We start from the raw sequence: 57,671 nt of genomic DNA, 5'->3' as shown, positions 1-57,671 counted from the left end.
GGGGACGGCAGAAAAGTTCAGCATTAAGAAGCCGATAGCTGTAGTAACACTGGTGATAATAATAGGCTTGGTATTAATTCTTAAACTTTCACTTATCGCATTAGCGTTGTTGAGGCCGCGACCAAGAAAGTACTGTACACCCACGATGATGTGGATACAGTCAGCCACTGCCAGTGTCGTTATCATAGTGGGTGCATTTACCGTAGCGGTACTTAGAAACATGCCCAGCCAGCCAGATACCCCAATGGAAGTGGCAATAGAGACAATAACCACTAATAATGTAGCGAGAGCTGCAAACACCGAACGGACAATCACGCCGATCATCACAATGATAAGGAAAAACATAAGTGGAATGAGCGTGCTGGCATCTTGCTGCGCAGCCACCGCGAAAGCATCGTTCATTACAACCATTCCGGTGAGATAGATAGCGTGACCGGGGTATTTTTCCTCTAACTGCTGTTTTAGCGCAGTGGCAGCAGTTGCAATTTCAATCACCTCTTTCGTTTGGTCACCGTCGGGCAATTGAATGGTAGTGTTCACTACCAACACATCTCCAGGGTATGATACTAACCTTCCGGTTAGTTCAGGGGTACTATCTAGTACATCCTTAATATTTGTTATTTCAGAATTCGAGAGCGAACCCGTGGTAATTAAGTCCTCTACAATAAGATCGTCATCTTCGGCGTAGGTGTATTGGAAATTAGATATGGATTCTACGCGGGTAGAAAGAGGGAGTTGCCATGCAGCTTCTGTAAGCTCAACAACTAAAGATAAGGTAGACGGTTTAAATACATTATCGTCATCTGGCACCACCATAAAAGCGACATTTTCGCTCTTATTAAATATGTTCTGCATTTCTTCAAAGGCAAGACGCTGCGGATTATCAGGCTCAAAGAATACTTTGTAGTCGCCTCGAAAGTATAAATTTTTTGCGCCGACTACTGCCACTAACATCGCAACAATAACCACACAGATAGTTAGCTTTGGTGAAGCAAACCACCTTGATGTGTTCGATGATGTATCTTGCATTACTACTTCCTGTAACTCGCTCTGTTATCGAAAGTTTACCTGTAAATGGTTAATAAACATAACTCAGTTACCAGAATATTTTCGGTTGCCGCCTCACATTTTTTACATAAGCTCGCCTCTATCATTTTCAGCGCTATCGTAATCACTTCATTTTATTAAATTTTACATTTTTGAAACTATTTATGAGCGATTTTTTTGATCTTTTCTGAAACTGATGTAGTATTAACACTATACAACTGGTCAGATGAGCGGATGAGTCAAATATGAGTATTAGAACTAGCTTAAAAAAAGTGTTACCACCAATTTCTGTAACAGAGCAGGAAGCGTTAGACGCAGGTGACGTTTGGATTGAATCTTCTATTTATCAGGGTAAACCTGATATGCAGGCACTTCGTGATATTCCTCAAGCAAAATTGAGCGCGGAAGAGCAGGCATTTATGGACGGCCCAGTGTCAGAATTACTGGGTATGATTGATGATTTCGAGTTAAACAACGGCGATCACATTCCTCAAGACGTTTTAGACTTCTTGGGCAAAAACCGTTTCTTCTCAATGATCATCCCTAAGAAATTTGGTGGTCTTGAGTTTAGCCCTTACGCTAACTCAACTATCGTTGCCACTATTGCTGCTAAATCTGGTGCAATCGCTGTAACCGTTATGGTACCTAACTCGTTAGGCCCAGGTGAGTTACTGATGCATTATGGTACTACAGCGCAACAAGATTACTGGTTACCACGCCTTTCAGATGGTCGTGATATTCCTTGTTTTGCCCTAACCAGCCCAGAAGCCGGTTCAGATGCCGGTGCTATTCCTGATGCTGCTATCGTCACTAAAGGCGAGTACAACGGCGAAGAAGTACTTGGTCTTCGTATCAGCTGGGACAAGCGTTACATCACGCTGGCTCCAATTGCTACCGTACTTGGCTTGGCATTTAAAGTATTCGATCCAGAGCAATTACTTGGTGACAAACTAGAGCTAGGCATTACCTGTGCCTTATTACCTAAGTCTCACCCTGGTGTAGAACTTGGTAACCGTCACGACCCTATGGGTGTACGCTTCTATAACGGTACAACTCGCGGTCAAGATGTATTTATTCCTATGGAATTTATCATTGGTGGTCAGAAAAATATCGGCCGCGGTTGGCAGATGCTAGTAGCGTGTCTAGGTGCGGGTCGTGGTATTTCACTTCCGGCGATGGGCGTTGCGACAGCACAATCTGCATTTAAAGGTACGGTTGAATATTCATTCGTTCGTGAACAGTTCGGTGTTCCGATTGGTCGCTTCGAAGGTATTCAAGAGAAGATGGCAGACATTGCTGGTAAGACTTTCTTACTTGAAGCTATGCGTGTTTTAACAACAGAAGGCTTAGGCTTAGGCGTTAAACCATCGGTTGTTACCGCTATTGCTAAATACCACATGACAGAACTTGGCCGTGATGTAATGAACTCGGCTATGGATATTCAAGCAGGTAAAGCAATTCAACGTGGCCCGCAAAATACCCTTGCAGGTGGATATGCAGCACTTCCTATTGCCATTACGGTTGAAGGTGCAAACATCCTTACTCGTAACCTAATGATTTTCGGTCAAGGTGCAATGCGTTGTCACCCTTACTTGAAAGACATGGTTGACCTTATTCACAGCAACGAAAGTTCTGCTGATAAAGAATTCAACAAGGTACTACGTAAAACGGTTGGCTTTAGTTTTAAGAATGCATTCCGTAGTTTTGGTAAAGGTTACTTACCTTTCCTACGCGGTTCAGAGTCTGCATTGCCTGAAGTACGTAAGTACGAAAAGCGTGTGAATAGCATTTCAGCTAAATTAGCACCACTTGCTGACTTATCACTAGCAGTACTTGGCGGCGACCTTAAAAAGGCAGAATTACTTTCAGCCCGTCTGGGTGACGTGATGAGCTACCTTTACGGTGCAATGGCCGCCATTCGTTTTTACGAGCAGCGCATTGAAGACCGTAAACTTGCACTACCGTATTTCGAATACGCTATGCAATGGTCATTACAACAAGCTGATCAGGCAATTGTTAACTTCATTAACAATTTCCCGAACACACCGACTCGCGGCTTAATGCGCTTACTTACCAACACCTATTCTAACAGTGTTGCGGGTATCAGCGATGACCTAGTACGCGAATTGTCTATGGCATCTATGCAAGACAACAGTGTGAAAGCGCAGCTTACTCACTTAGTTCGCGTTACCCCAGGTGATGGTAACGACATTAACGAACAAGCGTTCAAAGCGAAACATGCAGTTGCACACCTATTAGGTAAAGTGCAAAAAGCACTTCGCAAAGAGCCTGTAGTGCCGTTTATTTCGTTTGAGCACGCACTGAACAAGCTTCAAGAGAAAGGCGTTATTAATGCCGAAGAAGCTGCACAGTTGCATGATTACAATGAAAAACGCCAATTGGCGGTTCGTGTTGATGAGTACACGTTCGACATGGAATTATTGCCAGCAACTGAGACCTTGCGCGCAATTGATGGCGGAAAAAACGCGGCTTAATACTACTGATTTAGCCGATATTTATAGAAAGCTCTGGCCTTTGGCCAGAGCTTTTTTGTATTTAAAAGAACCTGAGTCAGCGCATTAAGACGCCTTATGCTCGCTTTTCGTATACATGCCTTCTCACCTTGCATAAAGGGTGAAAATTTCCCCTTTAACATCTACGCTTTATGTATCAGTTTTCTATTATAAAAAATTATGCAAATAATAAAGCTTCTTAGCACTGCTTTAACTTTCTTTATTGCTTAGCTGATGGGCTTGATGATTCGCCCTTACTACCGAATACCCTTGCAACCTACGTGCATAGCAATTTTTCTCATATGAGTGTAAGTTAACCAAAATAAGTGTGTAAATTTAAAACGATAAAAGCTTATTCGCTGTTATTGTTAACAACACCAATAAAAACTTCATACCATATTAAGCGTAAAAGCTTATTGAGTTGGAACCTAGATTTATAGTGAAAAGCTCTGATGAACAAAGAGGGTCAACCTCTCCTATTCCTATAACGCCGCAAATGCAGCGCGACATGGTAGATATGCTTAACAGTAATATGTTTACTGGCTTAGCTATGACCTTCGTTGCCTTCCTAGGCTTAACGTTCGGTTTCGGGTTTAATACCGAAAAAGACCAAAGCTTAAAAGTATTACTTTTTATCGCGATGAGCGTTGTTATTCTTTTTCGATTTGCAGATGGCCTGTATTGGTTAACACGATTGAAAGGCACCGAATATGATGTGCGACCTGTAAAGTGTAGATTCGCGATTGGCGTGTGTTTAGCATCAGGGATATGGGCACTCTATTCAATTCTGCTCTACTCCACAATGAGCTCGGTCGAGTTAGCGACAACCATGGTTGTCCTTGGAGCGATGGCCGGTGGTGCAGCTTCAGTGTTAGCGCCAAGTAAAATTTTCGTTTCTATTTACACCACCTCACTGCTTGTGCCCATATCAATTAGAGCCTTGTTTGATGATGATAGAAATTTTGTTGTTTTGGGTGTATTAGGCATTATTTTTTGTATAGGTTGTCTTGTTAGTTCCTTACGTTACCATCGATTCTTTTTTGACACCGTATCACTTAGGTATAAGAACAACCGCCTTGTAGAGCAGATGCAATCTGATAGGAAAGAGACCGCTAAGATTAACGCCATGCTGCGTAAATCTAATGAACAGTTAGATGATGCTAATGCTAATTTAGAAGATGAAGTTGAAAAACGTACCGCCGATATCTTTCGGTTATCTAATAGAGATCCGCTGACAAATTTACTGAACAGAAACGGACTGTTTAAACAGTTAAATACTCTCATTGAAAGCACCAAAGCGCTTGATAATAACCTGGCCGTTTTGTTTATTGATTTAGATGGTTTTAAGCAGGTAAACGATAGTTTAGGGCATAAGGTCGGCGATATTGTACTTGCAGAAATTGCTAACCGACTTGCCGAATATTGCGAAAAAGATCATCTCGCTAGATGGGGGGGCGATGAATTTGTTGCAGTAACGCCCTACGCCACCGTTCATACCGCAGTGGCCGTTGCTCATGCTATGCGCAGCGGGGTTACAGAGCCCATTATAGCTTTAGAAAACCAAATAACACTGGATGCCACCATTGGTATTGCGATATTTCCGGAACATGGCAACGACACCATGACGCTTATTCAACAAGCTGACTTGACCATGTACGATCAAAAACGCAAACAACGAGGCACTATTGGTGTTTTTAGTGAAGACCTGCATGAAAAGATAAAAAGTGAACAGCGCCTTTGTGAACAATTACGACATGCTATAGAAAAAAACGCGTTTTCTGTACACTATCAGCCCATTATTTGCGCCAACACACAAAAGTTAACATCGGTTGAAGCGCTACTACGTTGGAATTGTGATGGTAAAGTAATCTCCCCAGCGCGCTTTATTCCCCTTGCTGAGCGAACGGGCTTAATGCCAGAAATAGGCTCTTGGGTATTAAATCGCGCGTGTATAGATGCGACAGAATAGCCATTCAAAGACGACATTGCGTTATCTGTGAATGTTTCTATTAGTCAGCTGCTGGATGAAACTTTCATTAATACGCTGGACAAGGTACTAGCGTCTACCAGCATTACCCCAGCTCGCCTTTACTTAGAAATAACAGAAAGCGTGTTCGCTAATAATATTGATGCGGTAGCAAACCAAATACACAATGTTAAACAACGTGGTGTAAAAATATCAATCGATGACTTTGGTACAGGATACTCTTCATTGAGCAGATTGCAGTCAATGCCTTGTGATTTTATAAAAATTGATCGTTCATTTGTACAGAATACCAGTGAAGGTAGTGATACTATTATGCGCGCAACCATGCTTATCGCAAACGAATTTGGTTGCAAGACCATTGCTGAGGGCATTGAAACCTTAGACCAAATGAACCACATCAAAAACCTAGGTGTGGATTATATCCAAGGCTTTATTTACGCTAAACCAATGCCATTGAGCGACCTTAAAACCTGGTATAACGAAAACAAATAATATTCATGGCTCAACTTTATTTTTATTATTCTGCAATGAACGCAGGGAAATCGACCTCTCTTTTACAATCAGCTTATAACTATCGCGAGAGAGGCATGCACTCTCTAATTTATACCGCTGCCTTTGATGACCGCTACGGCGTAGGAAAAGTGACCTCTAGGATTGGCTTACAAGCCGATGCAAAACTTTATGGAAATGATGACGATCTCTATGAAGCTATAAAACAAGACAACAAAGAAAAGCGTTTAGATTGCATTTTCATTGATGAAGCCCAGTTTCTGACGCAAGTGCAAGTTCGTCAGTTAATAGAAGTGGTAGACGAATTAGATATCCCCGTTTTGGCTTACGGTTTACGTACTGACTTTTTGGGAGGCACTTTTGAGGGTAGCCACTACCTTCTCGCATGGGCTGATAAGTTGTTCGAACTTAAAACAGTTTGTCATTGCGGGCGCAAAGCAAATTTCGTGGTTAGGCTGGATGAAAATGGCAATGCAGTTACCGATGGAGACCAAGTACAAATTGGTGGCAACGATCGCTATGAATCTATGTGCAGAAAGCATTTCAAAGAGCTGGTCTGGGATAAAGACAAAATTTAATGTTTCTTAAACTCCACTCTTTGAAAGTAAATATATACTTCAACTATTGTGTTTGAATTACCTCAAAGAGTGTCGCTTTGGATATAGACCGCTACACAACACTCGTCATTTCATTATCAAAGCGCGGATTGGATGAACAAGATAAACTCACTGCGATAGTGTCATGTCTTCGTTTAGGGATCCCTTCCGCGAACCGAATTAGCTTATGGCGATTTGAAGAAAACAAAACTCGAATTCGGTGCCTAACGTTAAATCAAGATGGCCAAAATTTGCCAACCCATGGTTTATCGTTGTCTAAAGAAGATATTCCCGATTACTTTGACGACATTTTAAAACAAAGCGTGTTAGTAGCCTCTGATGCCCGTCATCATCCTGCCACCAAATGTTTTAACGAAAGTTACTTCAAGCCCAACGATATTTACTCATTGCTGGACTTTACCTTTCATCACCAATTCAACCCAATTGGCGTTATTTGTTGCGAAAAGACACACAGTCCAGTCCAATGGACTCAAGAAGATATAGATAACTTAAAGCGTATCGCGCAGATAACGTCAATGTTTTACGACAGTTAGACATTCAATATAATGCTTGCTAATGATAGTACTTACTTCTGAGCGCTAACGGTTTCACCAATTTTTAAATCAAAAGGTAGCACAGTGCTTTCCAGTGATTCACTGAGTAAGGCCTTTGCAGCCATTTCTCCTTTACCTGCACTTGATTGGCAAACGGTTGTTAAATTAGGGCGAGTTCTGTCTGCTTCTTCAATCCCGTCAAAACCTGTAATTTTTAGCTCTTCAGGTACTTTAATGCCCATCGAAAGCGCTGATTGCAGCAGTTCTAGGGCTATAATATCACTCATACATAAGACGGTATTAGGTCGAGGGTTACTGTTTAACACCTCTTTCGCAGCTTGCTTTGCGAAGCTCCTATCACTTTCTGGAATGTGCCAAATCCAATCGTTTGTGATTGTTGCTCCACTTTCATCAATTGCTTTCATATAACCGTCTAATCGGCGATGAGCAATAGACGTTTGTACTTCTATAAGCGGGCTGTCGTAAATACGGCAGGTACTTGGAGACTCAATTAAGCGCAGTCCTAAAATGGCGACATGATCACCAGGGGAAATTGCTTTTTTAGCGATTTGATACGCGGCGTTGTAATTATCAATGTTAACCGACGGCAGCCCTTCAATATCGAAATCTACCGTAATAGCAGGTTTACTTTGTCGGGCTAGCTCTTCTGCTAACTTGTAATTTCGTGGTGCACCGTAACAAATGAAACCATCAACGAAATCCACCACATCGAGGATACTTTCTGAATCGCCCGCATAAAGAAGAAGATGCTTACCTTGCTGCTGCAATATACTTGAAACCCCTTTGATGAAGGTACTGGCCACTGGGTCACTGACGGTATAGGGGATACTATCAGCCAGCACTAGGGCAACAATATTAGAACGCCCTTTTCTTAAAATTTGCGCGGCTTTGTTAGGCCCAGCGTAACCAATGCGATCGCACTCGGCAAGGATATGCTCTCGACGCGCTTTAGACAGTTGATCGGGCCTATTAAACGCATTTGAAATTGTGGCGGTGGACACACCTAACTGCAAAGCTACATCTTTAAGTGTCAATTTTGTTTTGGTCATTTTTATGTGTACTATTCCCTGCGTTTGTTTTTACGATTCCCTGCGTACGCAAAGACAACTAACTGTAAATATGCAAGCGATACAAACGCTTCGAGCATGCCGACTTGTTGGCTACCCGTTAATTACAGTAAAGTGACCTCAATTATATCACCACTTAAACGATTAATTCACACCTCTTATCGAATACCTATGATTGAAAGGTTTTAAGCGAGTTAGACATAAAGGCCAGTTGGGCTAGGTTACCTTAATCGTTTTTGTTTTTATCGTGTTCCGAATATTTTATCGCCTGCATCACCCAAACCAGGCAGTATGTAGCCCTTTTCATCTAGACGATCATCAATAGCAGCAGTGAAAATTTCTACATCAGGGTGGGCATCAACCACGGCTTTAATACCTTCTGGCGCGGCCACTAAAAAAAGCCCCATGATCTTCTTGCAGCCCTTTTGCTTCAGTAAGTCGATAGTGGCAATTAACGTACCACCAGTCGCTAACATTGGGTCAACGATTAATGCGGTGCGCTCATCAATATTTTTTACTACTTTGTCAAAGTAAGCCACGGGCTGTAGTGTATCTTCGTCGCGATACAAACCAACCACACTGATTTTTGCATTAGGGATGAGTTCTAATACGCCCTCAAGCATGCCCAACCCAGCACGAAGGATAGGTACTACCGTTATTTTTTTGCCCTTGATTTGCTTAACTTCAACATCATCGCCCGACCAGCTTTTTATCACTGCACGCTCTGTGGGTAACGTTCGTGTAGCCTCGTATGTCAGCAAGTTGCCTACTTCTGATGCTAACTCTCGAAAGTCTTTACTGCTAATTTTGGAGTAACGCATCAAACCCAATTTGTGTGCAATCAATGGATGAGTTATTTCATGAACGGCCATCTTACTTCCTTAAGTATCTGTTTTACACAGTTTAACCGCTCATTCCATTTAGGCAAAATTAACCTAACGTATTTTCTCCTACATTCACGGTGCTACCGTCCGGTAATGTCATTTCTATTTTGATGCTTCCCCCTACTGCCGCGAGGTAAGCCGAGGCCCTATGAAGGGGAACATCCTGTATGCGTTTTGACTCAAGCTTACTTACCCCCGAAGCAGTCACGCAAAGCGCCATCGCTACAACTTCTTGTTTAACCCTGTGTTGCTTTCTAATTTCACCTAACGTTATTTCTCTCATTGTTTTGTCGCCGATATATTTTGGGCATAAAAAAACCCAGATAGTTTAACCTTTCTGGGCTTTTGCAAAACGTTCTTACTTTTATGCTATGCCCAGAAGCGAATACTTGCCCCTGAACACTCAGCGTCAGGCGCTATTATTGGGTATAATTGTAAAAGTAATTAAAAGTAACGTTTTGCATGATGAATTCTCTTCGTTGGTTGAAATGCGCACTTGCGCTGCTCACTCATCCTTAACCATACCATTATTATTGGCAATAACAACGACTTTCCATTTTGGAATATTTTTGCCTAACTCCTCCACCTTTACTAGAAACTTACACTTTACTTCGCAACTTTCACCTTTAAAATCTCTCTTAAGGTTATCTTTCGCTACCTCAAAAATTATAATTATGAAATTACTTGTTCCCTTTTTAGTTGCTACTGCCGTGTTAGCGGGCTGCGCCGGAAAACCAGATCATCGAGATCAAGGTGAAGTGTTCTTCGAAACCAAAATTAATCCCGATGGCACCAAATTATTTGCTTTTAGCATTGGTATGCCAAGTCGTGGAGATCGGGATGAAGGTCGCGGCCAACGTCCTTCTCGGGGTGGAGATGGTGGCGGTAGAGGCGGCAGAAATAGTGGCCAAAACGGCGGTGGAGAAGCAAGGGGCGGTAACGATCGCGAGGCCGAACGTATGGAAGCTTTTTACGATACTTTGAGTGAAAAGTTATTTGAAACGCAATATTGCCGAAATGGCTATATTGAAATTGATACCCATGAAACTGAAGGCCGTTATCACCTACTCGGCGAATGCCAAGAATCGGCGTCAGAGGAAGATAAACTCAAGTTCGCAAATCCTTATTAATTGGTAAATCATCGCCCATATTGTTTTGTATAGCAGTGTGGGCGATCACTTTTTATGCTTGATAGATAGGAAAAGTGCTAACGTATTTTGGATAGAATTTTACGCTTTTATTATAAGTTGCAAATGTTCGTGCCAAGCACAAAAAAACATTAAAACTGCGTACCTAATTCAGCCTCTTTTAGTTTCTCTAAAAAAGGCGTAACCGCTACATCGCTTTCTTCAGGCGCCCAACTTGCAAAACCTTTATCATCCATGACTTCGTAGGGGCCTTGCTTCACTTCCATAAATACCACAGGTTCAAAACAAACCGTGGCATGCCATACGTTAGGTGGAATCTCTACTCCTACACAATCACCACCGGCGCTTAAGGTTATACGTTTAGTTAGCACAGCATTGTCGTCAAAAAACAACAAATCGATACTCCCTTCCACAGCCATAAAAAACTCCCACTTATGCTGTTGGGTATGGCGATGCGGACGAACATAAGAGTCGGGCTCCATTGCAATAAATAGGCGCTGGACTAAATCTTCATAACTTTTATGGACGTTGTGATTGGCTCTTCGTCTTGGACTTGCTTTGGCACTTTCTTTAAGTGCTTTGCGCTGCGCGTGATTAAAAAGCTGAATATCGGTAAGCATGACACTCTCCTTGTTTTGCTTTATAAATAGGATTGCCTGTATTTGACTACCCTAAAGTGCTGAACATTTAACTTAACGCGCAAGCCTGTGTTGCGAGGGGACTTGTATTTTGGCGTAACCTGTACGTTAGCATTGACGGTGCTGAAAAAGCAAAAAGACGAGCATATTGCTCGCCTTTGGCATTTAAAGAACGGTCTAAGCCCTCGGCTTAGCGTGTTGAGTTAGCCTATTAGTTTAGCCGCTGAACTTGCCTAAACCTTCAACCAACAGTACCTTAATCTCTTGCCCTTGTTCGGTATCAAGGTAAGCTTTTGCACTATTCACAATTTGCATGATCTGTGCTGGCTCTAGGCCTAGCGCTTCAAATTGCTTGTTTAATTCATTAACTGACTTAAAGCTATCGGTATAACTTGCGGCTTTATCAAGAATACTGCTTAAACCGCCTTCAGAAGTTACATTGCTGATATCGGGTACTGAACCTAGTAAAGACTCAAGCCCTGGCAATGCGTTGCTTAGTTCATTGAACTGGCTGGTTGAAATATTGTCTTTTGCGTAGTTGAAGATAGATGCTAAGCCACCTGTCGCTTGAGACTCGGTAATGCCTACCGCATCACTAACTGAGCGCGTCATATCAGAAATATTCGGCACTGCTTCAACTTCTTCGGTCATACCAAACAAGCCTTTCAGAGAATCCAACCATCCTTCAGCATGGCTTTGTGGGGCAACGGCAAGTCCCGATACTAAAACAAGAGCGTAGATTTTTTTCATCATTATTTTTATTGTTAGCAAGATGCACATAGCACTGCCGACAATCCATCCTTAGTGATTTCAAGAACCGTAATTTTATAAGCATTTCCAATTATCACAATTAGGCAAAAGGATAAAACTGCGCCCTAGCACTTATTCGTACAGGGCTCAGTCGTTATTTTACGAAGGTGCATATGTGCTTAGGACTTAGGGTTTACTACGAAGTGAAAGAAGTTGCTCGGGCATAAGTACAAAAGTCCTAACGATCCCCATTCCGTAGCCTGGCCCTTCGTTATCAAGTTCTGAGGCTGGTAAGTAAAAGTGCTGTGTCGCTTCTAAGCGGTATAAAGCTGAATCTACGATGTGCCATTGCCCGTCGTGCCAAACTTCAGTCCATGCATGCCCAAACGCATTTACACTATTGTTTTGCTCCACTATCACCGTACCAATTATAACCTTGGCTGACATGCCTAACGCGCGGGCTAACGCTGCCGTAAGCACCGCATATTCGGTACAATCACCACTGCGCTGGCTGGCAACAACCGACGCAATATTAAAACCGTGAATATAATTTGGATCAACAATATAGCTATCAACAAAGGCGGTAAGATGTTCTAGCTCGAAGGGGGCATCTGCGTAAGCTTGTTGATAGCTAGCAACAAATGCTTTTGTACTGGGCTCACTCAAATCCACAACAAAGCTATCTGCGCTGTGTTTATCTTGAACTGGTTTCATAAAACGAGGCATCGGAGATAAGGTAATCGATAAGCGATTATCACTCACCTGCTCAGCAGTCACACCGTCCCAATTTGCTAAGTTGATAGCCAGCTTATTTGAGTTTGATGATACCAGCTCAAAATTAATCTGTTTTGAAAGTGGTAACACCTGACCTTCAGCAAGCTCGATACCTATTTCAGCCATAGACGGCACAGACTGCGCATTTGCTGTATACGTAAACGCAAAACCAAATAGTAGGCTAAACCCAATAGATAACCGAGTTGAGGACCGCATTACAGTGTGGGGGTTCCGTGGGAATGCATCAATACCATGTCCATCTTAAGCCCGCCTTGTTGCATAACACCCTTGCTAATGACGCCCTTTTTGTCAGACTGCATGGTCATTATCAATGGCCCCATATCTATTTTAAGGTTGCCACTAGGATTGTCAGCCTCTTCGCTTATCACAACCTCAATGGCTGCTGTTGGGTCGGCATCTGCTGTCCACATATAAAAACTGCCTGAATTATTGTCTGAGTTAAGCAGATTGACCGATTCTAAATAGCTGCCGTAGCTGGATAGTAACCAGTCTTTATGAGCCAGTTCTATTTCTAAAGCTTTACCTTGCAACTCCCCTTTAACCTGCCAAGCGTCTTCAACGTAACTAATATCAAAGCTTGATGTCATCGTGCTGTTTTCAATGGTGTATTCGCTTGCGTTAATCAAAGAACCGTCTGGGTTACTCCACGAAAAAGCGACCGAATCTGAACGAGCAATAGAGGTTTCATCTACGGGGATCATAAATGCTGTCCCTACCACAATTTCAATATCACCATCGCTATCTTCTATGTATTTTTCACGGGTGAAACCCATAGGGATATCGTTAATAAGAACCTGATAGGTAGAACGGTAAAACTCTGGGGAAGGTTGAGCGGCAGTAAATGCGCGTACGAACGACTTAAAAACGGCGACAAAGGCGTTTTGATAACCCATTTCATTATGGATGCAGACTTGCAAACTATTATCAGTTTCAGCAGATAAGCCTTTTAAAAGGCCAGACACCTTTTCATCGCCCTCTCCCACCGTATACAACGTATCGAGTGAGAGGTAAGGCGTTGCGTCTACCGCACCCACATCTATGGCATAGTTAAATTGACCAGATAGTTTTTTTTCATTTAAAGCTTCAACACCCGACAAGCTATATTCTGCAATTGAATATAATGAGTTAGCCGGGCCATCGAATTCATTAAATGCGTAGCACTCTACTGGTGAATCAGTACCTATATCGATGGTGTAGTACCAAGTACCGTCAGAAGCGTCTTGTGCAGTCGCTTGTCCCAACACCGAACTATTTACCTGAAAATCAGCTATTTCAATAGGTGAAGTGTTAGTCACCTTGATATCTCTGGCCATTGCCTCTTTGAACCAGTCTGGGAAATCGTTAATGTTAATTAATTCAACAGCACTTACGTTAAACGCTAGTAAACTTGGGAAAGATAAAGAGGCAACAATACTGCCTAACTTCATAAATAGTCGTTCCTTGATATTTGTCACTGATAAAAAAGCGCACTGGCTGCTCATACCATCGACAATACGTTTTTTATGCGAATATTTCTATATTCTTTTGAGCGTTCTACTTCGCGTTTTTCTTCATTCTTTTACTTTGCGCTTCACGTTTTTCATTTCGTTTTTCTTTTCTGGCTTGTTTATCTGGCGTGAGCGAACCATCTTTAAAACGTTGCTTTCGCTTGGCGTTATCAGCGGCTTTCTTTGCTGCCGCTTCAGCTATTTCACGTTTTTCGACCTCGATCATCTCTGGGGTTTCTAGGGTTATTCTGCCTAATTTACCCGATTGTAGTTCGTTCAATAACACTTCACATATTTTATGAAGATTAACACGGCCGCCGGTCATTATAGCGCCCCGCTTTTTCGCCGCGGCTTCTAAAAACTCAATTTCAGTATCGGGAATGTCTTCAAGTTTATAATTCGCTTTTAACACATCTGGGTAAGCTTTAATAAGGTAATCGGCAGCGTAAAACCCTACGTCATCATATTCCATAGCCGTATTCTTCACTGCACCTGAAGAGGCTAAACGATATATGGAATTAGGATTTTCCAGTTTTGGCCATAGCACCCCAGGCGTGTCGAAAAGCACAATACCGTCACCTAAATTAATACGTTGCTGGCTTTTTGTTACCGCTGGCTCGTTACCGGTTTTAGCAATAATACGGTCGGCCAAAATATTGATGAGGGTAGACTTCCCTACGTTTGGAATGCCCGTGATCATGGCTTTAATCACTTTATGCTGCACGTCTTTGTGTGCACAAATAGTTTTAATCAGCCCCATGACTTGTTTACTGCTAGCGGGGTTGTCGCTAGAGGTAGTCAGGGTTTTAACCCCGCGCTCAGACTCTAAATGCGCTTGCCACTGCGCTGTTATTTCAGGGTCAGCCAAGTCGTACTTGTTTAAGATTTTTATACACGGCTTATCACCCCGCAATTTTGCAATCTCTGGGTTTTCGCTTGAAAACGGTATGCGTGCATCAAGCACCTCAATCAGTACATCTACCTGACTAAGCGATTCCTTAATCTCTTTAAGGGCTTTGTGCATGTGCCCAGGAAACCATTGTAAGGCCACTGTTATTATCCTTTTAGGGTATGGTGATACCAAGCTATTAGCACTTCGCTAATGCCCGGGCTGTTATCAAGCTAATGAGAAGCAAGCGCATAACGCTTAACCGCATTAATATTTCAATAATATATAAACTGCAAATAGCAGCGCTAATATGTGCGTCTGAATAGCATTAGCAACAGGCTAACGGGACAACTCATAAACACACATATTTACGGCACTGGCCAGGTTAAGCGAATCTATTTTTCCGCTACCAGCAATGGTGTATGCCTTCGCATTAAATGCAGAAAGCGCTGCTTTAGGAACGCCGCGGGCTTCATTACCAAATAAGTAGCAGTCGAAATCTGAAAACGACGGGGCGGTAACGGCTTCACCTGCCATATCTAAATAGGCGAACCGGCTAAAGCGAGTTTGCAATGCATCTAGGCTCACGTCTAATTCAATAGGTACGTGAAAGATTGCCCCCATACTCGAACGCACCACTTTAGAATTAAAAGGGTCCACACTATTGGGGCTTAGTAACAAGGAGAAATTATCAAACCAGGCTAGTGTTCTTAGTATGGTGCCCAAATTTCCTGGGTCTTGCACTTCGTGCAGATACACATAGCGCTGCTTATCTTTATGTCCAAGCCCTTGATTCGAATGTTTATCCGACACTTGCTCTAGAGTATTGGTCGCGCCAGCGGTAGAACTAGGTAATGGCACACAGGCAATAATACCTTGCGGTGTTTTAGTATCACTTAGCTGTGACATTTGCTTTTGGGTGACGTTTACTAGGGTAAACCCTGAGTCAAGCGCCCTCGCCTTTTGCTCAAAGTCATCGGTAATATAAAGCGTGATAGATTCAGCTGATGGAGCACTACTCGCATTACTGTATGCATTGGCCCTCACAGCTTTTACTAATTCTAAAACTAGGTGTTCGCCTTCCACCAAATAAAAGCCAAATTGCCCACGGTATTTTTTCTGATGTAGCTTTTTAACATCATCAAGTTTCATCATATTATTTTTTCCGTTTTAGGAGGCGAAGCGCACAGGTGCATTATTGTTTATTTATCGTGGACGCTATTCGTGCTCAAGCAAGGCGAGTTTATCTGGCACACCATTCCATACATCGGCGTCTTCAGGCGGCGCTTTTAGTTCAATAATATTAGGCCACTTCGCTGCAAGCTCTTCGTTAATGGCCAAATACGGCTTTTGCGCATCCGTGAGGTGCGTATCTTGTACAATGGCGTCGGCAGGACATTCAGGCACACAAAGCGCACAATCGATACATATAGCAGGATCTATGGCTAAAAAATTAGGTCCTTCAAAGAATGCATCTACTGGGCATACTGCAACACAGTCTGTGTACTTACAGTTTATGCAATTGTCTGTCACTACAAAGGTCATTTGCACCTACATGCTTGGGTTATTATTTCAGGGTGCCAAGTTTAAATTAGCCTGTGTAAAACTCAAATTTCTTTTTACTCTATTATTCTAGGGTAAATAAGCTAATTAACCCACTGCTTACCCGTGATTGCAGCTAGTATTAGTCTTGTTGCTGATTTACCATACGCGCGCCCTGACGGAGAGGCCGTCCGGCAAAGCCAAGAGTACCTATTATTATGTTGCGTTTAACCGATATTAAATTACCGCTAGATCACGATGAAGTTGCGATAGAAAACGCAATTTTGCATAAGCTTCAAATCACAAAATCGATGCTTCTTGAAACCACGGTATTTAAACGCGGTTACGATGCGCGCAATAATAGAGACATCCAGCTTATTTACACCCTTGATGTAACGCTAGAAAACGAAGCTGCGCTGCTTGAAAAATTCGCCAAAGATACCAGTGTGCGGGTAACCCCTGATATGCGCTATAAGTTTGTCGCTACTGCTCCGGAAGAAGTAACCGACCGCCCAGTGGTTGTTGGCCTTGGCCCTTGTGGATTATTCGCTGCGCTTATTTTAGCCCAAATGGGCTTCAAACCTATTGTGCTTGAGCGAGGCAAAGCCGTTCGTGAGCGCACCAAAGACACCTTTGGTTTTTGGCGTAAACAACCATTGAACCCAGAGTCGAATGTACAATTTGGCGAAGGTGGCGCAGGCACCTTTTCTGACGGTAAGCTATATAGTCAGGTGAAAGATCGCAAGCACTATGGCCGCAAGGTATTGAACGAATTTGTTGCTGCTGGCGCACCTGAAGAAATCATGTATGTGAGTAAGCCACATATCGGTACATTCAAACTGGTGAGCATGGTAGAGAAAATGCGTGAGCAAATCATTTCTCTAGGTGGTGAAATTCGTTTCAGCACCCGTGTTGAAAGCTTAGATTTAGACAGCGCGAATTCAAAACCAGCTGATGAAGCAAGCACAGACTCAAAAAGCCATAAAATTAAAGGGCTATTCTTATCTGATGGCAGCTACCTACCCTGCACCAAAGTCATTATGGCTATTGGTCATAGTGCCCGCGATACTTTTCAATCGCTTTATGACCAAGGTGTATACATAGAGGCCAAACCTTTTTCCATTGGTTTTAGAATTGAACACGAGCAAAGCATGATCGACAGCTGTCGATTTGGTGAGAACGCTGGTAACCCTATTTTGGGCGCAGCCGATTACAAGCTCGTTCACCACTGTAGAAATGGACGTACCGTATACAGCTTTTGTATGTGCCCGGGCGGCACCGTGGTGGCAGCGGCGTCTGAACCTGGCCGCGTAGTTACTAATGGTATGAGCCAGTACTCTCGTCATGAACGAAATGCCAACAGTGCTATTGTGGTAGGTATTACGCCCGAAAAAGACTACCCCGCACACCCCTTGGCAGGCATAGATCTTCAGCGCAAATTGGAAGAGCTGGCATTTAAAGTGGGCGGTGAGAATTATCATGCACCTGCGCAGCTTATTGGCGACTTCTTAGATGGCAAGCCGAGTAAAGAATTAGGCGACGTGAAGCCCTCTTATACCCCAGGTATTACCCTGACTGATTTAAGTAAGGTTGTTCCCGACTTTGTTATCGAATCTATCCGCGAAGCCATTCCCGCATTCAATCGTCAAATTAAAGGCTTTGCTAAAGCTGACGGTATGCTTACAGGCGTTGAAACACGTACTTCATCACCTGTATGTATTAAACGTGATAAACAATACGAAAGCGTGAATATTGAAGGCTTGTACCCTGCCGGTGAAGGTGCGGGTTATGCTGGTGGTATTTGGTCTGCAGGTATTGATGGAATTCGCGTTGCAGAAGCGGTAGCACTGGCTTTGGTGCCTTCAGATTCTAATACCTAACTCCCAGTAGCATTTCCTCCATTGCTTATATGGGGGAATACGGTCAGTTTTTATTACTGACCGTTAGGGAGTCATTTAAGCAAACCAAATAAACGCCATTTCTTGCGATGCTGTGCCAGCGGAATTCTTACTACCCGCTCTTCAGTATCGCAAGGCTCGACTTTAGCATCAACCTGAACATTGTTAAGTTCAAGCGCTAACTGCTGTGCATATACTTCATCTACACCACTTACCAAGGTAAAACGCTCTAATGAACTAATGGCTTTAGCCATTTGAATCACTTTCGATAGCGGTAAATCAACCAGTGTACGCAGCACTTTTAGTGCAGATACCGTATCAATATTATTTCCACTTATAATGACTTTATACATAGTTGACTCTATTCGTCTTCGGTTTCAGATTCTGGTTTTTTTGTACTGTTTGAGCTGTTTGAGCCGCCACCGATGCCTCCACCCGCGGCGAAGCCCCCCATACCGGCTAGGCCTATACCCGCTGCACCTATCCCGATTTCGCCCATTGTTGCTGCACCTGCCAAGGCAACAGGAATGGTTGCCAATCCAGCGGTAGATACTAATGCAATTCCAAGCCCTACCATGGCAATGCCAACGCCGATTTGTTCCCACTCATAATTTCCACCGGCTACTTGATTTAACTCTAATTCAGTAAGTTGTTTCATATCCTTGCTTTCCTTTTTAGGTATTCAATTAATTCGCTAGTGTTGCCTAGCAAGGAAAGCTTACTAACAGGAGAGATAGTAAAATACTGATCTTCGGCTTAGTTATTGAGCAGATTTAACCACTATGAATAAAAAAGGGCCATTAGGCCCTTTCATTTATCGGCTTTGATTAAGCAATCAATCATCGCCCAACTGTTCTGCGGTCGCTCTCAAATTATTAGCATTTTCAACGAACTGAGCCGCTACTGTCGTATCATCAAAGAGGTAGTTGAAGTCGATATAATCGCCCTCACCTTCATCAGAGACGAAAACCGAGAACCCAGTAGTACTCAAAGCAAGATACACTCTACCATCAATATCTATGCTCCCATCATCGTTTAATACATAGCCGAAGCTGTCGTTTACTTCTGAGTAAGTGCTATCGGTGTAAATAACCACATTGCTGCCGTCAAACTGTAGATAAGTGGTGTTCCATTCACCGCTTTGCGAAGTATCTACCAATACTAAGCTCTTATCTTTCAACGAATCAAACGACGCAACAGATGTGCCTTCTCTTAACACCGTTTCATAATCATCAGCCGCTTGCTGAGTTCCGAAAAACGGTACTGGCGCGCCTAAATGCGCGCCTATCGTGACGCCATCAGAAGACAACAGAAATGCTTGAAGCCCGTTGGGCGCTGCAACATCACTTGCTTGTAATAGAATACTGTTGTCTGCGGCAACTAGATAGCTCCCACTTTCACTGCCCTGCGGCAATCCTTCGAAGGTACGAACATAAGTATCATCTGCTTCTAGGCTCAACGCTATCGATGCATCGTCTACTGTGTACAACCCGTTTTGCTCGACACCATATAACGTTGTACCTAAGTAGTCTGAGGGCGTCACTAAATTGACAAACGCTTGAGGCGGCAGCGCGGGTAAATGTGGGTGCTCAGGCAGCGTTGCGGTTACAGGACGATTCGCCTGTTTCGACACGCGGCGATTATCCTGAACAAAGTAGTCGACTATGCCATCGAAGCCGCCTCTTCCATCTTGCTGACTGAAGTCGAACTCGTGCAGATTAGTAATATGGTAAGCATCGCCAACTTGAGCAAATATCGACCATGTACGACTGTTGTACAAATAGCAATCGGCTGATTCATTAAAACAACCGGGCCAACTATAATCGGTTGAACGGTAGCGATTTATTTGTAATTCTCCATTCGCTTCCACGGACCAATTCCCATACATTACCAAAATTTCTTCCGTGGTAATGTTACCGTCGCCGTTATTATCAGCAACTTCAATGGTGTACGCCTTTCCGTTTGGCCAAAGCTCCCACCAAAATTCATTGAGACTATCGCCATCAAAGGCGTAGGTGTATATACCTGGCACTGACGCTACGTCGAACTTATCTTCTGCGGTTACCGCACCGCCTGCGTCGACCTTAAATGACTCATTCTGCCCATCTGAGGAGATCCCGCTAACTGCATAAAGGTTATTGTCGCTTGAGTCGGTTAGTTGTACATAAGACAGTGTTGTTCCATCATCAAATGTAATGACGAGTTCGTTAATGTCAGGGTTCAACGCGTAAGGTTGCTTCATCCATGTAAAATCATTATCTACAACACGTGTACTACCCGTTCCGTCTTGGTTGAATTCGAACGTGTCTGAGGCCCAATTGTAGGTAAATAAATTACTGTCATCAGTATCAAATAGCGAAGAGGTGATAGGCAGTGATAGCGCTTTGTTATCGGCACTATCAATGGCAATTTCAATAGCATTATTTAACGCAATCGCAGTAACTTGCGTAGGGTCGTCAAGAATATTGTGAATATCTTCCAATTCACCATTGAGGTAATACTTTGAGTAGAGCAGCTTCATTTCAAATGTCACTACCCCATCTTGCTCATTTAGCGGCAAAAATGTCATTTCATGGTAAGCATATTCAACTTCAACTTGCTGAATAATCCCATCAAAGTTTAGATATTCATTTTGAGTAAAATGATACTCTCCATATTCAAACTCTAATGTTATTTCATTGTCATCACTAAATTTCTCAGCTTCAAACGTGCCTAAATAAGTACTGAAAGTTGCTGTCGTGTCACTGGTTAAGGTGAGCTTTTTACCTGGATCTGAAATGAGTGGGTTATAGTAATCAAGCAGGAAATAGGTAGTAGCCGATGCGTCTAAGTCACTCTCTACTAACTCTGGGTCTGCTATAATTTCTTCGTAGGCTGACTCATACGCTTCGGTATTTTCAACAGTCTCGATATAGGTAGCGGAAGCTTCTGGGTTTTGGACTAGTGCTAACGTGTCAGCTATACCGTCAGGCAACGCTAAACTAGCATCGTCGCCCGCTTTGTCTATCGCCACTTTTATCGCGGTTGCCAACGCGAACTTCTCTTGCTGTGAAACCCGAAGATTCAATGCCGCTAACGTTGCGTCATCAACGATGGGATCGCCCAGGTTTTCTCGCTGCATTAAGCCGGCGTTTGCAGTGGTAACGTTGGTCACATTCACGCCGAAAAAATCATCTTTGATCACCTCGCCGTCACCGTTAGAGGCTTCATTGAGCGCTTCAAACGAACCTAGCACTGACATAAGTTTCGCTTGCGTTTGCGACCCTACGCCACTGGCTACAATAGACACCATTTTATCCGTTGCATCATCATCTACATTTAATGTAACGGAATAACTTCCATCGCTACCAGCCGTCACTTCTTGTTGCTCATCGCCTACATTAATCACAAGGTTTGCATCAATAATAGGCGAATCAGTCACTAGCCCTACTAGGGTTAACGATTCACTTTTCTGAAGTACATTAACGCTAACCGTTTCGGTAGTCGCCTCACCTTCATCATCTTCTACGGTAAGGGCAAACGACAACGTTTCATCGCTGTCTACAGAAGGCGCGGTAAAAGAGAGCGTTGAGGTCATTGTGCCACTTAGCTCAACATCTGCGCCCCCCGTTTGCACCCACAAATAGTTGGTAATTTCACCGTCGTCTTCAGCTACAGCGGCGATAGAGTGCGCCTCTTTTTCTTCCACTTCCTGGGCTGAGATTGTGATTATCGGTGATGCGTTGATGTGAGTAACGGTAACAGACACACTATCTGTGGCAGTTGCCCCAGCATCATCAGTAACGTTAAGTTCGAACGTGAGTATTTCGGAAGGTTTCACATCTGGAGCCGTAAATTCAGCAGAAGCTTGGTCTGCATTTGTTAACGTGACCTCTACGCCTTCGGTTTGTACCCAGCGGTAAGATACAATAGTACCATCATCATCTACACCACTACCGGTAAGTGTTACCTGCGTATTTTCGTCAACGGTGGCATCCTCGCCGGCTTGGGCGACGGGAAGACTATTAACCACCTCTTCATTAACTGCTTCTTCTTCGTTAACAATAACATCTCCTTTGTCATCGTCGTTACAACCCGACAAGGCTAATACCAGTGATGCAGCAATAATGCTTTTCTTATAATTTGCTCTGATAAACATGAAACACTTCCTTATACTTTTTATTGGTTAAACATTAAACTAAAAAAGCATAATCCTGATCGCCCCCACCTTTCCTTCCTTAAATCGCGCAACTTGAACGCTCGCAACTAAAGCCTGATAAATCGAAGCCAGGCAAAACCAAAAACATGACGTGAATAGTAAACACAAAAAAAATTCTAATTTTTTTGGAAAATACCTGCGCATTTTCTTTCTACCCCAACAAGTGGAACAAAAACACAATAGCCCCACAGCGAATTTCGACAAGGTGAAGGGCAATGAAGTCGTGTGAGGTTAATGGGGCAGAACGAAAAATACGGTTCATGGTGAAATTTGAACAGCAGCTTAACTGTGAAATAGATAGAAGAGCGGTAAGCCACGACATATGTGATATACGGGTAAGTGATATGGCCAACGCCCTGAATATGGACGTGTCGACCCTTAGGCGTTTATGCCAGAAACACTACGGTAAATCGCCTAAGGCTTGCATAGATACGTTGCGTATTGCAGAAGCTAGGAAGTTGCTCTTAGTGGGTGAAAGGCCTTCCACCATAGCCGATAAGCTCGGTTTCTATGAACACAAAACCTTCTCTACCTTGTTCAAAAAATATGAAGGTGTGAGCCCCGTAATTTTTACCCAAAACGATAATGCAAAGGCCTTTGCGGCATACCGTTAACCAGTTGTCGCTGCGCCTTCGCTAGGCTTAAAAGCAAGCTTACTCTTAGGTGTTTATCGATGATCTTAATGAGGATTAACCACTGTAAATCGCTCATCGGACACAGCCCAATAACCTGAATCACTTATAATAAGTATTTTATAGGCATTTCCCTGACCATTAAATTGCGCTGGATCTAACCCATACTCTCCCGAGTTGGGTGTCCTACTTGTCACTAAATACCAACGTCGTTTCAACACAGTAGTCATCTGCGCATTGCGTCCGTTGCCAATATTAATAGGGTTGTCGTGAAGTACATATATCCCTACGGCATCACCTTTTAACGCGGCATTGTCCCATTCAATAGTATTACGCTCGCCCACATTATAAACCTCAGAAGCTTCAGGTTTACTTACAGCATCAACGAGTAAACGAGGATTGATGGTATGGGTAATGCCGTTATCTATCGCCGTGCCATTTAGTACACCAAATGCGCCATCACTGAGTGACCAATAGCCTTGATCGGATACCATCATTACCTTAAAGCCCTGCCCGCCATTTGCCATAAGAAAGAAAGGATCTATCTCTACTTCGCCCGTATTAGGAACTTGCTTAGCAAACATCTGCCAGCGCAAGCCTTGTATGTTTTCAAATGAATCAAACGCTTTGGCTTCAAAATTTAGTTTATGATTGATATACAAAGAAATGCTTTCGCCTTTAAGGGCCTCTTTATTCCACTTAAAGGTAAAAGGCGTACCCATTTTAAGGCTATCCCCGTGGGTTGGCGCGGTTACCCCAGCAACTCTTCGATTACTCACTAAGCGATTTTGCCCCTCTAACACCATCATATCGAGAGTCTTGAAATCAGGTGTTATTAACACCTTTGGGGACAATATACTGGCAAGCGTTTCAGCATACTCTTTGCGTATGGGAAGCGAAGTTGACGTTGCTAACATTTCTTCCGCTTTTAGGGCTTCTCCTTTAACCGCATACGCCGAGGCCAGTGCTAAATGTCTTTCAATATCATCGTTCTGAGTATGAGTGAGCCCATATTCAATCGCTAAATCAGTAAAGCCGGCGCGTAGAGCAGTATGAATAATATAAGCGGTATACTCGCCCAAGGTGTCTTTTTCCGCCAATGCATAAATATCGGCTTGCTTCACTGATAATCCCAAACCTATCTCACTATTCACTGCCACTAACGACGAGAAAAATGAAAGAGAGGCTGTTGAATTCTCGTCGGATACGCCGTCATTATTTCTCAATGTTTTTATTTCCGCTGACTTGATAACCGATAGCGCGCTTGTGAAATCATTGACAAGATACAAGGCTATCGCTTGTTTCACCTTTAACCGAGAACACCGGGGGCGTTGCGCGCACAACGCAACCGCAGATTCAATAAAAGACACACTTTGAGCATACATTTTACCGTAGGCATAATAGTTGTGTTGCTGCTCATAAACTTTTATTAATCGCTCCTCAAATAAGGGAGCAAGTGCAAGGTAAATACTTTGCTGCTTACTTAATAAAAACTCTACCAAAAGAGGGTCATCTATTAGCGACGCGGTTTCTAATAGATATCCATATAATTGCGCGAGCTCTGGATTAGTTGCATTATAGGCTTGCTCACCCAACGCCAACGATGATTTCATTCGTGATGCGGCACCATTCCTCTCGCCGGCTTTGGCTAGCACTAATGATTTCATACCTTCAAACCATGCTTTTTGGTGAGCCGGCATATCTGCTGGTAAGGGCTGCTCAACCCTATCAAGTAACTTGGCTGGTGCATGTTTAAGCAAAACTTCCCACTGAAATTTTTGCAATCTAAACTTGTCTTCCGGCAACATTTGTTTGTCGAAATTATTCAGAAGACGCGCCAGAGTATCTAGCACTTGCGGCCTTTGTGTGCCAGCGTAGTCGACCTTAGCGTTAAGGAATTCGCTTTCAAACGTACTTGGTAAATCGTTATTATATTTCGTAAGCCAGTGGGTGGCGCTGCTCAAATCACCACGGTAATAGGCTATTTTTGCCTGCATCAATGCACCGCTGGCACCATCTGTATCCAATCGCTCAATAACGTACTTTGCTTTCTCTATATATCCTAAGTTCAATAGCGTTTGAGATAAGGTGGCAACAATTGATGCACGGGTTTCACTATCACTCAATGAGGTCGAAAATGCGATATCAACACCATGATTAATAAAGTCAGCGGCACTCAATGCGCCGCCGCCTTCTGATTGTGGTGAGTGCGCTAAAAATAACTCGTCGTAAAAGGAAAGCGTCTGCTGTGTTTTCCTCGATTCTTGAATTAGCGACTTATTTTGCATGAATAGCGCAGCAGCCCCTATCGCTAGCACACAAGGGATAATGACGGCAGATATTGCAGTAGTGGGCGAACGTTGAAACCATTTTTTGTAATAATAAGACTTGCTACTTTTGAACCACTTAAGTGGCCTATTAGCGAATAAACATTCAAGTGCATCGTTAAATTGCTCAGCACTTTGAAAGCGATCCCTTGGGTCGGCAGATGTGGCTTTTTCAATTACTGCCTCAAATTCAGTATTGAGCATATGGTGCTGAAACATAAACGCCATTACTTTACCCAGCGCATATATGTCATCGGTAACTTTTGCCTGGTTGCCACTTTGTTGTTGTGGACTAGCATAATCGTTGCTGACGGCGGTTAGTTGTTGGTTATCTGGATGGCTTAACGAGTGTGAAATACCAAAATCGAGTAACTTTGGTTGGTTGTGTTCATCTACAATAATATTCGACGGTTTAATGTCAGCGTGAATAATACCGCACTGATGTGCTTCAAACAGCGCACTACAAAGTTTCATTAATACTGAAAGGTAGGCGTGAGTAGTGTGCGATAAATTCTGTCTATTTGATAACGTTGCTTCAGACAATGGAGCACCATCAATGTATTCCATCACCAAATAAGGTACGTCTTCTTCAGTGACATCGACGGTATAAATTTTAGCGATGTTAGGGTGGTTTAAATTGGCTAAATGCTGCGCTTCTTTTTGTATAAAGTTATCACCCGCTAAATCTGCAATTGATGCGAAAACAAACTTAACGGCGACTTTTTGTTCTATCAACCCATCATTTCGCTGACCTAAATACACCGCGCCCATTCCGCCTTCGCCAAGCTTTTGCTTCAGCAGATAAGGGCCGACTTGTTTACCTTCTAAGGATTTCGCGTGATTATCATCACACAGTAAATCGGCTTGAGCCCCCACTAACTGTGTGAAGCCACTTCGTTGTTGATTCGCATAATGTGCATCGATCAATGCCAAGGTTTCAGCAAATATTGGGGCTTCTTTGGGACATAACTGCGACAAATTTTCGCGCATTTTAGCTTCATCCAACCCAATAAGGTGCTGAAAAAAGAGTAAGGCATTTTCAAACTTCATGAATAGCTCTTATGGTTTAACTGAACAACATTAAGGCGGGGTGAACTATGCGGCTTCGCACTGAACCCTAAGGTAAGCTTTTGCCGCCGACAATTCGTTGTAAACCGTTGACTCGCTTAAATTGAGTTGAGAGGTTATTTCCCCTACATTTTGCCCAAGATAATAGTGAAGAAGCGCAATTTGATAACAACGCTTAGAAACATTTTCGAGTGAGGATAACGCATTGTCGAAACTAAGGTATAAACCCGAGTCGATAGAAGCATCGGTTATCTGCACCACGTCTTCTAAATCATTAGTGCGTTTTTTAGCAGAGCGCTTCTTAATTTCATCTTGCAACATCCAGCGAACAAAAACTGCCAAGGAAGCATAAAACTGCTGTCTGTTCTCAAAGATTTCATCAGGCGCAGTCAGTTTGATAATGACATCATGAAGAAGTGAGGTGGTATTGGGGAGTTTATCGAGCAGGCTTAGCGCATTGTCAGACTCCGCTTTTTTGCTAATCTGCTTTTTAACCATGCCTTTTAAATGATAATAAACGATACTACGGAGCTGATTGGCACTTTTCAAATCGTTATTGATTACCCAAGCGTTTAGCACTTCGGTAAATTCGCCGTTTGTATCCCTCAAATGTACATCTTCCATACTGCTGCCTAGCGCATTGGCTAATCACTTTAATGACCAACATAGAAATAATATGGCGATTAGTCAACGCTTAAATGCACTTTATCTTAATTAATAATTCAAAAAGGCTAAACCCACCTGCTGTATAATCATTTATTATTAGTAACAATCACTTACACTCATCCCTCACGACTCTGAAAAAAGAACTCACCCTAGTAAAGGGCTTAGATAGTAAATTTTCAAGGCTATTTCAGCTACGCAAACAGCGTATATAGCGGGCGGCAGAATACTACTGTTTTTGCGTTTATAAGCAATGACTACTCCCCTGCATTACTTAAAAAAACTTGCTTCTTTGCACCACTAAAAACAAACTCCACCTATAGAACTAATAACAAAGAGGCAGTAATGGCTTTCGAATTAAAAATTGAAAACAAGGTAGCACTGATTACCTTTGATGACGGCAAGGTAAACGCAGTAGGCTTTTCTCTTATTGACGCATTGAATAACGCACTAGATGAAGCTGAGCAAAACGCTGATGCCGTAGTGATGTATGGCGGTGCCGATAAGTTTTGCGGCGGATTCGACCTTTCAGTGATGAAAGCCGAAGACAAAACCGAGCAAGTAAAATTAGTGCAAGCAGGCGCCGATTTAATTATAAGACTGTACAGCTACCCTAAACCCCTTGTTGTTGCTGCTGAAGGACATAGTATTGCGTTAGGCGCAATATTCTTGATGGCCGCTGACTTACGTATTGGTAAAGATGGCGACACCAAATATGGCTTAACCGAGACCGCTATTGGTATGGTATTGCCTGCGTTTGGGATGGAATTGGCGAAATCACGTTTAGCCCCTACTTCATTAACAGAAGCGTTACTCTTTTCGCGAGTATACCAAGGGAAGGATGCGGTAAAAGTGGGCTATTTAGATGCTGCAGTGCCGCAAGAGCAAGTACTCGCTACCGCTATGGGCTATGCTGAAAAGCTTAAAATGTTGCCTGCAAAAGCGTTTGCTGAATCTAAGCTACAACTTCGCAAAGAAACCCTATCTAAAATGCGCGGCTAGTCTCGCCTTCCTGCTTGGGAATTGAGACTTAAGCATCAAAACTTAAGTATCAAAATTTAGACATTCAACGCTTAGGTATTCAACGTAACTAGTACGCAAAGAAGTGCTTAGAATACACCTAGAATCCATTTAGGTTGAAGTAGCCTAATAATAAATGGCACCCTTGAGGTGCCATTCTAGTTTTACATACTAAACCGGTAACTAATGCACTGCACCTGAGGTTTCTTCAATTTTTGCTTGAAGCTCTCCTCGCAAACCCAGTTCGAAACCAAGCTCGGCGACCACAAATAGCGGTCCAATGGCTAGCCCCATAATATCGTCTACAAAGGCTGGTTTTTTACCTTCAAAATGATGGCCAACAAATTGTAAAATCCAACCACCTACGAATATACCAATTGAGACAGATAGCCATACCCACGTTGCGCTTTGTGCTAAAGGTTGTGCGATGTAAAGCAATACCCCGGTTAACACCACCATGGTAAGACCTAACTTCACATCTAACTTTAAATAAAACACATTACCGATGACCCACACGAATAACGCAGGGCTTAGCAATAGTGCCCCTACAACTGGCGCAGTCACTTCAAAAGCCGGGCGGCTTAACAAGCTTAAAAACGCAAAAACAATAAGGGGAATACCAATGTAATGGGTGAAAATATTACGCTGATCTCTATGATATTTTGCGTACTCACTTAGATGCTGCTCAAGCGTTTTCATTTAGCTACCTATAAACTTTTTCTTATACTGAAAAGAGACTATAGAGAAAAAGCACTTCACACTGTCGTAAAGCCGACAATTAATTCAAATTGATAACAAACTAGGGGATAGCGTAGTTAGACAAGTGAAGTTAATGCACTTATTTTGCTTTGTGTATCTTCTTCGAATATTTCGAAATAGTGCATCACATGGTGGGTACTAGTAGGCCGAACCTCAGATTGAAAGAAAAGTCTTCTACGCCAATATCACTTAAAATTGCCTTATTGCGTAATATAACTTACCTTCTAAGGTAGTGATTAAATAATAAAAACATAAAGTTATAAACTCAACAAGGATGTTTCATGCGCAAGGCCGTTCGCTTTAGAGTACTTTATTTACTGTTTGCTATAGCCACCTACGCTTTAGGCTTCATACTACTACCAGAGACTATTAATTCTTCATTCGACCAGATACTTTCTGCTGGCTTCCTGTTTGCCTACTTCATTGTTCTACCAGCTCTGTTTTGGTACTGCGTTATTAAGGTCGGTGAGCAGAAAAAATGGAAGATCATCATTCCCTTTAGTCTCGCCAGTGTTGTGGCCCGCTATTCAATGCCGGTTTCTCTTGCTAGCTACTTTGAATTTTTAAGCTGGGTGCGCTATCCGGTTATCGCCGTACTGCTTATTATTGAGTTTGTGGTTATCTATCACGTGGTTTCCATGCTTTGGAAATCAAGAAAGCTTAAAGGTGACCCACGGATTAACGCGCTAATTGACAACATTGATGCAGACGATAAGAAAAGAGAAATTACCTTAATAATGGCTAGTGAGCCGGCGAGTTGGTATTACGCCATTCCTAAGTTTACAAGAAACCATACCGCTACTTTAGCTAACCTATCGCTGCTAAGCGCCAAACGGTGGCATTTCGCATTGGTATTGTTAGGTTTAGTTGCGGTGACGTGTGTGTCTTATTCTTTGTTAATATTATGGAGTGAAATTGCCGCCATTATTGTCGCGTCAGTTATTTTCTACGGCATCATTAGTGTTACGGCTAGTCATCGGATTAGCAGGCATTTTTCTGTTTATTGTCACAACAATCACCTTATTGTAAATGCCAGTTTTTTCAATTTGCTTTTTATCCCCTTATCTGACCTTCAAGCCTGTGAGGCAGGTAAGTGGGAATGCGATAAAGAGCAATTGAAAGTGGGTCGGGGCACCGCGAATATTAAACTCACTTTTTCAGCCCCCGTTTACTGGTTCACGCTAATGGGTACCTTTTGTGAACGCCCAACTGAAGTCTATTTATGTGTAGATACACCGAATGACCTTGTGGAGTCTCTGAATTCTGGATACTTAACACTTGGCGATTCAAGCACTGAAAAAACTAGTGACAATATTGATAAATACGCGCGAGATTGACGAGCACAATAGAACAAAGTCAGTAAATTATGATGGAGAGACGAAGGTTCTTTGCAGCCTTGATTATTGTAGAAGGAAGATAATGTGAAGTGATTTAGGGCAAAGGTATTTCATAGCCCATTATTACTCAAATAGTGCGATAGATAGTTTGTGAATGACGCATCGCCTTAGCTTAACCAAGCTAAGGCAATGCTTTTTATTGCAGTACTGTTTTTAGCGTACTGTTTTCTACCGTGCTTATTTTCAAGGTACTGATTTTACAGTACCAACCGCTATTACAGAGACGTCTTGAATTCTATACGTGCGGTGGCACCGTCGCCAATAGTAACGTTGTTAATGCCGCCACCAACAAGGTAATCAGTATCAAACACGTTTTCTACGTTTAACCTTACATCAACTTGTTTACCCATAATATCAGTTCGGTATGTAGCACCTATATCGACACGACTATACGCGTCTTTTAATACAGTATTTGCGTTGTCTGCATAGCGTTCACCCTGGTAAAAGATACCCGCATTCAATGCTAATTTTTCAGTAACTTCGTAGCGGCTCCATAACGACGCTGACCATTTAGGCGCATCAACTGGCGTATTGCCTTCAAAGTTCTCATCTTTTTCATACTCAGCATCTAAGTACATCATTGATGTCATCACAAACCACTTATCAGTAACTGCACCTTGTGCTGCAAGCTCTACACCTTGGTGAGTTTGCTTACCAGATTGCGTAGTTACAGTAGTATACAAGGGGTCATTTAACAGCTGCTCAGAAATCAAGGTGCCAGTTTTTTCAATGTTGAAAAGAGCACCACTCACGAGTAGTCGGTCTGATACTTCCCACTTAGCCCCTAACTCTACTTGCTTAGACGTAGTTGCATCTAATTCCATACCGAAGTTTTGGTCGAGTTCGTCTTCAATGGTTTCACTTGATTGAGGCTCAAACCCTTCTGAGTAGTTCACATATACCGTGCTGTTTTCAGCTGGGTGATACAACACGCCAACTTTTGGTAATAAAGATTCGTTGTCAGCACCTTCACGGCTCTGCTTATCGAAGCGCCCGCCAATAGCAACTTGCCATTGGTCATTAAAGGTCATCAAATCTTGAAAATAAACACCGTAATAATCGTATTCAGTGGTACTTAACGTTTCATCATTATTGAAATTTAAATCTGGTTTGGCCGGTTCGGGTTGCCCTACGGTGTAAGTGATTGAATCCCCTCTTTCGATAAGTTGACCGTAGTAATAATCTAGTGCGTTCGCACCAATCAGAATATTGTGCTCGATACCACCAAACGATACTTCACCATTAATATCTATAAATGCGGTTTTGAACTGCCAATCGTCTGAACGATCGTAAGGATTAGAGGTATAGCTGTTACCAATTTCATAATCAGAAGGAAGACGAGGCGATGATTCAAAACGTTGTCTTTCAAACGATTGCTCATTGTACCCCACCTTCACTTGCCACTCTGGGTTCATGAAATAAGTTAACTTAACGCCTTTGTTCTCAACGTGGATATCCGTGAACGCCCAAGAAAAATCGTTAATGGTATTTCTATTGCTAATTACATTAGCATCTTCATCTAACCATGCGCCTGTATCTAAACCCGCTTTATCGTTAGTGCAATCGTAATAAGCATTCACTATTAAGCTGTCATTAATTTTATGCTCTAGCACCAATGAACCAAGGAAACGATCACGCTCTCTTGTTTCGCCATTTTGATATTCGCGATCAAAATTAACATCCTGCTTTACCAATACCGCGCGATAGCCGGTGTCTTCAGTAATCTCACCACCAGCATCTAGCATAAATCGCGTAGAACCATATTGGTCGGTGTCTGCACTGACTTCCAATAAGCGAGACGCGGTAGGTTGCTTGGTTACCATATTAATAAGCCCACCAGGTGCAGACTGACCATATAAAATACTAGATGGGCCTTTAATGACCTCTACTCTTGAAAGCGTTTCTATAGGCTGTTGGTAGTGCGACCAATGCTGATGCCCATCGCGCAAATAACCAGTAGATGAGCTTAATTCAAAGCCTCGTGAACTAAACACTTCACGGTTTCGCTGTTTAGAGCCCGGCGACAAACTTGCATCGTTATTGAGTACTTCGCCCAACGTGGTAGCAAGTTGCTCATCGATAATAGTTTCAGGAATGACCGTTACCGCTTGAGACGTCTCAAGCAACGAAACATTTGCACGCATGGCGCCAGAAGCATCGCCTACCTTATAGTCGTTGAAATAGGTACCTTTTACATTGATAACTTCTACTTCGCTTTCGCTTGTCATTGTTTCCTCTGCGTAGGCCGCATTCGATAATACAATGCCCCCAACGCTGAGGCCCAAGCCTAGACCCAAACTTTTGCCTAACTTAAGGCCTAAACGAACTTTTACTGACGTGCGGCTGCGTTGCATGAATGTGTTCCTTTACAAAATACTGACAATAGCTTTCAAAAAAACGGATGCTACCACAAACACAAATGATAAACATTCACATTCAGGATTTTTTGTAAGGAAAACTAATTTCTGTATTAGGAACGTGCAGAGAAGGGAGCCTTTACTCAATGCCAAAAGATATATAGGTGTAGGGACCAGCTCCCCCCCATCTAAATACCCACCTGTTTTGGGATGAAGAAACAAGCGGTGCCGTAAGTTATCCTTATCACGGTAAATAACTCCTGCACTGAATCAAGAGTGGATAGGCGCGTGGATATACTCTATTTTTCATACAGAAGGATGGAAAGCTTAACCCCCACCCGACTGTGAATGGATAACCATGTAAACCGGCTGAACATTATTTAAAAGTTATATTGAAGCTGGGCGATAATTTCGCGAGGCTGCCCCGGGAAGTGGCCATTCCTTTCGCTAAATCCGCTTACTGCATATTCTTTATCAAACACGTTATTCACGTTTACGCTAAGTAAAACCGCGTCCCATCGTGTCGTCCAGCTTGCATCAAACACAGTGAAAGGTTTTACCTTTTGCGCATCTGCACTTATTTGCTCACTCACGTAATTCACCCCAAAAGCAATCGAAGAGTCGATACTATTAATGGCATACCTTGTCCATAAGCCTGCTTGATGACGTGGCGCGTTCACAAATCTATCGCCCGCACCAAACGTGTTACTTGAGCTACCGTCAACTACAATAGTATCGTTATACGCGTAATTTGCAGTCACGCTGATGGTGTCGCTTATATCACCTACCAAGGTAAATTCAGCACCGTCACTTTCCACCACCCCAAAGTTGATGAGCGCCGATTCGCTATCGTCATTCACACCTTCGATATAGTCTGGGTTGCTATACACTAAGTTTTCTTTACTAATGTGGTACACGGCTAATGTGGTCATAATGCTGCCGTTTAACCACTCGTTTTTCACACCGAACTCAATGGCATCGCCGCTAACAGGTTCAAGGGCAGTAACATTGGCATCAGCTTGGTCAGTGGCGTCAACGGGGTTAAAGCTTTCTGAATAGTTGGCGTACACCGACATGGCGTCAAAAGGCTTGTACGTAATTCCAGCACGATACGTAACGTCTGAATCATCGTATTCGGTGCCAGTTTCTTTATCTCGCTCGTCAAATCTATCGAAGCGCGCGCCAGCCATCACAATAATATTATCTGTTAAGTTCACCATATCCTGAACATACAACCCTTGGCGATTACGACGTATGCCGTCTCTTTCTAGGTCTGTCAGGTTATAAGTACTTGGGTCTGTTTCACCATAATTTAAGGTGAAAATATTAAGATTGGCAACACCGTCAGCCTCATAGCGAGCACGCAAGTAATCGTACTCTGTGTCCATATAGTGCCAATCGCCACCAAATAGGAATTGATGTTCTATACCCGCTGCGTTGAAATCGTAAACAAAGTCGGTGGTTAAGCTAACTTCATCATTAGCACGGTATTGGTCGCGATATTCACGTTGAATAGTCTGGTCATCAATATTAGCTTCGCCGTCGCCGTTAACATCAACCCAACTTCGTGACTCGTGATAAGCCTGATCTCGCTCGTTCGTTAAATAGCGAAGGGTAGAACTAACCTTGAATGTGTCGCTGAAGGTGTGTGCTAGCTGGGTTTGAAAGACGAATGCCTCCATATCTTGAAAGTCACTTTCTTCGTTCGCGTTATAGGTTAAATCAACAAGGAAATTTCCCTCGTCATCTACCGGCACGCCACGCAGTCGGTGGCCACCTAGGTTTTGTACAATGTAATCGAAGGTAGTGGTTAAACGGGTATTGTCGCTAGCATCGTAAAGCAAGCCGCCAGTAAGTTCGATATTTTCCATATCCGCATTATTTCTAAAGCTATCTTGGGCTTCATAAAAACCACCAATTCGATAGGCTACATCTTCGCTTAGCCCACCTGTAGCTTCACCTGAAATACCACGAAGGTCATAGTTTCCACCTGTTAGGGTAATTTCTTTATTCTGGGTGAACGTAGGTTTTTTGGTGACGTAATTAATCATGCCACCAGGCTCTCCACCACCGTATAATGCTGCCGCAGGGCCTTTCAGCACTTCTACTCTGGCCACATTAAATAAGTCAGGTACACTGAAACCTGAGTAAGGATCGCCCCTTACCCCATCATAAAATACGTTGTCTTCATCTCGAAAGCCGCGAAATGTCACGCCTGAATAGCTGTACTCGCTGACACCAGCGATAGAGCGATATAAGTCAGTAATATCACGCGCAGCTTGGTCAGCAATAAGTTGCGCACTTAGAACTTGTGCAGACATGGGAATATCGATGAGATCGGCATCGGTTTTGGTACCAATTTTAGTTTTGGTATCTAAATAAAACTGCTGCGCCCTGCCCTTTACCTCAACACGCTCTACCGTGTCAGTTTCAACTTCTTGCGCTGAAACTGCGGCTTGAGCATGAACGACAGAACTAAGCCCTAGAGAAACAACACCAGATAAGCCAGAAAGAAAAATTCCAAGTGAGGTAGCGTTGCGCGACATTATTTATATTCCACTAAAGTACAAAGGGCTAAAAATCTAGCGCACACCCCAACTCAAATGAGAATCATTTTCAATTAAGCGCTGAGAACTTTACTTTCATTAAAATAAATGTCGCGATACGTTAAACAATCCCACCGTTAGCCCGCAATACTTGCCCATTTACCCAATGCCCTTCATCGCTAGCTAAAAAGCCAACTACATTAGCAATGTCTTCAGGCTGCCCTAGCCTTTCCATAGGGCTCATATTGGCAAGTTTATCGATGAATTCTTGAGATTTCCCCTCGGTAAACAGGTCTGTTTCCGTAGGCCCTGGCGCGACACAGTTCACCGAAATATTTTTACCTCTTAGCTCTTTTGACAAGATAGCGGACATGGTCTCTACCGCTGACTTAGTCGCGGCATACACACCATAGCGCTCTAATTTAAGCCCCACTACACTGGTGGAAAGGTTAATGATACTTCCGCCTTCATGAAGTTGGGTCGATGCTAACCGGAGCATGTTAAATACACCTTTCATGTTAACGTCGAACTGTTTGTTAAAATCTTCATCGCTCGTATCGGCTAACGGTGAAAGCGCCATCACGCCCGCATTGTTCACCAGTACATCTACCTTACCAAATTCTTGTAACGCTGCTTCAAACAAGCTTTGTGCCTGAGTGTTTTTCGACACATCAGCTTTTACCGCAATCGCTTGTCCACCTTTGCTTTTAATCTGTTCAACAAGTTCGTTTGCAGCATCACTACTACTGGCATAATTAACTACCACGGCAAAACTATTCGCCGCCAACGTTTCAACGATGCTTGCGCCAATGCCTTTCGCGCCACCTGTTACCAAGGCTACTCTTACATTTTTCATATGCCACCTGCTGTTTAATTGTTTAAATCCTTAGCCAATACGGGTTCAATTGTTGGGTTAATTATTGCTGCATTGACTACGGAGCAATCCTAGTTACAAATTCATACCCACACCAAAGGCAGAAAGATTGATTTTGGTTTGTGAAATCTTGCCTAAGGTGATTGGCGATGTGTTTTTAAGCTGAGCTTTAGCAATTGATTTTGTATTACTTTTTTGATTTATGATCTAAAAATGTAAATTTACAAATAAAAATCATTTTTATTTGCATTGGAGAAAGTTAAACTTTAGTCTACTGCAACTTTAAACTGTTTTGTGCAAAAAACGCGCATAAGTCACGGCCCTATTTGCAAGGAGCAATAAAGGTGAACTCGGCAATATTTATAGGCGCAATCGTCTGTTTACTGGCTACTCTAGTGTTTTACGCGGGCTGTCCAAACCAACAATGGTTTAAGAAAAAGCCATTATCATTTAACACCGCACTGTTAATTGCATTGACGCTATTGGTCTTAAGCACGGTAATATTCAGCTCGACGTTTTCATTACCAGCCGCCATCTATACCGTTATCACACTGTGTATGCTGCTGTTGGGAACTATCCCCTTCTTTACCCGTTACGCGGTGCCACTTAAATCTGTACGCTCTCGTGGTACAGGGCTCACCAGGGATGAAAGTTACAGTACGTTTAAGCCGCACTGGTGGTTAAAAACGATAGGTGCAACACTGATTAGTTTTCCCTTTGCGCTGTTCACTAGCGGTTTAATTAGTCAATTTTTTCTTTCCAATACACCTCTTGATGTGAAGAGCCAATTTTTAATGTGGCTGATAGTCCCTTTTTGGTTAACCCCGTTAAGCCTCATCTTTTTTGCTAAAAAGCCTTGGCCACCACTGGTTATGCTCTCGCTTATCACACTGATTGAATTCGCCGTTTTACAGGTTCAGGGGTAACACCAATGAAATTACAGAATTATAAAAGTTATCAGCAAGTACACATTTGGACCGGTATTATTTCAGGCCTGCTGCTTTTCATTTGTTTTGTGGCTGGGGCCCTAACCATGTTCAAGGCGCCATTGAATGTATGGGCCATGCATGAAAAAAATGCGCTTCCTGCTATTGAGCTAAACCAATACGACAGCTTAATTAAAACCGTTTTACAGACTCACCCCGAAGCTAGCAAAGAAATGACGGTTTATTTACCGTCTGCCCAGCCAAATCATGCCCCCGTTACTTGGACTATTGAAGACGATGACACGCATTCGCACACTTTTTGGCATGCCTCATTAGACAGCGCAGGGAAATTGGTAAGCGAACAAACTCACATTTCAGCTATTGGTGATTTTCTCGATCATATACACCGTACCGCCGGCATTCCTGGAGGCGACGAGCATGATGCGCTAGGCATCTTCGTGATGGGGTTCGTGTGTATCTTGTACTTTGTGGCCATAGTGTCAGGTTTAATTATTTTCTTGCCTACGTGGTTTAAAGACTTATTTAGCTTGCGTAAGAAGAAAAGCGGAAAGCGTTTTTGGGTAGATTTTCATAATATCTTGGGCGTTAGCGCCCTCCCTTTCCACATTATCATTGCCATCACCACAATCGTGTTTGCTTACCACGATATTCTATATGGCAGCATGCAACAGTGGATTTATAAAGACAGCCCGATGTTCAATCGACCGGCACCGACAGATATGGATAGAAGCATTGAAAGGCTGATTTCTATAGAGCAATTAACTAAAGAAATTACCGACATTGAACCCGAGTTTGAGATTGCAGAACTCCGCTTTACAGGCCTAGGGACACCCCGTGCAAGGGTGCTAGTTGGTGGAGAATTAGTGGGGGAAATTATACGTGGGCCTGATTACGCTTTCTGGGTTACCGATCCTTACACGGCCTCTTCAGGTTATACCGCTATGCTGCCGTCTATTTCTGGCGTGCCAGGCAAGGTAGTGAATAGTTTCTTTACCCTGCATTTTGGAGGATTTGGTGGTTCGTTTGTACACTGGGTATATTTTGCTATGGGCTTAAGCGGCGCACTGCTATTTTTAACTGGCAACGTGGTTTGGGTAGAGTCTCGGCGTAAAAAACAGCTACAAAATAATGCGCCAGTAGAGCAAAAACGCTCGGTTCGTATTATGGCTAGGCTAACCATTGGAGTGTGTGCAGGTACGGTTGTGGGAATCATTCTGTCATTGCTGGCAGCGAAAGTGTTCTCTATCGATAATCCAAACATTCGTACTTATCAGCTTATCGCCTATTACATCGGCTTTTTCACGCCTGTGATCTACAGCTTCATGATGCCACCAATAAAAGCCGCTATTCATTCATTATATCTCTCGTGTTTGCAACTCCTTACCACCATGGGCATTACCCTTTATTTCAGCAGCAGTAGCTTATCTTCAAGCATTGATATCGGAGTTTGCTTAGTGTCAGCAATCATATTGCTCGCATTCTTATTTACCGCACGTCATTTGGAAAAACGCCGTTCGGCTATTCCTATCGATTCGGTGTGGGCTTAATCAGATAGCAAGATATCTAGGAACAATGAAAATGGAATGAGTATTTTCACAGTGTAGGTAGTTGCGCTAGCCGTTGGCGCAATCTACTCACTTTAAACCGCACTTTTAATTTAAGCCCCCAAAAATAAGAGCCCCTTCAAAGGTGGCCACATTGCGCATTTACACTTACTTAAAGGAAAAAATTACTATGGCTTTCGGCTCTACAGTAAACGTATCAAATAGAAATTCCACACGGCTATCATCCAGTTTTTTACCATGCACATCGTTGCTAGCACTTGCTATTTCTTCCGCCATAAGCGGCGTGCAGGCACAAGAGATACAAACCCCAGATAGAGATATCACTGATATTGAAAAAATTGTAGTGATAGGTGAAAAAGCGAATCGCTCATTAAAAGACTCTACTACGTCGATTTCTGTTCTAACCGAAGAAGCGATTAATAATACTCAATATAAATCAATATCTGATGCCATATCTGACATAGCAAATGTAGTAGTGCCCTCGGGTTCCCTGCCAGATATTCGCGGCGTCTCTGGTAACGGCGCTGCTGGTGGCTTTAATTCCATTTCAGGTGGTGCTAATGGACGGGTAATGACGTTGATTGATGGCGTTTCACAACCTTTCGTAGCTGACTTAAGCGGCGACTCCGGCATGTGGGATCTACAACAAATAGAAGTTTACCGCGGCCCGCAATCTACCAGTAATGGTCGTAACAGTATTGGCGGTGCAGTCTATATTAAAACAAATGATCCAACCCAAGAGTGGGAAGGCGCTGCTCGTATAGGTTACAGAAATAACGATCAATATATAGACACCGCCGGAGTAATTTCCGGCCCTCTAATTGAAGATACACTTGCGTTTCGACTGAGCGTTCAAAATCTTAATGCCGATACCATTACCGATGGTGAGGGTTATGAATCTAACCCGCCAGACTATGATATTGATAAAATTGAAACTCAACGAGTGCGCGGTAAATTGCTGTGGACACCGTCTAACGACTTATCATTCACACTTTCCCATACCTACAATAATGAAGAAGGTGATACTGGCCGCGTTTATTATGCACTTGAGAATTTGGAAGAATACAACCGCATTTATTACCGTGATATCAGCACAGAATCTTCAACAACTGCATTGAGTACGCAGTACGTTATCTCTGACAATGTATCCTTCGATATGCTGGTTTCATTTATGGACTATGAATGGGGGTTTGATACCTATGAAGCCTCTGATGAAGCAGAACAAACACTTATTTTTGATGAAACCAATGTAACGGTAGATGCAAAAATTAACTTTGCCTTACCGAACCACAACATTGATGGCTTTGTTGGCTTGTACTACTTCGAGCGTGAGCAAGATATTTTGAGTACAGGCGCATACCCCTACTACGGTGATGATGAAAGTGAATCCATTGCTGTATATGGTGAAACCACATTTGCACTTTCAGATAAATTCAACATTATTGCGGGTTTACGGGTAGAACGAGAAAGCCAATCTAGACACTTTGTGTACGAGCCAATAGATTCCAATCTTGATGACGATACCAACATATTTTTACCTAAGTTCGTTGTTCAATACGCTTTTACACCACAGACGACGTTAGCGTTTAGTGCGCGTAAAGGCTACAACGCAGGCGGCGGTGCACTCAACTTTACCGCGCAAGAGTACTATTACTATGAAGAAGAGAAGGTAAACACGTTCGAGTTAAGTAGCCGAACCCAATTTGAAAATGGTGCTGGCTTTATTAGTGCCAACATTTTCTACAACGACTACGATGGCTTTCAAGCATTAAGCTCTACGCGTTTCATCACCAAAATGCCAAGTGTAGCCACCTACGGTGCTGAGTTAGAAGTACATGCCAACGTAACTGATAGCATAGAAGTGAACGCTGGAATGGGTTTACTTCATTCAGACATTAAAGATGCCGGCGCGGATTACACCGATGCCCAAGGTAATGAACTAAACTCAGCGCCTAGCTTTAACGCTAATGTAGGTGCCAAATATTGGGTGACAGATGCCATAAGCGTAGGTGGTTCTGTTCGTTACATTGGTGAATACTTTGGCGACTTTACGAATACCGCAGAACGGGTTGCAGGTGATTATACCATCGCGCGTTTTACCGCAAACTATACCTCGGATAACTGGCTACTTACTGCGTATTTAGATAATGCCTTCGATGAGGCGGCACTGGTATCGCAAGAACCTAGCAGCGCCCGCTATCCGGGTGGTTATGCTGCCATTGTAGATCCGCGCACAGTTGGCGTATCGGCCACCTACCGCTTCTAAAAAAAAAAGAGGCAGAGTGTACTTAATCTCAAACTAAGGAAGCGAAGTACACTCCGCCCCTATTTCTTTTAGGGCGCTACTCAAAATTTTGATGCGTCTTAGTATTTGTATCAACGAGCAATAGCTTACCGTTTACATCAAAAATGGCGGTGGTAACAACAATTAAAATATCTGCCACTGTTGTATACACATTTGCGCTTGTCTCCACCCTTCCACCATCAGATAAGTTTGTTGCTCCAGATGACGTACTGACAGAAATATCGCTGATAGACAAATTGCTTGCCGTTAAGTTTAATGTTTCAGCTAAAGAGACGGGGTGGCTGTACATAATATTGCCTGTAGTGTCGAATCCCCTAACGATAACCACATCATCTACCTGCTTCACCGCTACACAATCAGACGAACAAGCGAAAGTCTGATTAGTTAACAAGCCACTGCTTAATAACAAAACAAAAATAAAACGCTTCATATTGTAATCCTTCCCGCTAGTTTCTCACTCATCACCTGTTCAAATAATATACTGACAAACATTGAAGCAGCTCAGATTTACTCGAGGTTTACACTAACCTCATAGATAAGTTAGAAAGACGGGTGGCAGAATAGATTATTGTTATTCCCCCCCTCAACAGACCCATCCCAATTTTTATCCTTATCGATTAGCCATAACAGCCGTCAATCTGATTTAAGCGTTCGTATTTACTAATACAAGCATTGTTCGTATATTTGCCCATGTATATTCTTGAACCTAAGCAGCTAGATAATGGCTTTTAACATTAGGCGGTCGATAAGAAGTACTTTAAAGAGGACCATCTACGGGACTAGAAACCTCGACGTTAAACATCTATTTGCAGAATTAAGGATGCTGACATCGAGTGGTCTATGCTGAGTAGGCAACGCTGTTAAACAGGAGGTTTACGTAGGCCGGGATGCTAATAATAAAAAGTATATATCTAATCGCAGTTAGATATGTTTTCAAAGGAACTCGTGTAGGGTTAAAGATAACTCAAAAGGAATTTATAAAAATGCAAACAACATCACATCGAGTATATAAACCAACACAAGCATATATCTCAGCAACATGGGCCGCCCTTGCGATTGGGGTTATTGGTTACCTTGTTGGATTATGGAATGCCAACATTTTACTTAATGAAAAAGGCTATTATTTAGCCATATTTATTTTAGCCATGTTTTCAGCCGTAACCTTGCAAAAGACGGTAAGAGATAAACAAGAAGGTCTTCCAACCACCACGGTTTTTGTAGGTATGTGTTGGGCTGCGTTCTTTAGTTCTATCGCCTTGCTGGGTATTGGTCTTTTTAACGCCGACATGTTCCTAAGTGAAAAAGGATTTTACGGCATGGCATTTATACTTAGCTTATTTGCTATTATTACGGTTCAGAAAAACATCCGCGATTTAACCAATGATGATGGAACCACGCTGTCTTCTGCATACCCTGGCGTAGCAAATAGCCTTGATGTAGCACTAGAAACCACAGACATCGTGGGCGAATAAATCGAAAGGAAACGTGAAGGGGTCAGAGTATTTAATTGACTTTAAATGCTCCGATCTCATTATTTAAAAATTCAACTCCGCCAGTACAAACCTATTCTTCCACTCATAAACAGCCAATACGCCAACAAATAATGCTTCACCACCGATAAAAAGAAAACCAACGGGGCTTAATGTTTGGACATACAGAACGACAATAGCAACACAGATAACTACCCAAACACTGTTTGCGGTAGAGAGCACCTTAATGGCCATCAAGCTTCTCTGGTTTGACAATGCCAGCGCTAATGCATAGCAACCATAAAGAATGTTTGCGCTTGCTAGGAATAAAATAACGTTAAGGGGCAAACGATAAAGCTCACTAACCCATTTAGCTAAGGCAAATAACACTAACCCCACTGCTAATCCAGCACTACCATCTATGTGTAAAACATTGATATTTTTACGCAACATCATCAAGGCCCTTTGAATTTATTCTGAAATTCCATCTAGTAAATAAACGTTAAAACAGCCAGAAAACACCGCATCGGTGTTGCTTGACGTCTATTCAACAAACGTCCATGCCACGAATCGGCTTTGCTTTTGTCCCTGCCCCATGTCTACTTTCAGAAATTTTGTTGCACCATAGTAATTAATGCTGGTTTCAATGGGTTTTAGGTGGTCGCTTTTAGACACTAAACAAGTGAACCAATCTACCTGTGTTTTAAACGCCACACTTTCAATGATCATGCGCTGAATGAAGGCAAGTTCGCCCCCTTCGCACCACAGTTCATTACCGGTTCCTGCAAAGTTTAGCTTTACGCTACTGATATCGGGTTTCGCTTTAGCAGAGGTATGTGCGTTTGTATTAGCTTGAATATCAACACGAGGCTTTTTGCCACTTCGTTTTTGCTTATTTCCTTTAAGACCGATGGCTTTGCGCTCGCTTCCCAGCGCCGCAGCTTCGGCAGATTTGTGAAACGGAGGGTTACACATGGTGAAAGTGAAGTGTTCATTGGGCTGAATAATGCCCTCAAAGATTTTCGCTTTATTCGGCTGCTTTCGTACCGACAATAAAGGGGAAAGCTTTGGGTTTTTGTTGGCAATTGATTTCGCCGATTTCACGGATACCGCATCGATGTCGCTTCCCACAAACTGCCAACCATAGCTTTGACTGCCAATGATAGGATAAATGGCGTTAGCCCCAATCCCCACATCCAGCCCTTTTACCTCATCGCCTTTGGGGATAACGCCACCATTGGAACGCGCCAATACGTCGGCAATGCCGTGAATATAGTCAGCTCGACCAGGAACAGGCGGGCATAAATACCCATTAGGTATGTCCCACGTTTTGAGTCCATAGTAATGAATAAGCAATGCTGCATTCAACGCTTTCACGGCGTCTTGATTAGCAAAGTCGATGCTTTTCTTGCCACTCTTAGCATTAATCACATAGCCCGATAATGCAGGATGTGCTTGGCACAGCGCGGCCATCGGGTAGCCATTTCTATGTAAATTACGGGTGTGCATACTAGTACTAGCGTTTGAATTAGCTGGTTTTGTTATTGCCAAAGGTGAGTTCCTATATTCAGCGTCTATTTTACTTCGGGCTGTCACCTAAAAGGAATCGGGCTCCCGCTCCATTCTCGGCAATGTTATCGTTTTTATTGTACAGGTTGCATTTGTCTAAAGACAAACAGCCACAGCCGATGCATCCCTCCAATGAGGATTGTAACGCTGTTAGCTCTGATATACGCCTTGCTATGTGTGCATTAAATATTTCACTAAGCTTAGCCCAGTCTTCTTTATTCGGCGTACGTTTATCGGGCAGCGTATTAAGAAGTTGCCGAATATCTTCTAGTGCATAACCCAATTTCTGAGCGATTAAAATAAACGACACCCTACGTATAACCGAACGAGGAAACATCCTGTTTCCTCCAGATGTTCGCACAGAGGGTATGAGAGATTCGTTCGCGTAATAACGTATAAGCGATACAGCATTGCCAGTTCGCTTTGCGACAAAGCCAATGCTAACAAGGGGTTCAGGAGCCATTTTAAAAAAGTTAAACTTAATGCTTGATCTAAAGTTAGCTTGAGATATTAAGCTGTTTCTAACGATTAATCCATAACCCCATTTAATCAATAAGGAAACACTATGCAACCGGCTATACTTGAACACGCTAACATTACGGTCAAGGATCCAGATGCCATCGCGAACACATTATGTGAACTATTTGACTGGCATATTCGTTGGAGCGGCCCTGCCAAAGATGATGGCTATACGGTACATGTCGGCACAGATAGCGCTTATTTGGCACTGTACAAACCGAAGCAGTTTAACCATATTTCAAAAATTGAACTCGGTGAAAATACATTTGATCACACTACCCCAGCTCATATTAATCATTTAGGTATTGTGGTCGAGAATTTAGATGATGTTGAAAAGAAAGTATTTACCTTAGGTTTTAATACATACAACCATGGGGATTATGAACCAGGAAGACGTTTTTATTTCATGCTTGGCGAAGGACTTGAAGCCGAAGTAGTATCGTATACCAGCTAAGCAGCTGTGGTAAGAAAATGGAAAAATGGGGTCAAAGTTAATTAAAATGTACTTTGACCTCATTTTTTATGACCTCATTTTTATTTTGCTTCGCCCTCGGTGTGCGCTAACCCACCGCCTAACACTTTATAAAGTGTTAGGCGGTTTGATAGTTCGGCTTGGCGAGTGGTAATAAGCGACTGCTTAGCGCTATACATAGTTCGCTGCGATTCCAATGCAGTCTGAAAACTATCTACACCATTTTCATACCTTGCTAAAGACAACTCATAGCTTCGTGTTGAAGCTTCAACCAAGGCATCTTCAGCATCGAGTTGATCTCGAATAGTCGCTCGTCTTGCCAATGCATCAGCAACTTCGGTAAACGCACTTTGAATGGCATATTCATAGGCGGCTAAGTACTTCTGCTGCTGGGCTTCACTGTAGGCCAAGTTTGCCTTGTTCTCACCACCATCAAATATGGGCAAGCTAATGCTAGGCGCTATGCTCCAAATTGAACTGGCACCGCCACTGAAAATATCCGATAACACTGAGCTGGCAAGCCCGCCCGTCGCAGTAAGCGATATGGTAGGGAAGAACGCTGCGCGTGCCGCACCAATATTCGCATTAGCCGATTTCAAATCATGCTCAGCAGATAACACATCAGGTCGCACTAACAATACGTCTGACGACACTCCCGCAGGCACATCCGTCACCAAGCTGTCACTTCCTCCATAGGAGTCAGCAGGCAAGGTATAAGCAAGCAAACTGTCATCAAATTTCTCACCCACTAACAAGCGCAGCGCATTTTTGTCTTGCTCCACTTGGGTTTTATAGCTAGCTATGTCAGAACGTGCGTTGTAATAAATGGTTTCAGCACTCGCTACATCTATACGTGAATCAACACCGTAGGATAAACGTTTATTCGTAATATCCATGGCTTGTTTAGCGTTACTGGCCGTTTCTTCCGCTAGGCTTAGTAGATTACTATCGGCCGCTAAGGTTAACCACGCATTGGCAACTTCACCAATAAGGGAAATTTTTGCTGCCTTGGCCGTTTCACTGCTGGCTAAATAAGTTTCCATTTCAGCTTCAGATAAACTGCGATTTTTACCAAATAAGTCTAGCTCGTAACTGCTGAATCCCGCTTGAGCTTCGTATGTTGTGTCAATTTCACCGGTTGAGTACTTGGTGCGATCGCCACTTAAACTCACATTTACATCAGGAAATAAGTCTGACCGCTGAATACGGTAAGTTGCCCTGGCCGACTCTACATCTGCAATAGTTTCTCGCAGGCTTCGATTACTGCTTAGCGCTAAATCGATGACCTGTTCTAAACGCTCATCTTTTATAAAGTCTTTCCACGGTATATCTAAGGCTTGTTGCGAGGACAACCCTTGAGTGTCCTCTACGGTTTTCTCTATGGCTTCGAATTGCCATTCATTGGCAACCGATGAATTGGAACGCTCATACTCTGGCGCCATTGAACTGCAACCCGCTAGCACAATTGCCGCGGCGATAGGCAACAGCCTAACGCTGCGTGTAAAAGTAAGGTTTGAGGATAAGCGTTTCATTATAGGAAAATTAATCATGGCCATTCTCCAACTGCTTAGTACTTACAGCCCCCGCCGTTTGCTCACCACCTACTTCGCTTCCATCATTATTGTAAATAGTACGACGTTTTGGGAATAACCCTCGTACTAATACGAAGAACATAGGCACTAAAAATATACCGAGTACTGTTGCCGTAAATGTTCCGCCAATAATTCCTGTTCCAATTGATATACGGCTGTTTGCTCCAGCACCCGATGAAATAGCCAAAGGCAATATACCGAACATAAAGGCTAACGACGTCATAATAATCGGGCGCAACCTCAGCTTCGCTGCATTGACTGCCGCATCAATTAATGACATTCCTTTTTGATATGAGGCTTCCGCAAATTCCACAATTAATATGGCGTTTTTAGCGGCAAGACCTATAGTCGTTAACAACGCGACTTGGAAATATATATCGTTATCCAACCCTCGCATGGTGGACGCAAGGGCCGCACCTACAACGCCCAATGGAATAACCATAATCACCGAGAATGGCACCGACCAACTTTCATACAAGGCAGCTAATGCTAAGAACACTACCAAAATTGAAATGGCGTACAAGGTAGATGACTGACCGCTTGAAAGCTTTTCTTGATAAGACAACCCACTCCACGCGTAGGTTAGTTTGCCCTGACCAACTTCATCAGCCAACCTTTCCATTTCAGCCATGGCTTGGCCCGAACTCACGCCACTAGCGGCAGCACCTTGAATTTGGTACGACGCAATACCATTAAAGCGCGATAAACTTTGCGGTGCGCTAGACCAAGACGACGAGCTAAAGGCTTCAAATGACGTCATGGTAGTTTCACCATCGGCGTTAGTGCCTCGCACATACCATTCATTTAAATCTTCAGGTTTAGAGCGGTATTGCGCATCACTTTCGATGTACACTTTCTTCACGCGGCCATCGTCTATAAAGTCATTCACGTACGAACCAGCCCACGCAGAAGTGAGCGTATCGGCCACATCTGATAGCGATACGCCCAGAGCCGTCGCCTTACCATTATCAATATCAATTTTAAGCTGTGGCGTGTCGCTCAATGCACCATCACGAATACCTACAAACAACTCATTTTGACGGGCTTTATTTAGCAATTCACTTTTCAATGACGTTAGCTCATCACGGCTAGTACCCGCAGCCGCTTGAAGCTCAAAGGTAAAGCCATTACTTTGCCCTAACCCTTGTATTACCGGCTGCGACAATGCAAAAACGTTAGCATCGCGAATAGTCGATAGATTTTTATTCATGCGATTAATAAGGGCATCGGCACTTTCATCATCTTCGGTACGATCGTCCCAAGGCGATAAAGAGACAAATCCCATGCCCGCATTTTGACCACTTCCGGAGAAGTTAAACCCTGAAATAGAGAAGGCGCGAATAACCGTATTGGTTTCTTCTGTCATTAAATAGTCGGTGACTTGTTCGCCTACCGCACGGGTACGTTTTATTGAAGCGCCAGGAGGAAGGTTAACCTGAAACATCACACTGCCTTGGTCTTCTTGCGGTAAGAAACCGGTAGGCATACGTACTATTAGCACGCCTAGTACACCAATGATTACCGCGTACACAATCATCCAGCGCACTTTTTGATTGACCATACACCCTACTCGACCTGCGTAGGCATTGCTCATATTATCAAACTTGGTGTTAAACCAACCAAAGAAGCTTTGTCTTTTGCCTTTGCTTTCGCTTTTTCCTAATTTATCACCATGCTTTTCGCTAGGCGTTTTATGTTTGAGCAAGCTTGCACATAGCGTAGGGCTTAGGGTTAACGCCACAATTACCGACAATATCATTGACGATACAATGGCTACCGAAAACTGTTTATAAATAACGCCTATTGAGCCGCCGAAAAAGGCCATAGGCAAGAACACTGCTGACAATACAACGGCTATGCCGATAAGCGCACCCGTAATTTCTGACATGGATTTTATGGTGGCCTCTCGTGGCGACAGGTTGTCTTCTTCCATTAATCGCTCGACGTTTTCTACCACCACAATGGCGTCATCAACCAAGAGCCCGATTGAAAGTACAATACCAAACATGGTTAGGGTATTAATGGAAAAGCCAAAGGCAGAGAGCACGCCAAAGGTACCTAGCAATACAACCGGTACCGCAATGGCTGGAATAAGCGTGGCACGCCAATTTTGCAAAAATAGCCACATAACCAATACGACCAGTACAACCGCTTCAGCGAGCGTATGTACTACTTCGTTAATCGAAATTTTAATGAAGTCAGTGCTGTCTCGCGGAAACGTAACTTCATAACCATCCGGTAAGTTAGTCGCAAGCTGAGCCACTTTTTCTTTAACCCGTGTTGCCGTATCTAAGGCATTAGCACCTGGCGACAACATAACCGCTATACCCGAAGCCGGGTGGCCGTTCAGACGAGGGATAGCCGAGTAACTTTCGCTACCAATCTCTACTCTTGCCACATCGCTTAATAAGACATTTGCGCCCGTTGCATCGTATTTCACAATAATATTGCGGAACTGCTCTGGGGTAGACATCATCGACTGCGCGGTTACCGTGGCATTTAATTCTTGGCTGTCTGCTGATGGAATAGCACCAATATTTCCCGCAGGCACCTGAATGTTTTGCGCACCAAGTGCACTGGTAATATCCGATGGCATAAGCTCATAAGCTGCAAGCTTGGTTGGATCTAACCAAATGCGCATGGCGTATTCTGAACCAAACACACGGGTGTCTCCCACGCCTTCAATTCGAGCAATAGAGTCTTGCATGTTCGAAGAAATGTAATCAGAAATATCAAATGCTGACACCGTATCAGTAGAATCATAAACGGCGGTGACTAACAAAAAGTCGGTATTCGACTTAGTCACAGTAACCCCTTGAGATTGAACCGACTCAGGGAAACGAGAATTAACTTGCTCTACCTTATTTTGCACTTGAACTTGCGCGTAATCTGAGTCAGTACCTTGCTCAAACGTAATATTAACCGAGGCGCCACCATCTGAAGTACTCGACGATGAGAAATACAACAAACCATCAAGACCAGTAAGTTGCTGCTCTAATATTTGGGTAACACTATTTTCTACGGTTTCAGCATCTGCCCCTGTGTAGGTGGTACTCACACTGATGACGGGGGGCGCTATACTAGGGTACTGCGCTACAGGTAGCGACATAATAGAAGCAATACCTGCAAGCATGATAATGATGGAAATTACCCACGCGAAAACGGGGCGATCGATAAAAAAGCGCGCTAACATGAATTACTTGCTCCCTAAACTAGAGACATTAGTAGCATTTGAATCCACCACCGTTACCATAGTACCCGCACTGTTCATTTCAACTTGAACTGGCTTCACCGTGCTACCTGGCGCGACTTTACCCGAGCCTTCTACCAGCAATTTTTCATTCACCGATAGCCCGTTATCTAACAGCCATTTGTTACCTACCGCATTAATGGTTTCAACTATGCGCTTTTCAACTTGGTTGTCTTGGTTAATTACGTACGCAAACGCTGCACCGGTCGCTTCGTGATAAATACCTTGCTGAGGAACCAATATTGCGTTTTCGTCTACCGCTTCACTTACTGTGGCACGTACAAACATACCTGGTAGTAGTAAACCGTCAGGGTTAGAGAATTCAGCACGTAGCGTCACCGCGCCGGTAGAAGCGTCAACCGCCACTTCTTGCATCTTTAATTCACCGGCGAGTTCATAGTCGCTGCCGTCTTCTAACGTTAATGCCACGTCAGTTGTGCCTTCTTTAATATTATTTTCACGCATAAGTTTGCGTAGTTTAAGCAGCGCTTTACTATTTTTGGTCATATCTACATAAATAGGATCTAACGTTCGAATAGTGGCCAATGCAGTGTCTTGCTGGGCTGTCACTAACGCGCCTTGGGTAACGGTAGAAATCCCAATATGCCCCGATATAGGCGCAAGCACTTTGGTATATTCAAGATTGATTCTGGCGGTTTCCAATGCGGCTTCGTACATCTCTATATTTGCTTTCGCTTCTAAATGAGCAGCGTGGGCATCATCAGCATCTTGCTGAGACACACCTTCGATTTTTAACAAATTTGCATAGCGCTCATCTTTTAACTTAGCGGTCGCTACTGTTGCTTTTGCACTGTTTAACGTAGCTTTTGCTTCGTTATAAGCTGCTTCGTAGGTTTCAGGGTCTATCTGATACAAGGTTTGTCCTTGCTTTACCATTTGCCCTTCGGTGAATAGGCGCTTTTGAATAATACCGCTCACTTGAGGGCGTACCTCAGCCACCATAGAGGCAGTTACTCTTCCTTGCAGCTTGGTATCTATTTTATGCTCGGTAGAGGTAACGTTAATGTAAGAAACCTCTGTAACACGCGCAGTTGGGGGCGTGCTAGATTGTTCTTCACAGCCACTAAGCAGCGACACTATGATTAAGAGGCCAATCGGGACCAGTGCATACGTCTTCATTAAGGAGTCCTACCATCGTTTAATTAAGTTAAATACCGAAGTGGTTAGATTCACACAGTTGAACGGCGAATCCAGAATGGGAGCATGCTATTTAAGGACGGGTTAAGGCTGGGTTAACCCTTGGCATTTATGCGGTAAACGAACAGATAAACGGATAGACAGCATTTTTCAAAGCTGGTTTGACCATGGTCATATAAAAAAGCCTGAAGAATAGATTTCAGGCTTTTCATAATTCGTATCAATATTTTCAGTTAGTTATTTATGCTTGAAATATCTCTGGCCCGTATAATAAATACTCGCCAGAATTAGCGCCTATTTCCCGCCATTAAAATGTGCGAGTATTTTACTCACCTCATTAATACGGCGTTCAAAACTCGATTTGCTCGCACGTTCATGAATGGTGTGGTCGCCATCACCGTAAGGCCCAAAACCGTCGAGGGTTGGCACGCCTGCAGCTGATACCACATTCGCATCACTCACTCCGCCGCGCTTTTCTAGCTTAAGTGGCGCACCCAAAACAGATTCTAACTCGACGATAAACTGAGCTTGCGCTTCTGTCGGTTGCATGACGTCTCGCTGCAAGCCACCCGTTACGACCACTTTTACCCCTTCAACAGCAGGGTTTTGCGTAACTTCTTTAAACGCTGCCAGCACTCTGTCTCGCTCGTCTGATTGGGTGAATCGTGCTTCTACTGTCAAGCTGGCACTAGGGGAAATAGTATTTGCACCTAAGCCACCTTTCATTTTGCCAGCGTTAACCGTAGTGCCTTTTTCAAGGTCGGTTAAGTTAGTCAGTGCAATGAGCATATGAGCCGCAGCCAAGTTCGCATTAATACCATCGGTATAATGGTTACCCGCATGCGCACCTTTGCCTTCAAATTCGATTTGAAAGGTAGCAATGCCTTTTCGAGAAATAACCACGTCGTGATCAGGCCCTGCCGCCTCAAAAACCATACAGGCATCGTAGGCTTTGGCTAATTCGCTGGTAAGCAATTTGCTATCGTCACTGCCACTTTCTTCATCGCTCACCAAAAGCATATCTATGTTCGCGATGTGGCCTTGTTCGGTAAATACATTTCGAAGTGCGGTAAGCGCAATATAGTTACCGCCTTTCATATCACATACACCTGGGCCGTAAATCCATTCATCATCTTCACGAAATTCCGTAAAAGTATCAGGTGGGAATACGGTATCTAAGTGGCCAAGTAGGAGCAATTTTGCTCCTTCACTTTTTTTCGACAGATAGTGAACATGATTACCTATTTCTTCTCGACGATGAGTTTCAACAGAAAACCCAAGCTGTTCCATCCACCCATTAAAGATGTCAGCATTATGATCTACACCCGCTTTATTTTTAGTGTAAGAATTGAGCGATATAATGGTGGCAAGTTCGGTAAAGTCCAGACTACTATTCATGCTATTTATTCCAAGTATTGATTAAAAGCAAACTACGCTGAAGCCCTTGATTATCAAGGCCAATTTACATACAGAATACACGTTTAAAACGTTATCATTACAAAATTCTAAATTATTTAATTTTGAACAAAAAATAAACTTGAATAGTTTGCAATTTAGCCGTTTAATGGCGCCGCTTTTGGGAGGGACTCCTCGTACCAAGACGTACCCTAAAGTCTAATATATGTCATATTTCTCATCTAAAATAGATATTTACCACCCATTTTGGTGCAAAAATTTATTTTGAGAAATCTTCTTACTTAAATCGAACAGAATGTCAATTCATCGATTCATAAACATAGGGTTAAAAGTCGTGCCAAAGTATACAGTCGGGATGTGGATGTACAGCAACAGCGGTGGTACTGCCATACAGGCTAAAATCGTTAATCAATTGCGAGATCGTGATATTGAAGCAATCACCGATCTTAACTTAGGCCATGCAAACGCACATAACGGAACCATTACGTGTCACAACGTAAATATGGAGGAATTAGATGCGTTCTTTTCATACAATGCAGGCCAACAAACGCCATATCAAGTTTTTCTTTATCAAGTATTAAACGAATCAATTCCGTGCCTTAACAGTTTTGAGTCTTTTTCGTTATCTGAAGACAAACTGCGTACATCACACCGATTATCTCGTGCTGGAATTCGCACGCCTGATTACCGACTATGTAATACCAAAGACAAGCCTATGCTTAAAAATACCATTCGCGAATGGGGTGGACGTTTAGTCTACAAGCCTACCGATGGCTGGGGTGGCATGGGTATTGTTAAAGTAGAAGATGAGCGTTCTTTAGATATGCTTATCCCCTTTTTGGATCAAACCAATATTCCTCACTTCTACGTTGAACGTTTTATCAATTACGACATGACAGACTATCGCATCGATATTGTTGATGGTGAGTTTGTGGGTTGTTACGGGCGTCAAGCGCCTAAAGACGATTGGAAAACTAACGTAACCAGTGGTGGCTCTGTTATTCGCCGTGAACCCAACGATGAATTAGTTGCCCTAGCGATTAAAGCAGCAAAAGTTACCGGGTTAGATATCGCTGGGGTTGATGTGATTTATGACCAAGAACATGAAGAATATGTAGTTCTTGAAGTAAACGGTATTCCTGCATTCGCAACGCCTGAACAAGAAGCTGCAGGATTAACGTTTAATGAAGGAAAAATCGAGCGGATCGTTAATTTGATTGAGCGAAAAGCAATTGAAAAGCACGCTAGCATGCAAGCCGCGCTAACCTCTCAACTTTAAACGAGAAAGTAAAATGTCTACGACTAAACTACCTACTATTGGCCTACTCTATTTAGACCACGTATTGCGCTTTTTCGACAAGTCTAACTTTAAAGGCTGGCCTGATAAAATTGAAACGGTATGCTACCACTGGGGTAACGACAAAGCCCGTTTCGTTCGTGAAGTGAAGAGCAAAAATATCGATATTCTTATTGGTAATATTCCTGCAACGGCTTACGAAACGTTTCGTGAAATTGCGCGCGAATTACCTGATGTTCGCTTCTTGCCTTCAATGGACACACAGTTCGCCAACAAGTCGAAAGAAAATGTTACCCACTTTTGTGAAAAGCACGACTTGCCTATTCCCAAAACTGATATTTTTTACGAAAAAGACGAAGCCATGGCCTTTTTACGTAAAACCAGTTATCCAAAGATTATTAAAAAATCATACGGACCGTCCAACTATGGCGGCTACTTCGTACATAAAGTAGATAGCTTTAAAGAAGCAGCCGAACTGCTAAAGAAAAAGAAATACCACCCGGTTTACGTGCAAGAATTTGTTCCGATGATGGCAGATATTCGCGTGATGTTGATTGGCCACAAGCCAGTTTGTGCGTTTTGGCGTCGTCCGCCAGAAGGTGAATGGCTAACCAACACCAGTCAGGGTGGTTCGATGGATTACTCTGATGTGCCCCAAGAAGCATTACAAATAGCAGTGAATGCGTCGAAGGCTGCTAAAGCTGAATATTGGGCTTCTGACATTGCATTAGGTGTTGATGGTAAATTCCGTATTTTAGAATGTGCTACCGCGTTCGCTGCCTTCCCGTATATTCGCGATTGGATTGGCCAGTACATTATGTGGACCTTGTGCTCAGAGCGCTTTAAGAAGCCGCATATTCCTTTGTATAACTGGGAGGAACTGGGTAAGATTCGCACGCCGTTATTACGCACAATGCGAAACATTACCTTTGGTGAATATACCCCAAGTTGTGATAGCGCAGACTCAGTGGCAGTGACTAACCCTGAGCTTTACCCATTACTACCTGTTGAATTGCAGCTAGATGAAGAATGGCCAAGTGAGTCGTGGAATTTTCAAGATAATTACACGCCCAAAAGTAAAGCTGAAGTCATTGCCGACCTACACATGGAAAATCAAGATGTAGGTGAAGATGATGGTCTTCCTGAAGTCGACGGCGATGGCCTCGAAAAAGTACTAAACATAAGTAACGATGAGTTCGAAGATACTACCGAAGCTAGCGCGCCTGAAATCAAAAATACAGACGCTAAAGCAGACGAACTGGTTTTGACAACGCCGCAAATAGAAGCGTTTTTTGGTGGCGTTAAAGGTATAGGCCCTAAGCTTACAGAGGTGATAATCAGTACTCTGGGTGAAAAGGGTACGTCAGAAGCTATAACCGCTGATCCAAGCGTGTTTCTGACGGTTAAAAACATTCAGCAAAAGAAAGTCGATGCAATTATCGCGCATTGGGATAATTTCAAGACTACGCTGGTAACCACTGATTTCTCTTAGTAAAGAAGAAATAATGAAAAAACAATATACCTCGTATCAAGAAACAATGGCGTTTTTAGAACAAGCTCAGGAAAAGTACCCTGAGCTTATTCGCGTGCATAGCATTGGAACGACGTGGGAAGGTAGGCCAATTATGATGGCTACTCTTTCTGCTAACATTGAAACTGCGGACAGTAAACCCGCTCTGCTTTTTACAGGAACCATCCACGCTCGTGAGTGGATTGGAAATGAGTTAGCCATTAAGTTTATTGATAATGTGCTAACCAATATTGACCACAACCCATCTATACAACAGGCATTAAGCCGCAATACGCTATATATGGTGCCTTGTTTAAACCCAGATGGGTTTGAGTATTCTCGTACCCACTTCTCTTTTTGGCGCAAGAATAGACGTGACAATGGCGATGGCACCTTTGGTGTAGATTTAAACCGTAACTTTGGTGTTCGCTTTAAGCGCTCTGCCGATACCACGGTAAACACCTACTCAGGCCCAGCAGCGTTCTCTGAGCCAGAAACTGCGGCTATTCGTGATTTCGTACTGGATCATAAAAACATTACCATTGCGCTAGATTATCATTCGCAAGGTAACGTGTTTTTCCCTGCCCATAAGTTTAATCACGAGTCTGAAATTGAAGGCACCGACTTAAACGTGTTGTGCGCCAATATGAACCGTGAAATCCATAAGGTAACGGGTCGCCAATACGGTATTCACCGTGGCAAGCCACCTACAAACCTGATTAACGGTAGTGGCCGTGAGTACTATTACTCGTTAGGTATTGTCTCGGCTGTGGTAGAAGTGGGCACTCGCAACATTCCTGATTACATGGCGAATATGTCGCAAAGTGTAGATGAGAATGTGCCTGCGGTACTTTACGCACTTTCAGAAGCGAAAAACTACTCTGATGAAGCACCTGCACGGGTAGATAACTTCACAATTGAATCAGTGGGCGTTTACGAAGCGACCCTATGCTGGGATTACCCAGAGTCTGATGATATCTATTTTGAACTGTATCGCTCAGAAACAGTGAAAAGCCCTTGTCGCGAAGATAATCTGATTGCGATTATTGGCAAACACACGTTCACTGATGTGCAGCTTAAAAGTGGTCAGAAATATTTCTACAATATACGTGCGGTTAATAAAGTTACTGATACCAAGTCGCCTTTCAGCCCTGAAATTAAGCTGAAAACGCAGTTATCTGAAGATGAATATTTCAGAGGTTTGTTCCCATCGAAGCGTGGTATTGGTTATGTAGGCCAATATACCCTTGAGAAAAACCGCGACCATTTCGGCTACAACTCGTTGTTTGTAGGTGTGAATAAACGCCGTGGTATTTGTTACGGTGTGATTGCGTTTAATATGGAAAACTTACCGGAAGAAGCCCGTATTAAGAATGCGAGTTTCTCCTTGTATCCGATGAACCGCGTTAACGCTAAAGTAGAAAATTTTGGTGAATGGACAGTATCTATCCTCGACCCATCAGAAATTTCTGACATCACAGACTTTAACCAAATTCATCAAGCGAAGCCTATTCAAACCCTAGGTGATGAAATTCGCTCAGATAAGCTAACTCAAGGTATTTGGTCTCATTGGGATTTAAATGTGGCCGAGCGTCGCATTATTCGCAAATCTATTAAGAACGGTACCTTGTTGCTTCGCGTTGAAGGTCCAAGAAAACTGCCTCTAGGTGCAGACTCGCAAATGATGCAGTTTGATATTGGGTACGGAAAGTTTGGTTCAGGTATCCATTACCGCCCTAACTTGGAAGTTATTTATACCCTTCCAAGCAAACAAGTAGAGCTAACGCCATCATCTCTTAGCACGGTATCAAAAGCTGAGGCTAAGAAAAACGAACTGCAGTCTGGTTTCGATGCAAACGGCGATGTGGTGTACGGGCAAATGACCTTCTTAACCGAAAATCTGCCTGATCCTAAGAAAACCGTGATCACGGAAGCGTATTTAACAATGAGTAACGACAATGCCTTGCCTACATCGCAAGATATTCGTTTCACCATTGAATTGGCTGGTCTTGAAGATCTTGATTATGAAAGCGTTAAAAATAGAGAGAAAAAAGAGTTTATTGGCTACGAGGTGAGTAATGCTCAGCTTAAAGACAAAAACTCTCATAACTTTATTTTTGATAGTTATTGCCGTGAAGCGCTGGAAGATATGCATGCGAAGCATGCGCCTTTCCATTTCGTGGTTCGCTCAACGTCATCAAGTGCTGAAAAGAACATGCTAGTAAATTGGCACGACTTACACAGTAACAACGTGTGTAAGTTGGTGATTAAGTATATTGAGCGTCGCAAAGAGCCTTTACCGGCACCAGCGAACTTAAGCGTAACCTTAGAAAATCGTCAGGTTAAGCTAAGTTGGAGCAATCCGAAGCATGCCGATTTAGTGGGTGCGTTTGTGGTAAGAAATCGCTTCCATTCGCCTCGTTCACCGCTTGATG

General features: G+C 43.1%; 44 protein-coding genes and 1 pseudogene (2 of these 45 only partly in view). 17 read left to right on the top strand and 28 right to left on the bottom strand.

The annotated features are described in order from the left end of the window. Positions 1–1,029: the beginning of an efflux RND transporter permease subunit gene (locus AMBT_RS03430; RefSeq protein WP_013783190.1), read on the bottom strand. 1,281 nt of this gene lie to the left of the window's left edge; only the first 1,029 of its 2,310 coding nucleotides appear in the window; its start codon is at positions 1,027–1,029; the stop codon falls past the left edge of the window. Positions 1,030–1,292: 263 nt separating this feature from the next. Between AMBT_RS03430 and AMBT_RS03425 the strand changes: the two genes are divergently transcribed. The 4 genes and pseudogenes from AMBT_RS03425 (at position 1,293) to AMBT_RS03410 (ending at position 7,207) form a co-directional block, all read left to right on the top strand. Continuing rightward, positions 1,293–3,542, top strand: a complete 2,250-nt coding sequence (locus AMBT_RS03425; protein WP_013783189.1) for an acyl-CoA dehydrogenase — start codon at positions 1,293–1,295, stop codon at positions 3,540–3,542. 514 nt (positions 3,543–4,056) lie between these two features. Further along, positions 4,057–6,039 (top strand): annotated as a pseudogene (locus AMBT_RS03420) (putative bifunctional diguanylate cyclase/phosphodiesterase). A 5-nt stretch (positions 6,040–6,044) separates the two neighbouring features. Next, positions 6,045–6,635 (top strand): thymidine kinase, encoded by a 591-nt coding sequence (locus AMBT_RS03415; RefSeq protein WP_013783187.1) that lies wholly within the window; start codon positions 6,045–6,047, stop codon positions 6,633–6,635. A 77-nt stretch (positions 6,636–6,712) separates the two neighbouring features. Continuing rightward, positions 6,713–7,207, top strand: a complete 495-nt coding sequence (locus AMBT_RS03410) for a GAF domain-containing protein (protein ID WP_013783186.1) — start codon at positions 6,713–6,715, stop codon at positions 7,205–7,207. Between the two features lie 32 nt (positions 7,208–7,239). On the opposite strand, the gene AMBT_RS03405 is transcribed toward AMBT_RS03410, so the two are convergent. The 3 genes from AMBT_RS03405 to AMBT_RS03395 form a co-directional block, all read right to left on the bottom strand. Continuing rightward, the gene (locus AMBT_RS03405; RefSeq protein WP_013783185.1) at positions 7,240–8,277 is read right to left on the bottom strand and encodes a LacI family DNA-binding transcriptional regulator; all 1,038 of its coding nucleotides are present in this window, start codon (positions 8,275–8,277) and stop codon (positions 7,240–7,242) included. Positions 8,278–8,537: 260 nt separating this feature from the next. Beyond that, positions 8,538–9,167: a uracil phosphoribosyltransferase gene (gene upp, locus AMBT_RS03400; protein WP_013783184.1), complete on the bottom strand. Its 630-nt coding sequence runs from the start codon at positions 9,165–9,167 to the stop codon at positions 8,538–8,540. 58 nt (positions 9,168–9,225) lie between these two features. Further along, positions 9,226–9,462, bottom strand: coding sequence for a helix-turn-helix domain-containing protein (locus AMBT_RS03395; protein WP_013783183.1), 237 nt, complete (start codon positions 9,460–9,462; stop codon positions 9,226–9,228). Positions 9,463–9,853: 391 nt separating this feature from the next. On the opposite strand from AMBT_RS03395, the gene AMBT_RS03390 reads away from it, so the two are divergent. Then, the gene (locus AMBT_RS03390; protein WP_232363179.1) at positions 9,854–10,309 is read left to right on the top strand and encodes a hypothetical protein; all 456 of its coding nucleotides are present in this window, start codon (positions 9,854–9,856) and stop codon (positions 10,307–10,309) included. A 149-nt stretch (positions 10,310–10,458) separates the two neighbouring features. On the opposite strand, the gene AMBT_RS03385 is transcribed toward AMBT_RS03390, so the two are convergent. The 7 genes from AMBT_RS03385 to fdxA form a co-directional block, all read right to left on the bottom strand. Beyond that, positions 10,459–10,947 carry a WbuC family cupin fold metalloprotein gene (locus tag AMBT_RS03385; RefSeq protein ID WP_013783181.1) on the bottom strand — a complete coding sequence of 163 codons (489 nt, stop codon included), beginning with the start codon at positions 10,945–10,947 and terminating at the stop codon, positions 10,459–10,461. A gap of 234 nt (positions 10,948–11,181) precedes the next feature. Continuing rightward, positions 11,182–11,718, bottom strand: a complete 537-nt coding sequence (locus AMBT_RS03380; protein WP_013783180.1) for a DUF2780 domain-containing protein — start codon at positions 11,716–11,718, stop codon at positions 11,182–11,184. Between the two features lie 183 nt (positions 11,719–11,901). Beyond that, entirely contained in the window at positions 11,902–12,705 is an 804-nt protein-coding gene (locus tag AMBT_RS03375; protein WP_013783179.1) for a transglutaminase-like domain-containing protein, read from the bottom strand. Then, on the bottom strand, positions 12,705–13,937 hold the full coding sequence (locus AMBT_RS03370) for a hypothetical protein (protein ID WP_013783178.1): 1,233 nt from the start codon (positions 13,935–13,937) through the stop codon (positions 12,705–12,707). The genes AMBT_RS03375 and AMBT_RS03370 overlap by 1 nt, the downstream gene beginning before the upstream one ends. Positions 13,938–14,043: 106 nt before the next feature. Continuing rightward, positions 14,044–15,048, bottom strand: coding sequence for a ribosome biogenesis GTPase YlqF (ylqF, locus tag AMBT_RS03365; RefSeq protein WP_013783177.1), 1,005 nt, complete (start codon positions 15,046–15,048; stop codon positions 14,044–14,046). Between the two features lie 177 nt (positions 15,049–15,225). Next, entirely contained in the window at positions 15,226–16,038 is an 813-nt protein-coding gene (locus AMBT_RS03360) for a TrmH family RNA methyltransferase (protein ID WP_041452740.1), read from the bottom strand. 66 nt (positions 16,039–16,104) lie between these two features. Next, positions 16,105–16,431, bottom strand: coding sequence for a ferredoxin FdxA (fdxA, locus tag AMBT_RS03355; RefSeq protein ID WP_013783175.1), 327 nt, complete (start codon positions 16,429–16,431; stop codon positions 16,105–16,107). A 215-nt stretch (positions 16,432–16,646) separates the two neighbouring features. On the opposite strand from fdxA, the gene AMBT_RS03350 reads away from it, so the two are divergent. Further along, a complete protein-coding gene (locus AMBT_RS03350; RefSeq protein ID WP_013783174.1) occupies positions 16,647–18,308 on the top strand; it encodes an NAD(P)/FAD-dependent oxidoreductase in 1,662 nt (553 codons plus the stop codon). A gap of 71 nt (positions 18,309–18,379) precedes the next feature. Here AMBT_RS03350 and AMBT_RS03345 read toward each other — a convergent pair whose 3' ends face one another. From AMBT_RS03345 to AMBT_RS03335, 3 genes are all read right to left on the bottom strand, one after another. Continuing rightward, complete coding sequence (locus AMBT_RS03345; protein WP_013783173.1) at positions 18,380–18,679, bottom strand: hypothetical protein; 300 nt, start codon at positions 18,677–18,679, stop codon at positions 18,380–18,382. An 8-nt stretch (positions 18,680–18,687) separates the two neighbouring features. Then, a complete protein-coding gene (locus AMBT_RS03340) occupies positions 18,688–18,984 on the bottom strand; it encodes a hypothetical protein (RefSeq protein WP_013783172.1) in 297 nt (98 codons plus the stop codon). A 177-nt stretch (positions 18,985–19,161) separates the two neighbouring features. Beyond that, complete coding sequence (locus tag AMBT_RS03335; protein WP_013783171.1) at positions 19,162–22,464, bottom strand: PKD domain-containing protein; 3,303 nt, start codon at positions 22,462–22,464, stop codon at positions 19,162–19,164. A gap of 275 nt (positions 22,465–22,739) precedes the next feature. Here AMBT_RS03335 and AMBT_RS03330 point away from each other — a divergent pair, with 275 nt between their 5' ends. Then, complete coding sequence (locus AMBT_RS03330) at positions 22,740–23,138, top strand: helix-turn-helix transcriptional regulator (protein ID WP_013783170.1); 399 nt, start codon at positions 22,740–22,742, stop codon at positions 23,136–23,138. Between the two features lie 65 nt (positions 23,139–23,203). Here the strand turns inward: AMBT_RS03330 and AMBT_RS03325 are convergent, their stop codons facing one another. Further along, positions 23,204–26,533 (bottom strand): serine/threonine-protein kinase, encoded by a 3,330-nt coding sequence (locus AMBT_RS03325; RefSeq protein ID WP_013783169.1) that lies wholly within the window; start codon positions 26,531–26,533, stop codon positions 23,204–23,206. A 45-nt stretch (positions 26,534–26,578) separates the two neighbouring features. After that, positions 26,579–27,175 (bottom strand): ECF-type sigma factor, encoded by a 597-nt coding sequence (locus AMBT_RS03320; protein ID WP_013783168.1) that lies wholly within the window; start codon positions 27,173–27,175, stop codon positions 26,579–26,581. A 384-nt stretch (positions 27,176–27,559) separates the two neighbouring features. Between AMBT_RS03320 and AMBT_RS03315 the strand changes: the two genes are divergently transcribed. Next, the gene (locus AMBT_RS03315) at positions 27,560–28,216 is read left to right on the top strand and encodes a crotonase/enoyl-CoA hydratase family protein (RefSeq protein ID WP_013783167.1); all 657 of its coding nucleotides are present in this window, start codon (positions 27,560–27,562) and stop codon (positions 28,214–28,216) included. Between the two features lie 201 nt (positions 28,217–28,417). On the opposite strand, the gene AMBT_RS03310 is transcribed toward AMBT_RS03315, so the two are convergent. Then, entirely contained in the window at positions 28,418–28,933 is a 516-nt protein-coding gene (locus tag AMBT_RS03310; RefSeq protein WP_013783166.1) for an Mpo1 family 2-hydroxy fatty acid dioxygenase, read from the bottom strand. 341 nt (positions 28,934–29,274) lie between these two features. Between AMBT_RS03310 and AMBT_RS03305 the strand changes: the two genes are divergently transcribed. Then, positions 29,275–30,330 carry a hypothetical protein gene (locus AMBT_RS03305; RefSeq protein ID WP_013783165.1) on the top strand — a complete coding sequence of 352 codons (1,056 nt, stop codon included), beginning with the start codon at positions 29,275–29,277 and terminating at the stop codon, positions 30,328–30,330. 275 nt (positions 30,331–30,605) lie between these two features. Here AMBT_RS03305 and AMBT_RS03300 read toward each other — a convergent pair whose 3' ends face one another. The 3 genes from AMBT_RS03300 to AMBT_RS03290 form a co-directional block, all read right to left on the bottom strand. Continuing rightward, positions 30,606–32,618 (bottom strand): TonB-dependent receptor, encoded by a 2,013-nt coding sequence (locus AMBT_RS03300; RefSeq protein WP_148259156.1) that lies wholly within the window; start codon positions 32,616–32,618, stop codon positions 30,606–30,608. 509 nt (positions 32,619–33,127) lie between these two features. Next, positions 33,128–35,293: a TonB-dependent siderophore receptor gene (locus tag AMBT_RS03295; RefSeq protein WP_013783163.1), complete on the bottom strand. Its 2,166-nt coding sequence runs from the start codon at positions 35,291–35,293 to the stop codon at positions 33,128–33,130. Positions 35,294–35,414: 121 nt separating this feature from the next. Further along, positions 35,415–36,149 (bottom strand): SDR family oxidoreductase, encoded by a 735-nt coding sequence (locus AMBT_RS03290; protein ID WP_013783162.1) that lies wholly within the window; start codon positions 36,147–36,149, stop codon positions 35,415–35,417. Between the two features lie 362 nt (positions 36,150–36,511). On the opposite strand from AMBT_RS03290, the gene AMBT_RS03285 reads away from it, so the two are divergent. From AMBT_RS03285 to AMBT_RS03275, 3 genes are all read left to right on the top strand, one after another. Beyond that, the gene (locus tag AMBT_RS03285) at positions 36,512–37,093 is read left to right on the top strand and encodes a hypothetical protein (RefSeq protein ID WP_013783161.1); all 582 of its coding nucleotides are present in this window, start codon (positions 36,512–36,514) and stop codon (positions 37,091–37,093) included. Positions 37,094–37,098: 5 nt separating this feature from the next. Further along, entirely contained in the window at positions 37,099–38,661 is a 1,563-nt protein-coding gene (locus AMBT_RS03280; protein ID WP_013783160.1) for a PepSY-associated TM helix domain-containing protein, read from the top strand. Positions 38,662–38,848: 187 nt separating this feature from the next. Continuing rightward, positions 38,849–40,945 (top strand): TonB-dependent receptor, encoded by a 2,097-nt coding sequence (locus AMBT_RS03275; RefSeq protein ID WP_013783158.1) that lies wholly within the window; start codon positions 38,849–38,851, stop codon positions 40,943–40,945. A 76-nt stretch (positions 40,946–41,021) separates the two neighbouring features. Here the strand turns inward: AMBT_RS03275 and AMBT_RS03270 are convergent, their stop codons facing one another. Next, positions 41,022–41,414 carry a hypothetical protein gene (locus AMBT_RS03270; protein ID WP_013783157.1) on the bottom strand — a complete coding sequence of 131 codons (393 nt, stop codon included), beginning with the start codon at positions 41,412–41,414 and terminating at the stop codon, positions 41,022–41,024. A gap of 553 nt (positions 41,415–41,967) precedes the next feature. On the opposite strand from AMBT_RS03270, the gene yiaA reads away from it, so the two are divergent. After that, positions 41,968–42,456, top strand: a complete 489-nt coding sequence (yiaA, locus tag AMBT_RS03265) for an inner membrane protein YiaA (protein WP_013783156.1) — start codon at positions 41,968–41,970, stop codon at positions 42,454–42,456. 63 nt (positions 42,457–42,519) lie between these two features. On the opposite strand, the gene AMBT_RS03260 is transcribed toward yiaA, so the two are convergent. The 3 genes from AMBT_RS03260 to soxR all read right to left on the bottom strand — a co-directional run bounded on the left by AMBT_RS03260 (position 42,520) and on the right by soxR (position 44,485). Beyond that, positions 42,520–42,909, bottom strand: coding sequence for a hypothetical protein (locus AMBT_RS03260; protein WP_041452485.1), 390 nt, complete (start codon positions 42,907–42,909; stop codon positions 42,520–42,522). An 87-nt stretch (positions 42,910–42,996) separates the two neighbouring features. Continuing rightward, positions 42,997–43,962: a 23S rRNA (adenine(1618)-N(6))-methyltransferase RlmF gene (gene rlmF, locus AMBT_RS03255; RefSeq protein WP_041452736.1), complete on the bottom strand. Its 966-nt coding sequence runs from the start codon at positions 43,960–43,962 to the stop codon at positions 42,997–42,999. Positions 43,963–44,032: 70 nt separating this feature from the next. Further along, on the bottom strand, positions 44,033–44,485 hold the full coding sequence (soxR, locus tag AMBT_RS03250) for a redox-sensitive transcriptional activator SoxR (RefSeq protein ID WP_041452735.1): 453 nt from the start codon (positions 44,483–44,485) through the stop codon (positions 44,033–44,035). Between the two features lie 102 nt (positions 44,486–44,587). Here soxR and AMBT_RS03245 point away from each other — a divergent pair, with 102 nt between their 5' ends. After that, positions 44,588–44,995, top strand: coding sequence for a VOC family protein (locus AMBT_RS03245; RefSeq protein ID WP_013783152.1), 408 nt, complete (start codon positions 44,588–44,590; stop codon positions 44,993–44,995). An 80-nt stretch (positions 44,996–45,075) separates the two neighbouring features. On the opposite strand, the gene AMBT_RS03240 is transcribed toward AMBT_RS03245, so the two are convergent. From AMBT_RS03240 to AMBT_RS03225, 4 genes are all read right to left on the bottom strand, one after another. Continuing rightward, complete coding sequence (locus AMBT_RS03240; protein WP_013783151.1) at positions 45,076–46,563, bottom strand: efflux transporter outer membrane subunit; 1,488 nt, start codon at positions 46,561–46,563, stop codon at positions 45,076–45,078. Then, the gene (locus AMBT_RS03235) at positions 46,556–49,798 is read right to left on the bottom strand and encodes an efflux RND transporter permease subunit (protein ID WP_013783150.1); all 3,243 of its coding nucleotides are present in this window, start codon (positions 49,796–49,798) and stop codon (positions 46,556–46,558) included. Before AMBT_RS03235 ends, AMBT_RS03240 begins: the two co-directional genes overlap by 8 nt. A 3-nt stretch (positions 49,799–49,801) precedes the next feature. Further along, positions 49,802–50,995: an efflux RND transporter periplasmic adaptor subunit gene (locus AMBT_RS03230; protein WP_013783149.1), complete on the bottom strand. Its 1,194-nt coding sequence runs from the start codon at positions 50,993–50,995 to the stop codon at positions 49,802–49,804. A 312-nt stretch (positions 50,996–51,307) separates the two neighbouring features. Beyond that, a complete protein-coding gene (locus AMBT_RS03225; protein WP_013783148.1) occupies positions 51,308–52,411 on the bottom strand; it encodes a M20 family metallopeptidase in 1,104 nt (367 codons plus the stop codon). A gap of 352 nt (positions 52,412–52,763) precedes the next feature. On the opposite strand from AMBT_RS03225, the gene AMBT_RS03220 reads away from it, so the two are divergent. The 3 genes in view from AMBT_RS03220 to AMBT_RS03210 are tightly spaced (at most 13 nt apart) and all read left to right on the top strand, a layout consistent with a single transcriptional unit that may run on beyond the window. Beyond that, positions 52,764–53,708 (top strand): ATP-grasp domain-containing protein, encoded by a 945-nt coding sequence (locus AMBT_RS03220; RefSeq protein ID WP_148259071.1) that lies wholly within the window; start codon positions 52,764–52,766, stop codon positions 53,706–53,708. Positions 53,709–53,721: 13 nt separating this feature from the next. Further along, positions 53,722–55,218 (top strand): ATP-grasp domain-containing protein, encoded by a 1,497-nt coding sequence (locus AMBT_RS03215; protein ID WP_013783146.1) that lies wholly within the window; start codon positions 53,722–53,724, stop codon positions 55,216–55,218. A gap of 13 nt (positions 55,219–55,231) precedes the next feature. After that, on the top strand, positions 55,232–57,671 hold the 5' portion of the coding sequence (locus tag AMBT_RS03210; RefSeq protein WP_013783145.1) for a M14 family metallopeptidase. 215 nt of this gene lie beyond the right edge of the window; only the first 2,440 of its 2,655 coding nucleotides appear in the window; it begins with the start codon at positions 55,232–55,234; the stop codon falls past the right edge of the window.

It is taken from the genome of Alteromonas naphthalenivorans, from assembly GCF_000213655.1.
GTDB classification, from domain to species: Bacteria; Pseudomonadota; Gammaproteobacteria; order Enterobacterales; family Alteromonadaceae; genus Alteromonas; species Alteromonas naphthalenivorans.
The sequence above is the reverse complement of the archived record's forward strand: the minus strand, read 5'-3'. Positions and strand labels throughout refer to the sequence as shown.

Coding starts and splice junctions, on each gene's coding strand:
- AMBT_RS03225 (WP_013783148.1), bottom strand. CDS start 52,411: ATGAATAGTAGTCTGGACTTTACCGAACTTGCCACCATTATATCGCTC.
- AMBT_RS03360 (WP_041452740.1), bottom strand. CDS start 16,038: ATGAAACTTGATGATGTTAAAAAGCTACATCAGAAAAAATACCGTGGG.
- AMBT_RS03385 (WP_013783181.1), bottom strand. CDS start 10,947: ATGCTTACCGATATTCAGCTTTTTAATCACGCGCAGCGCAAAGCACTT.
- AMBT_RS03415 (WP_013783187.1), top strand. CDS start 6,045: ATGGCTCAACTTTATTTTTATTATTCTGCAATGAACGCAGGGAAATCG.
- AMBT_RS03245 (WP_013783152.1), top strand. CDS start 44,588: ATGCAACCGGCTATACTTGAACACGCTAACATTACGGTCAAGGATCCA.
- AMBT_RS03405 (WP_013783185.1), bottom strand. CDS start 8,277: ATGACCAAAACAAAATTGACACTTAAAGATGTAGCTTTGCAGTTAGGT.
- AMBT_RS03320 (WP_013783168.1), bottom strand. CDS start 27,175: ATGGAAGATGTACATTTGAGGGATACAAACGGCGAATTTACCGAAGTG.
- AMBT_RS03315 (WP_013783167.1), top strand. CDS start 27,560: ATGGCTTTCGAATTAAAAATTGAAAACAAGGTAGCACTGATTACCTTT.
- AMBT_RS03425 (WP_013783189.1), top strand. CDS start 1,293: ATGAGTATTAGAACTAGCTTAAAAAAAGTGTTACCACCAATTTCTGTA.
- AMBT_RS03345 (WP_013783173.1), bottom strand. CDS start 18,679: ATGTATAAAGTCATTATAAGTGGAAATAATATTGATACGGTATCTGCA.
- AMBT_RS03275 (WP_013783158.1), top strand. CDS start 38,849: ATGGCTTTCGGCTCTACAGTAAACGTATCAAATAGAAATTCCACACGG.
- fdxA (WP_013783175.1), bottom strand. CDS start 16,431: ATGACCTTTGTAGTGACAGACAATTGCATAAACTGTAAGTACACAGAC.
- AMBT_RS03335 (WP_013783171.1), bottom strand. CDS start 22,464: ATGTTTATCAGAGCAAATTATAAGAAAAGCATTATTGCTGCATCACTG.
- AMBT_RS03235 (WP_013783150.1), bottom strand. CDS start 49,798: ATGTTAGCGCGCTTTTTTATCGATCGCCCCGTTTTCGCGTGGGTAATT.
- AMBT_RS03380 (WP_013783180.1), bottom strand. CDS start 11,718: ATGATGAAAAAAATCTACGCTCTTGTTTTAGTATCGGGACTTGCCGTT.
- AMBT_RS03280 (WP_013783160.1), top strand. CDS start 37,099: ATGAAATTACAGAATTATAAAAGTTATCAGCAAGTACACATTTGGACC.
- AMBT_RS03340 (WP_013783172.1), bottom strand. CDS start 18,984: ATGAAACAACTTACTGAATTAGAGTTAAATCAAGTAGCCGGTGGAAAT.
- AMBT_RS03390 (WP_232363179.1), top strand. CDS start 9,854: ATGAAATTACTTGTTCCCTTTTTAGTTGCTACTGCCGTGTTAGCGGGC.
- AMBT_RS03300 (WP_148259156.1), bottom strand. CDS start 32,618: ATGACAAGCGAAAGCGAAGTAGAAGTTATCAATGTAAAAGGTACCTAT.
- AMBT_RS03310 (WP_013783166.1), bottom strand. CDS start 28,933: ATGAAAACGCTTGAGCAGCATCTAAGTGAGTACGCAAAATATCATAGA.
- AMBT_RS03330 (WP_013783170.1), top strand. CDS start 22,740: ATGAAGTCGTGTGAGGTTAATGGGGCAGAACGAAAAATACGGTTCATG.
- AMBT_RS03350 (WP_013783174.1), top strand. CDS start 16,647: ATGTTGCGTTTAACCGATATTAAATTACCGCTAGATCACGATGAAGTT.
- AMBT_RS03270 (WP_013783157.1), bottom strand. CDS start 41,414: ATGAAGCGTTTTATTTTTGTTTTGTTATTAAGCAGTGGCTTGTTAACT.
- AMBT_RS03240 (WP_013783151.1), bottom strand. CDS start 46,563: ATGATTAATTTTCCTATAATGAAACGCTTATCCTCAAACCTTACTTTT.
- yiaA (WP_013783156.1), top strand. CDS start 41,968: ATGCAAACAACATCACATCGAGTATATAAACCAACACAAGCATATATC.
- AMBT_RS03295 (WP_013783163.1), bottom strand. CDS start 35,293: ATGTCGCGCAACGCTACCTCACTTGGAATTTTTCTTTCTGGCTTATCT.
- AMBT_RS03370 (WP_013783178.1), bottom strand. CDS start 13,937: ATGAAGTTAGGCAGTATTGTTGCCTCTTTATCTTTCCCAAGTTTACTA.
- AMBT_RS03290 (WP_013783162.1), bottom strand. CDS start 36,149: ATGAAAAATGTAAGAGTAGCCTTGGTAACAGGTGGCGCGAAAGGCATT.
- AMBT_RS03395 (WP_013783183.1), bottom strand. CDS start 9,462: ATGAGAGAAATAACGTTAGGTGAAATTAGAAAGCAACACAGGGTTAAA.
- rlmF (WP_041452736.1), bottom strand. CDS start 43,962: ATGCACACCCGTAATTTACATAGAAATGGCTACCCGATGGCCGCGCTG.
- soxR (WP_041452735.1), bottom strand. CDS start 44,485: ATGGCTCCTGAACCCCTTGTTAGCATTGGCTTTGTCGCAAAGCGAACT.
- AMBT_RS03325 (WP_013783169.1), bottom strand. CDS start 26,533: ATGAAGTTTGAAAATGCCTTACTCTTTTTTCAGCACCTTATTGGGTTG.
- AMBT_RS03375 (WP_013783179.1), bottom strand. CDS start 12,705: ATGCGGTCCTCAACTCGGTTATCTATTGGGTTTAGCCTACTATTTGGT.
- AMBT_RS03230 (WP_013783149.1), bottom strand. CDS start 50,995: ATGAAGACGTATGCACTGGTCCCGATTGGCCTCTTAATCATAGTGTCG.
- AMBT_RS03260 (WP_041452485.1), bottom strand. CDS start 42,909: ATGATGTTGCGTAAAAATATCAATGTTTTACACATAGATGGTAGTGCT.
- AMBT_RS03305 (WP_013783165.1), top strand. CDS start 29,275: ATGCGCAAGGCCGTTCGCTTTAGAGTACTTTATTTACTGTTTGCTATA.
- AMBT_RS03215 (WP_013783146.1), top strand. CDS start 53,722: ATGTCTACGACTAAACTACCTACTATTGGCCTACTCTATTTAGACCAC.
- upp (WP_013783184.1), bottom strand. CDS start 9,167: ATGGCCGTTCATGAAATAACTCATCCATTGATTGCACACAAATTGGGT.